Raw genomic sequence first — 56,244 nt, forward strand, 5'->3', positions numbered from 1 at the left:
GTCCGGGATGACAGTTTTGAATAGATCCAGGTTTTTGTCATCCCGGGCGAAGACCCGGGATCCACTGTGTAGCGGTGCTCCTTGCGATCGTCGGTGGTGAGTCATGGATCCCGGATCAAGTCCGGGATGACAGTTTTAAACAAGCTCGGTATGACAGTTTTAAACAAGTCCGAGATGACGGTTTTAAGCAAGTCCGAGATGACAGTCGCTACAGATGGGCCTCACCGGTGCAATCTTCACAAGGCCTGTCCATCAGATCTCATTCGGCACAGCGACTTTGAACTTCTCGGCCCAAGGCACCAGCATGGGCATGATGTTCGGGTACAGCGCCACGCCTTGGCTGGCGCTGTCGGCTTTGAGCTTCAGGCCGCGCTCGCCTGGCGTGCGCACCCAGCGGTCGGGCTGCGCGGGACGCGAGGCATGGCATTGGCGTGACACTTCGTCCATCTGTGTGTTGAAGGCGCTTTGGCCTGCGAAAGCGCGGGGGTCGATGATCTGCAAAAACACCGTGGCTCCCCAGCCCTCAGGTGCGTCTGCGCGGCCATGGCCTGCCAAGCCGCCGGTCAAGGCTTCCACCATCCAGCTCAGGCCGTAGCCCTTGTGGCCCGAGTCCATGCCGCCCAGCGGCAAGATGGTGCCCTTGGGCTCGTTGAAGAGCACCGCCGGGTCGCGGCTGGGCTGGCCGTGGCCATCCATCACCCATTCGGCGGGCAGCAAGCCGCCCTCTTTGTGCAGGCGGTTGGTCATGCCGTTGGTGGTGGACGAGGTGGACACGTCGATCAGCACCGGCAAGCCCGAAGTGGGGATGCCCACCGACATCGGGTTGGGTGTGAACACTGGGTCCAGTCCACCAAAAGGCGCGATGCTGGCGGCGTTGGGGTCCGAGCAATGCAGCAGCATCATGAAGCCCTGATCCGTCACGCGCTGGTGGTAGGCCGCCAGGCATGCAATGTGGTGGCTGCGCCGGATGACCACGGTGCAAGTGCCTTGGCTGCGTGCGCGTTGTGTGGCCAGTTCGATGGCCTGCAGCACCAGCCAAGGACCCGGCAGGCGCTGGCCGTCCCAGGTCACTGCGGCCGGATGGTCCGATACCAACAGTGGCTGGCCCTCTTTGCGCATCTTGCCCGACTCCAGTTCGGCCAGATAAGGCGCCAGCAAGGCCAGGCCGTGTGTGGTGTGACCCAGCAAATCGCCTTCCAGCAACACGTCGGCGACGGCCTGGGCCTTGTCCGGCGGCAAGCCTGCTGATTGCAACAGTTGATCGGCAAAAGCCAGGAGGTCTGATGTGGCGTAGTTCATGGCTTCATCATAAAAAGAAGCCTTGGATGTGCTGTCGCCACCTGGACTCGGTGCAAGCGTTGGCCTTTAAAACCACCAACCCACGGCGTAGGGAATCAGCACCGCCCCTGCAATGCCGTGCAGCCCCATGCCCAAGCTGGCATAGGCCCCGGCCTCGGCATTGACGCTGAAAGCGCGTGAAGTGCCAATGCCATGCGCGGCCACCCCCAAAGCAAAGCCGCGCTGCCACCAGGCCGTGACGCGCAAGGCGTCGAGCACATAGCGGCCCAACACCGCACCCAAAATGCCGGTGCTCACCGCAAAGATGGCAGTCAGGGTAGGCGAGGCCTGCACGCGTTCGGCAATGCCCATGGCAATTGGCGCGGTGACCGACTTGGCCACCAGACCGCGCACCAGCGATTCGTCCACGCCCAGCCAGCGCGCTACGCCCACGGCCGTGAGCACTGAGGTCACGCCGCCCGCCACCAGCGACAGCATCAACACCCCTATGCGCCCTTTGAGCGAGGCAAAACCCTTGTAGATGGGAATGGCCAGCGACACCGTGGCCGTGCCCAGCAAAAAGTGCACAAACTGCGCGCCTTCGAAATACTGGGCATAGGGCATATCGAGCACGCCGATGCTCAGGCACACCAGCACCACCGCGATCAGCACAGGGTTGGCCAGCGGGTTGCGCTGGCTGCGCTCGTACAGCGTCAGGCCGATCAGGTAAGCGCTGAGCGTGAGCACCAAAGCCAGCAGCGGGCTGCCCGAGAGGTAGACCCAAATCTCGGAGATGGCGGGCAGGTCGGCGCGTGTCATGGGGTTCATGGCTTCAGCCCTTGGGCGCCAGCAGCTTGAGCACAAGTGCTGTCACCGCCACCGTCGCCAGCACGCTGATCACCAGCGCCGCGCTGATGGCCCAGGCATTGGCCCGCAACACCGGCAAATAAAGCACCACGCCCACCGACGCCGGAATGAACAGCAGCCCCAAGTGCTGCAAGATGCTGCTGCCCACCAAGTCCATGGCGGTTGGCACATGCCCGCGTATACCGAGAAAGGCCAGCAACAGCACCAGGCCCAACACCGGTCCGGGGATGAAGGGCAGGGCGAACTTGGACAGCAGCTCGCCGAGCGCTTGGAAGATGAAGAGTTGAACGAGGCCTTGGATCATGGCCTCAGTGTATGAAGGGCGTTAAAGAATGGCGAGTTTCAACAGTTGTGACGCGCATCAAGGTAATTACTTTGCCCCCAACGCCAACTGCATCGCCAACTGGTTGTGCCTTTCGATCAGCGGCCCCATGTCCACCGTGGCGATCTCACCCTGGCGCACCACCACGCGACCATTGACGATGGTGTAGTCGGCGTTGTCGCTGGCGCACAGCAGCAGCGCGCCCACAGGGTCGTGCACTGCGCCGCCCGCCATGCTGAGCGTGTCGGTGCGGAACAGGGCGATGTCGGCGCAAAAGCCTTCGGTGATTTGCCCCAGCTCGTGAGCGCGGCCCAACACCTCGGCACCGCCGCGAGTGGCCAGGCGCAAGGCGTCGCGGGGTGTCATTTCGGCGGGGCCGTGGTCACAACCGAACGGTTCTAAAGCCCTGCCCACACGCGCCAGCAGCATGGCCTGGCGGGCTTCGTTCAGCAGGTGCGCGGCGTCGTTGCTGGCGCTGCCGTCCACCCCCAGGCCAATCGGCACGCCCGCGTCGAGCATTTTGCGCAGCGGCAAGATGCCGCTGGCCAGGCGCATGTTGCTGCACGGGCAGTGGGCAATGCCGGTGCGCGTGCGGGCAAACAAATACGTGCCCTCGTCGTCCAGCTTCACGCCGTGCGCGTGCCACACGTCGTGGCCCACCCAGCCCAGGTCCTCGGCGTATTGTGCAGGGGTGCAGTTGAACTTTTCGCGGGTGTAGGCGATGTCGTGGTCGTTTTCGGCCAAGTGGGTGTGCAGGCGCACGCCGTGGGCGCGGGCCAGCTTTGCCGATTCGCGCATCAGGTCTTGGCTCACGCTGAAAGGCGAGCAGGGGGCCACGGCCACATGCGTCATCGCGCCGTAACTGGCGTCGTGCCAAGTCTCGATCAGGCGCTGCGTTTCTTTCAAGATGGCGGGTTCTTTTTCGACCACGCTGTCCGGCGGCAGGCCGCCTTGTGACTGCCCCACGCTCATGCTGCCGCGTGTGGCGGTGAAGCGCATGCCCACGGTGTGCGCCGCTTCGATGCTGTCGTCCAGCCGCACGCCGTTGGGGTAGATGTAGAGGTGGTCACTGCTGGTGGTGCAGCCGCTCAGCAGCAGCTCGGCCATGGCCACCTGGCCAGAGACACGCACCATCTCGGGTGTCAGGCCCACCCAGATCGGGTACAGGCCTTGGAGCCAACTGAACAGCTCGGCGTTTTGCACGCCCGGAATCGCCCGCGTGAGCGACTGGTACATGTGGTGGTGCGTGTTGATCAGGCCTGGCACCACCACATGGCGGCGGGCGTCGATCACCTCATCCACCTGCTTGACCAGTTCGTCGGTGTTTTCTGTCGCAGGGATGATCCGCTCGATGCGGCCATCGCGGATCAAGAGCGAGGCGTCTTTGAGTTCGGTGTTGGCATCGTCTTGTGTGGCGATGCAGCGGGCGCGGTGGATCAGCAGCGTGGTCATGGACTTGTCCTGGGCAAGGTGTGAAACAAGTCGCGGCCGAATCCCCTGGCCCCGCGTGAGCGGGGGAGGGCGAGCACCACGTTGCCGCGCGTCCCGGGCTGTGCAGTGGCTTGATTTTACGTAAGCCGAAGCGGCTGTTCGTGCCGCTGGCTTCAGGCTTTGGGCAGCACCTGATTGACGGGGGCACCGCGCACGAAAGCTTCGACGTTGTCGATGAGCTGGTCGGCCAGTGCCTGAATGGCCTCGGCACTGGCCCAGGCCACATGCGGCGTGAGGATGAAGTCGGGCCGCTCCAGCAAGGCCATGAAGGGGTGATCGGCTGGTGGCGGCTCAACGCTGGTCACGTCAAATGCTGCGCCCGAGATGTGCCCTGCTTGCAGTGCGGGGCCTACCGCTGCTTCGTCCACCAGACCACCGCGCCCGGTGTTGATGAGCAAAGGCTGGCGCGTCATCTGCGCGAATTCGGCTGCGCCGATCATGTGGCGGGTGTTCACATTCAAGGGGCAGTGCAGCGTGAGCACATCGGCTTGGCGCAGCACCTCTTCAAACGGTGTGTACAAGCTGCCTTGGCCTGTGCGGCCTTTGTGTGCCGAAAACAGCACGCGCATGCCCAGCGCGCGACCGATGCTGGCCACGGCCTGGCCCAGCACGCCGTCGCCAATCACACCCAATGTGGAGCCCGCCAGGTCGCGGATCGGATGGTCAAAGAAGCAGAACTGCGCGGCCTCTTGCCAGCGCCCGGCTTTGACGGCATCGCGGTAAGCGCAGATGCTGCGGCGCAGGGCAAAGATCAGCGCAAAGGTGTGCTCGGGCACGGTGTGCTTGGCATAGTTGCGCACATTGCTCACAACGATGCCCCGCTGCTGGCACGCTTGCAGGTCGATGTTGTCGGTGCCGGTGGCGGCCACGGCGATCAGCTTGAGTTGGGGCGCTTGCGCCAGTGTTTCGGCACTGAGCTTGACTTTGTTGACGATGACGATGTCGGCATCGGCGATGCGTTCTGCCGCTTCAGTGGCGCTGGTGCGCGGGTACTGCACCCATTCGTGTGCAAAGGTGGGCGCGCGCAGTGTGCTGTCGGGCGAGACCGTGTCGCGGTCGAGGAAGACGATTTTCATGGGCTTTGATTTCAGGCGGCCAGCAGGCGACGCGCTTCGGCCACCACGGCTTCGGGGGTGATGTTGAAAAGTTTGTACAACGCGTCGGCCGGGCCACTGGCGCCAAAGCCAGTCATGCCCACAAAGCCGCCGTCGATCCCCAGATAAGCGTCCCAGCCCTGGCGCACAGCGGCTTCTATGCCAACCCGCACACCTTGCGTCGCATCACCCAACACGCTTTGGCGGTAGGCCGCATCTTGCCCGTTGAAGAGTTCCCAGCAAGGCAGTGACACCACGGCGGTGGCGATGCCCTCTGCTTCGAGCGCTTCGCGGGCCTGCACGGCCAGCAGCACCTCAGAGCCCGTAGCCAGCAGCGTGACCTGGCGCGGGCCGCAGGCCGCTTCGTGCAGCACATAGCCACCGCGACGGGCCAGGTTGCCCGGTGTGTGCATGGTGCGCACCAGCGGCAGCGACTGGCGCGCAAAGACCAGGCTGACCGGGCCGGTGCTGTGGGCCAGTGCGGCTTCCCAGCATTCGGCGGCTTCCACCGCGTCGGCAGGGCGCATGACCAGCATGTTGGGCATGGCACGCAGCGAGGCCAAAACTTCGACGGGCTGGTGCGTGGGGCCGTTTTTGCCGATGCCGATCGAGTCGTGGCTGAACACGAATTTGACCGGCAGCCCCATGAGAGCCGCCATGCGCATGGCGGGGCGCTGGTAATCGGCAAAGGCCAGATAGGTTACCGACAGCGGCAGCACACCGCCGTGCGCCGCCATGCCGTTGGCCATGGAGCCCATCACATGCTCACGCACGCCGCAATGCACATACGAGCCGCCCCGGTCGTCTGCGGTGAAGGCCGTCAGGCCACGCTTGTGGCTGGTGGGCGCTTCCAGGTCGGCGCAGCCCACCATGCGTTCAGGCAGCAGCGGGGTCAGCAGGTCGTTGATTTCGGCTGAGATGAAGATGCCGCTCGGCGCAGGCGGGGCCTGCAAGGCGTTCTTTTTGTAGTCCAGCAAGACTTGTTGCCAGTTGGCGGGCAACTCGCCGCGCATCACCCGTTCAAACTCGGCGCGCTCGGCTGCGGGCAGGGCGGCCACACGCGCCTGCCACGCAGCGTGTTCACCCTGACTGCGCTGGCCAGCGTCACGCCAGGCCTGCTGCACACCGGCAGGCACTTCAAACGGACCGTGCGTCCAGCCCAGCAACTCGCGTGCAGCCTGGGCGTCTTCGGCAAACAAGCGACCGCTGTGGCCGCCGCGCTGGCCCTGCAGGCGTGCAATGCCTTTGGCAATCACCGTGCGGCACGCCAGCATCGACGGGCGCGGGTCGGCGCGTGCGGCATCCAGCGCGGCAGACACAGCCTCGATGTCGTGTCCGTCTACTTCGACCACATGCCAGCCCGCCACACGAAAACGCTCGGCCACGTCTTCGCTGATCGACAGCTCGGTGCTGCCGTCGTCGGTGATCAGGTTGTCGTCCCACAGCAGCACCAGCTTGCTCAAGTTGAGGTGGCCTGCCAGCGAAATCATCTCCTGGCCCACGCCCTCTTGCAGGCAGCCGTCGCCCACAAAGGCGTAGGTGTAGTGATTGACCAGATCCTTGCCAAAGCGGGCGTTCAAATACGCCTCGGCCACGGCCATGCCCAAGGCGTTGGCAATGCCCTGGCCCAGCGGACCAGTGGTGACTTCGATGCCGATGGCCGGGTTGCGTTCGGGGTGGCCTTCGCAGTGCGAGCCCAGCTCGCGAAAGCGCTGGATTTCTTCAATCGGAAAGTCCGGGTAGCCCGTCAGGTGCAGCAGCGCATAGAGCAGCATTGAGCCGTGCCCGTTCGACAGCACCACGCGGTCGCGGTCAAGCCATTGGGGCTCAGTCGGGTTGAACTTGAGATGCCGCGTGTACAGCGCGGTGGCAATTTCGGCCATGCCCAAGGGCACGCCCTGGTGACCCTCTTGGGCCTTGACGATGGCGTCGATGGACAAAAAACGAATGGCGTGGGCCAGGGCTTGTGGGGGGTGGGTGCTCATGCTGTTGGCGCCGGCCGCTTGGGGCGCGGTCGCCAGTCTCCTGTGTATTCAAACGATGACAAGGATTTTTGCCAGCTTGGTACATGAAGACAAGCGATGAATATTCAGGGTTGAGTGAAATCGGTTCAGGTAGGTGGGGTTGACGGCTTTCGACGGCGGATTCAACTGGTCAGCGCAACACATTCGCTGAACATCTCAGCGGGCGTATTTGCTTGTCTCACAGCTTGGGTAGCAACTAAAAATCAGCAAGAATTTTTGATGTTTCCTGAGGATAGTTACAAGCTTGGAAGCATCTTTCCAGGGTTAAGCAAATTCAGAGGGTCCAGTGCTTGTTTGATTTGCCACATCAATCCCAGCTCGATGCTGGATTTGTATTGTTTCAAGTCGTCCCGTTTGGCCACGCCAATCCCGTGCTCTGCTGAGATGGAGCCGTTGAGCTTGTGAACCAGGCCATCGACGGCGTGGGATACCGACTGGTAATGCGCTGCCATGAATTCTTTGGCACTCTGATGGGCGGGGCGCAAGGGGTTGAAGTGCACGTTGCCGTCGCCCATGTGTCCATAGATCACCATGCGGCAGTCCGGTGCCATGGATTTGACAGTCTGGCAGGCTTGGTCAATGAAGTTGGCGATGCTTGACAAGGGGACAGACACGTCACACTTGATGCTGCCCCCGGTTCGGGTTTGGGCGTCCGAAATTTCTTCGCGAATGCGCCAGAATGCTTGCACATCCGACAGGCTTGATGCGACGGCAGCATCGTTGACCCACGCGCGTTCGATGCCAAGTTCCAGAACTTGCATCAGGCTGGCATCCAGTGCTTCTTGTGAGCCCGTGGAGGTGAATTCCACGAGTACCATCCAGCTGGGTTGACCTTGCAGCGGGGGTGTGGCGTTGCCCAGGTACTCGCAAACCAGATTCATCGCATCGGCGGAAACCAATTCAAAGGCGGTCACCATGGGGCCCGCCATTTGTTTGGCCAGACTGAGCAGCTCCACCGCAGCCGCAGGGCTGTTGACCGACACGAAGGCCGCTGACGTGGCTTGGGGTTTGGGCATCAGTTTGAGGACGGCTGCCGTGATGATGCCCAGTGTCCCTTCGGAGCCGATGAACAGTTGTTTGAGGTCGTATCCTGTGTTGTCTTTGCGAAGGCCTCGCAGCGAGGTGTAAATCCGGCCGTCAGGCAGGACGGCTTCAACCCCGAGCACCAGATCTCGCATGTTGCCATAGCGAAGCACGGCGGTGCCGCCCGCGTTGGTGGCGATGTTGCCGCCGATTTGGCAGGAGCCTTCAGAGCCGATGCGCAGTGGGAACAAGCGCTCGGCCTGATCAGCTGCAGTGCGTGCGTTGCTGAGTGTGACGCCAGCTTGCAAGGTCATGGTGTCGTTGAGCGTGTCGACTTCCAGCACGCGCGACATTCTGCGCAAATTCAGGATGATGGCATCGCCAGCACTGTCTGGAACGGCACCGCCCATGAGGGAGGTGTTGCCGCCTTGCGGCACGATCTTGATCCCATGGTCATGACACCAGGACACGACCTGGCTGACCTGTTCGGTGCTTGCTGGCAGCACCACGGCGATGGCCGCACCCCGGTAGAGCTTGCGGTAGTCGGTGGTGTAGCTTTCCGTTTCGTGGGGCTCGCTCAGGCAGGCTGCAGGTCCGACAATGGCGGACAAAGCCGCTATGGTTTCTTGATGGTTTGGCATGGGTTTCAGTAGGCGGCGCCCGGTGTGGAGGGGGCATCTGGCGCAGAGGAAATGAACGATGAAGCGAGCTTGCGTGCCGCATTCGCGAACAGCAAGATGTCAACGCCCGTGGCCACAAAAGTGCATCCCAAATCGAGATAGCGTTGTGCCAGTGCCGGATCAGAGGTCAGAGTGCCTGCGGCTTTGCCGCTGGCGATGATGGTGCGCATGGCTTGCTCAATGGCGGCTTGTACGTCAGGGTGTCCCGGGTTGCCACGGTGTCCCATGGAGGCTGCCAGATCGGCGGGACCTATGAAAACGCCGTCAATGCCATCAACAGCGCAGATGTCTTTCAAATGGTGGAGTGCTGTCACGGATTCTGCCTGCACCAACAGGCAGATTTCTTCGTCGCTCACGTTCAGGTAGTCGGTGCGGCTGCTCCATCGCGAGGCGCGCCCAACGGCGCTGCCCACCCCCCGGATGCCCAGTGGCGGGTAGCGTGTGGCGCTGACGATTTGGCGTGCTTGCTCTGGCGTGTCGACCATCGGGACCAACAGGTTTTGCACGCCAATGTCGAGCAATTGTTTGATCAGGGCGACTTCACCGCACACAGCGCGCACCACCGCTTGCGCCCGGTACGGGGCCACGGCTTGCAATGCAGACAAGGTGGTGCGGATGTCGTTGGGGGCATGTTCGCCATCGATCAGCAGCCAGTCAAAGCCCGCTGTGGCGCTGACTTCTGCCAAGTAGGCGTCCGACATGGAAAGCCAGAAGCCAACTTGTGCCCGTCGGGCGGCCAAGGCCGCCTTGAATGGGTTGCCGGTGGGGATGCCGTGTGTCATGGTGTATGGACTTTCAAAAATGGTGGTGCCGGTGACCGCTGGTCACGGGCCTGTTTCTTGTTCTGAGGCGGGGGCGCGCTGAGCGGCTCAGCCAAGACCGCCTTGGCAGAAATACTTGATGTGCTGGTAATCGTCGAGGCCGTGAACAGAGCCTTCTCGCCCGTAGCCAGACTCTTTGACGCCGCCAAACGGTGCGGCTTCTGCTGCGAGCGCACCTTCGTTGATGCCCACAATGCCGCATTCAAGTGCTTCCATCACACGCCATATGCGAGCGGGATTTTGGCTGTAAAAGTAGGCGGCCAGTCCAAATGGGGTGCCGTTGGCTTGCGCGATCACTTGCGCTTCTGTGTCGAAGCGCGTGACGGGAACGACCGGGCCAAAGGTTTCCTCGCATGAGCAAGCCATGTCGGGCGTGGCTTCGGTGAGGACGGTGGGCGCGAAATAGGCCGCCAGGGGCGCATCGTCGCGCTCAATGCGGTGTCCGCCCGTGACCACCTGGGCGCCTTTGCTGACGGCGTCTTGAACATGGCGTTCGATTTTTTCGACCGCACGGGGATTGATCATGGGGCCAATTTGTGAGCTGGGATCTCGTGCAGGGCCTACCTTGAGTGCTGCAACGCGTGCGGCCAATTTCTTGACAAAGGCATCATGCACTTGCGTTTGGACATACACGCGGTTGGGGCACACGCAGGTTTGGCCGCCGTTGCGGAATTTGGCGACCATCAGGCCTTCGACAGCGGCGTCAATGTCGGCATCTTCAAACACGATGAACGGGGCATTGCCACCGAGCTCCAGCGAGAGTTTTTTCAAGGTGGGGGCAGATGCTTTAGCCAGATGCTTGCCGACGGGCGTGCTGCCCGTGAAACTGATTTTGCGAACCCGTGTATCTGCGAGCCAGACGTCTACCACCTGCGCAGCGCGTTCGCGTGAGGTGGTCACGATGTTGAGGACGCCTGGCGGCACACCGGCCTCTTGGGCTAGTTTGACCAGCGCCAGTGCTGTCAACGGTGTGTCTTCAGCAGGTTTGGCCACGACGGTGCAACCGGCAGCGAGCGCCGGGGCGATTTTTCGGGTAATCATGGCTGCAGGAAAGTTCCATGGTGTGATCACGGCGACAACGCCAACGGGTTCGCGAATGGCCATGAGCCGTTTGCTGCGATCCGGTGTGAGCATGATCTCGCCGTTGGCACGTGTGGCCTGCTCGGCAAACCATTGCACGTAGCTGGCGGCGTAGATGACTTCACCGTGGCCTTCTGCCAGGGGTTTGCCTTGTTCGCGAGAGATCAGTTTGCCCAGGTCTTCCTTGTGGGCGAGGATGAGGTCGTTCCAACGCCTGATCACGTTGGCGCGCTCTTTGGCGGGTGTGGCCTTCCAGTCAGAGAATGCGTGCTGGGCGGCATCGATGGCAGCCAAGGCATCGGCTGCGCCGCTGTCCGGCACTTGGGCGATCAGGCTGGCATCGCTGGGGTCGGTGACGGCCAGTGTTGATGGATTTGTCTCAAGACTGGGTTGCCAGTTGCCGGCGATGAAGTTGTGCGAGACGATCAAGTCGGCGCGGGTGAGGTTCAGTGAAATGGGCGAATTCATGAGGAGTTTGAAGTAAAACGGCAGGACGCAGTCAGCTCACAATGCCAAGGTGCCATGGCACAAACTCATGGTCACCCAAACCTAAAAGTTCGCTTTTGGTCAATTCACCTGATGCGTGTTTCAAGATGGCATCGAAAATGCGCTGCCCCATCTCGGGCAGGTTGACTTCTCCATCCAGGATGGCGCCGCAGTTGATGTCCATGTCCTGGCGAAGGCGCTCGAACATGGGGGTGTTGCTGGCCAGCTTGATCGTGGGGGCTGGCTTGGAGCCAAACATGGAGCCGCGACCGGTGGTGAAACAGATCAGGTTGGCACCGCTGGCAATTTGGCCGGTGGCGGCCACCGGGTCGTAGCCGGGCGAGTCCATGAAGACAAAACCTTTTTGCGTGATGGGTTCCGCATAGGCGTAGACGCCTTGAAGGGGCGTGGTTCCCCCTTTCATGGCAGAGCCCAGGGACTTTTCGAAAATGTTGGCCAAGCCCCCGGCCTGGTTGCCGGGGCCCACGACGCCGTTGAACTGGCCGTTGTGTCCTCGGGTGTACTCGGCCCACCAGGTGAGTTGGTCCAGCAGTTTTTGGCCGATTTCGGGCGATACGGCACGTCGGGTCAGCATGTATTCGACGCCGTGAATTTCGGGGGTTTCCGACAGGATCGCGGTACCGCCGTGGCTGACCAGAATGTCCATGGCTGCGCCCAAGGCCGGATTGGCCGTGATGCCGGAAAAACCGTCAGAGCCGCCGCATTGCAAGCCGATGCTGATGTGGCTGGCCGGGACGGTTTGACGTTGGTAGGCATTGGCGATGGGCAGCATTTCTTCCACGGCGCGGATGCCCGCATCGATGGTGGCTTGCGTACCGCCCACGTCCTGCATGACCATGGTGCGCATCAGGCGACCACTTTCAAGCCCTTGTGAATCGACGAGATCAGCCACCTGGTTGCGTTCACAACCCAGGCCGACGATGAGCACGCCGGCCATGTTGGGGTGGCGCGCGTAGCCTGCCAGTGTGCGTCGCAGCAAATCAAAGTGCGGGCTGGGCGAGGACATGCCACAGCCCGTGGTTTGGGGGAAAGCCGCGACACCGTCCACATTGGGGAAGTCTTTGAGTCGTTCGGGCGTGAAATACGCAGCGATCCGGCTGATGGCGGTGGCTGAGCAGTTGACTGAAGAGATCAGACCAATGAAATTGCGGGTGCCCACGCGACCGTCCTCGCGCACATAGCCCTGAAAGGTGGCGCGTTCGGCCTCTGGCACATAGGTCACGGGTCGCACGTCCAGACCAAAGCCCGGATCGCGATCGAAGTCGACAAATGCAAGATTGTGGGTGTGAACATAGTCACCCGTTTCAATGTCGCGTGCGGCCACACCAATCACGGCGTTGTATTTGCGCACGGGCTGGCCCTTGGCGATTGGACTGGCAGCGACTTTGTGTCCGGCGGGAATTTGTGCGCGCGCACGTGCAGACAGACCTGGTAGCTCCTGGCCAATGGCGACCTGTGACTTGGCGATGAGGACGTTGTCTGACGCATGCAGACGGATGAGCATGTTCGAATTCACAATCAGCCTTTTGCCAACAGTTCTTTGAGTTTGAGTCGCTCAATCAGCTTGGATTCGTGTTGAAACATCTGGGCCACGTATTTTTTGTAGTCCGGACCGTCGAGGTACATCAAGGGTGCATCGATGCGCGATGCCACGGTCTTGAATTCGTCGCTGTTGACGGCAAAGCGGAATGCGTCGCGCAGCTTCTTTTCCACATCTGCTGGCAAGCCAGCGGGCGCGCCAATGCCGTTGGGGGCATCGACCACCACTTTGAAGCCCAACTCCTTGAGGGTCGGGGTGTTGTTGAACCGTGGTGTGCGCTGCTCGCCCCATGTGGCCAACAGGCGGAGTTTTCCCGCTTCAACATGGGGTGCCCAGGAGCTGGAGTCTGCCAGCATGTCGACTTGACCGCCGAGCGTGTCGTTGAGTGCTGCCGCGCCGCCTTTGTAGGCAATGGCGTTCAATTGGATGCCTGCAGCCATGGCGAACTCTTCCATGCCTACGTGGGTCGCGCCGCCCACGCCGGCATGCGCGTAGCTCACTTTGCCGGGGTTGGCTTTGGCATACGCCACCATGTCTTGCAGGGTTTTGAATTTCGACTCCGGCACGACCGCAATGCCAAATGTCTGGCCTGAGGTTCGTGCGATGTAAGTGAAGTCTTTCAATGGATCGGCCTGCAGTGATCCAAGTTGTGAAAAGCGCGTGACGGAGATTGGAATTTGACCGATGGTGTAGCCGTCAGGTTTGGCGGCGGCGATGGCTTTGGCCCCAATCATGCCGGCTGCACCGGCCTTGTTCTCAACAGCGATGGGTTGTTTCAGGATGCGGGCTGCGACTTGACAGATGGCGCGCATGGATTGGTCGGCTGTTCCGCCTGCTGGCCAAGGGCAGATGAAGTTGATTGGACGAGACGGGAATTCCTCTGCAGCTTGGGCCCAAGTCGGCGCCAGCATGGCACCACCACTGGCAGCCGCACTGGCCAGGAATTGGCGTCGGGTCTGGTCAATTTTTTGCATGGATGTCTTCCTTGTTTGAAATGATGTGTGCGGCGATGTTGCGCTTTGATTTCATAACCGTCCAATCAAAAATTGGAAACTTTTCATAAATTATTGGTTATGTATGATGGGGCATGGCACAAATCGACAGAGCACTGCGCTCCAACATCAAATTGCGACATCTCCAATTGGTGGTGGCCCTGGATGAGTTTCGCCACCTTGGCCGGACTGCGGAGTTTCTCTCCGTGAGCCAGCCCGCGGTATCCAAAATGTTGGGCGAGGTGGAGGAGATGCTGGATTTGCAGCTGTTTGACCGGTCCAGACGGGGGACCGAACCGACACAGGCAGGGCAGTCATTGGTGCGGTTCGCCCGCTCAGTGCTGGCCGGTTATGAGCGCACGCGAGATGAAATCAGTGCCATAGACCGGGGTGTTGCCGGGCGTACCCGTGTTGGATGCATGGTGGTGGCCATGCCGACACTCTTGGCACCTGCGGTTGCGCAATTGAAAGCCGACGCGTCATCAGCAACGGTGTTGATCGAAGAGGGGGATCTGACGCATTTGCTGCCCAAGTTGCGCTTGGGCGAGCTGGACTTGTTCATGGGAAGGCTGGAGCCTGGGTATGCCGCGCCAGATTTGTTGACGGAGGTTTTGTATCAAGAAACCATGACGGTGGTGCTGCGCCCGGGCCATCCTTTGGCGCGCAAAAAGTTGGTGACTTGGCAGGATCTGAGCTCACTTCGTTTTGTCGTACCGCCACCTTGGGCTTCATTGCGAGTCAAGCTGGAGCAACAGTTTTTCAAGTATGGGTTACAGCCGCCTCATGATGTTGTGGAGACCGCTTCATTCTTGGCGCAGATTACTTTTGTGCGTGAGCAAGGCGCAGCTGCATTGATGGCACATTCAGTGGCGCAACACTTTGAGTCTCAAGAATTGATCCAGTCTTTGAGACTTCAAGTGAACGTGGATTTGCCCCCTGTTGGATTGATAACTGCTAGAGGCAGACCATTGACCCCGATTACTCAGCGGTTGGTTGACATCGTGCGTGATCTTGTTCAAAAGCGATGAGATTTTCATCAGTTACAGCAGCCTAGTCAGTGAGTTTTTGGAGTCCCGCTGGATGCACTAAAAAAAGCACCATTGTCTGGACGACTGCTATGTGTATCAATTAAACCCTTTTATATAAATTATTTTTCACTCATTGCTGATGGGTATTCCGGAGCAACGTGACCAGTGATTCCGGTCGAACGTGACTGCTGATTCCAGGATCGTGACCGGCCATTGAGGTCATTGTGACCGGTACGCCGGTCTACAACTCCGGAACGGTGTTGTGCATGTATTTCATATTTCGGCCGGGTTAGCGTCAATCCTTTTTTACAGGACCGCTATGCCCGCCCCAAGGATCAACATGCGCAAACTCAATACGCCCTGCGTCTCAAATTCGAAGGCCAGCAGTCGCACCAGCAAATCGCCACCGCTTTGGGTATCTCCAAAGGCGTGGTCACCAAATACGTTAGCCTGGCCGTGGCCGCACGTCTGGATTGGCCCGCCATCGCCGCCATGGACGAAGCCAGCCTGGAGCGGCGTTTATTGCCCGCCTCCAGGCCCAGCGACATCTACACCCCCGCCGACTTCGGCCGCATCCACCAAGAGTTGCGCCGCAAAGGCATAACGCTTGCCTTGCTGTGGGAGGAGTACTGCGCCGAAACAGCCGACCTGTTCAGCGCCGATCACACAACTACGCCACATGCAGGCAGACACGAAGCAGCTCAGTTTTTTACGCTCCAGCTTCCTCACGCAACCACTCCACAAAGCTTTTGACTTCCGGCCGTGAGGCGTGCCTGGCCGGGTAAACCATGAAATGCGCCCGCACGGGCATGCACATGTCTTCGGCAAAGACGGGTTGCAATTTGCCGCTGGCGATCAGCGACTGGCCAATGCTGGTGCTCTCTAGGGCCACGCCAAGTTTTTGCACGGCGGCGTCCAGGCTCATCATGGCGCGGTCAAAACGCAGGCCCATGCGTTCCGGGCGCAGATCACCCCCAAAACGGGCAAACCATTCGGGCCACTGCACCACACTCACGCTGGACTGGATCAGCGGCACGCGCAGCAGGTCTTGCGGGGCATGCAATGCATGGGTGCGGATGAATTCAGGGCTGGCCAGCGGCAGGATGTGTTCGGTGAACACCGGCTCCACTTCCAGGTTGGGCCAGTTGGGCAGGCCGTAGCGGATGTCGATGTCCATCTGGCCGAGCTGAAAGTCCGAGTGCACATGCGAGGCCGACAGCATGAGCGAGATGTTGGGGTGCCGCTCTGCAAAACGGGCGATGCGCGGCATCAGCCACAGGCTGGCAAAACTGGGGCTGCTGTGCACATACAGCGTGTCTTGCACGCCGTGGCGCAGGTCTTCGGTCGCGGTGTTGATGGCGCCCAGAGCGCTGCCCACACGTTGCAGGTATTGCTGGCCTGCGGGGGTCAGTTCCACGCCTCTGGCTGAGCGCTCAAACAAGCGCACATTCAGCAAATTTTCAAGCTTGGCCACCTGGTGGCTCACGGCCGAGGGCGTCAGGTGCAGCTCTTCGGCCGCCAGCGAAAAACTTTTGCGGCGAGCGATGGTTTCAAAGGCCTGCAAAGCGGCGAGCGGTGGGATCATGGTGGCTGAAGAAAATTGAATCGTTGCAGTGCAACATGAATAAATTTAAACGCCCTGTGAGTTTATATCGTTTGTCTTCAAGTCAGCACTTGACCAAAATCGCGCCACTTACCTGAACGCAGACACACAAAAGGAGACCTGCATGTTGCTCAAAGACAAAGTGGCCGTGATCACCGGTGGCGCTGGCCAAAATGGCCTGGGCTTTGCCACCGCCCGCATGATGGCTGAACAAGGCGCCCGCGTCGTGATCCTGGATTTGGCCGTGGCCGACCCGCAAGCCGCTGCAGCCCGACTGGGTGCGCAGCATCTGGGCTTGGTGGCCGATGTGACCGACAAGGCTTCGTGCGAAGCTGCTGCTGCTCAAATCAAGGCGGCCATGGGTCGTATCGACATTTTGGTCAACAACGCCGGCATCACCCAGCCTGTGAAATTTCTCGATATCACTGGCGCTGACTACGACCGCATTCTGGACGTTAGCCTGCGCGGCACGCTGTACGCATCGCAAGCCATGTTGCCCACGATGATTGCGCAAAACAGCGGCTCGATCATCTGCATCTCGTCGGTGTCGGCACAGCGTGGCGGCGGCATTCTGGGGGGGCCACATTACTCGGCCGCCAAAGCCGGTGTGCTGGGCCTGGCCCGAGCCATGGCGCGTGAATATGGCGGCAACAACATCCGCGTCAACTGCGTGACGCCTGGCCTGATCGCCACCGACATCAACAAGGGCAAGATCCCCGACGACAAGCGCCAGGCCATTCTGGACGGCATCCCGCTGGGTCACATTGGTGAGCCCAACGACGTGGCCGGTTGCGTGGTCTTTTTGGCCAGCGATTTGTCCAAGTACTGCACCGGTGTCACGCTGGACGTGAACGGCGGCATGCTGATCCACTGATATTTTTCACCCCATGGGCTTCGGCCCAAGCCATTAAAACCAAGGAGACATTCATGACACGATTCAACACATTGCGCCGCACCTTGCTGGCCACCGCCGTTCTGGCCGCCACATCTTTGGCGCACGCTCAGTCCGTCAAGCTCACGCTGGGCCACGGTGCTGCCCCGGGCAACCCCCGCCACGAAGCGGCGGTGAAGATGGCCGAAGTGGCCAAGGCCAAGTCGGGCGGCCGCATCGAGATCCAGGTGGCCCCATCTGCCCAGTTGGGTGACGATGCCGCCATGGTCACCGCCTTGCGCACCGGCGCTCTGGACATGAGCGCCAATTCGCAGGGCGCAGTGGCCAACGCCGTGCCCGAGTACGCGGCGTTTGGCATGCCATTCCTGTTCAGCAGCCTGGATCAGGTTTGGAAGATGCTGGACGGCCCTTTGGGCAAAGAGCTGGCCGACAAGACCGCTGAAAAAGGCATGGTGGTGTTGGGCTATTGGGACAACGGCATTCGCCACATGAGTAACAGCAAGCGTGCGTTGGCCAAGCCTGAAGACCTCAAAGGTCTGAAGATGCGCACGCCACCTGATGCGGTGACCGTGGACATCATGCAAGCGCTGGGTGCCGAGGCGCAGCAGATCAAGTTTGCCGAGTTGTATGTGGCCTTGCAGCAAGGCGTGGTCGATGGTCAGGAAAACCCCTTGATGAACATCCACGCCAGCAAGTTGTACGAAGTGAACAAGTTCATTTCGCTGACCGGTCACAAGTACGAGATGACGCCTTTGTTGATGAGCAAGCGCAGCTGGGACCGCCTGAGCGATGCCGACAAGAAGGTGTTGCAGGAAGCCGCTGCCGAGGCCACACAACTGCAGCGTAAGTTGTCCAAGGAAAGCGATGAGAAATTGATCGCTGAACTCAAGGCCAAGGGCGCTCAGATCAACACCGTTGACAAGGCAGCATTTGCCAAGGGCACCAGCAATGTCGACGACAAGTGGCTGGCTTCACCCATCGGCCCTTTCCTGAAAAAAGTGATCGCGGCTGCCCGCTGATCCATCGGCCTGTCGGCCCTGATGCCCGCACGCCCATGCGTGCGGGCTGGAGAACCTCATGAATTGGATAGAACGGGCCGTGTCGGTCGTGTGCCAGGTGTTGCTGTGGATCAGCACGGTGGTGATTTTTGTCATCCTGGCTGCCAACACCATCTTGCGTTATGGCACGGGTGCCAGTTTGCAGTGGGCCAATGAAGTCCCCGAACTGCTGTTCCCCTGGATGGTCATGGCGGGTGTGGTGCTGGCAGCCCAACATGGCGCGCACATCACCACGAGTTTTTTGATGGACAAGTTGTCCGGCTCTGCGCGCCGCATCTGGGGTGTGCTGGGCTGGTCGGTGGTCAGCGGTCTGTATGCCACGCTGGCGCTGGCCACCTGGCGCATGTTGGAGATCGTGCACGACGAAAAGTCGCCGATTCTGCAAATCCCGGGTTCGGTCACGTATGCCTGTGTCATGACGGGTATGGCTTTGTTGGCCGTTCTGGCCATGGTGTCTGCCTGGCGTGCCTGGAAATCCGACCCCAATACCCCGCTCTCGACAGAGCCTGCACCGGTGCACTGGTGAGAAGGAGCTGAGTCATGACCGCATTGATCTTGCTTGTTTTTTTGGGCGCAGCTGTGATCGCCATCCCGATCGCGCACGCCTTGCTGGTGGCAGCTATGGCCGCTGCCGCAACCTCTGACCGCGTGCCGCTGGATTTGCTGGTGCAGCAAATGGTGGCGCAGGTGCAAAGTTTTCCGCTGATTGCCATTCCGTTCTTCATGCTCACGGGTTCGCTCATGATGGGCGGCAAATTGGGTGAGGCGCTGATTGGCGTTTTGTCCACCCTGATTGGCCGTTTCCATGGCGGCCCCGGTCAGGTGGGGGTGTTGTCGTCCACCATTTTCGGCGGCGTGTCGGGCTCGGCTGTGGCCGATGCGTCGGCCATTGGCTCCTTGCTGATTCCCTGGCAAAAGCGCCTGGGGTATCCGCCAGCCTTTTCTGCGGCGACGCTCGCAGCGGCCGCCACGATCGACATCCTGATTCCGCCGTCGATCCCGATGATCCTGTTTGCCTTGTCCAGCAACACCTCGGTGGCGGCGCTGTTTGTAGCGGGCATTTTGCCGGGGCTGCTGATGTGCGGCGGTTTCATGGCCGCTTGCTGGTGGGTGGGTAAACGCCGTAACTTTCCGCGTGAGATGCGCAAGCTCGATTGGGGCGTGTTTGGCCAGCAATTGCTGTATGCCGCCCCGGCGCTGGTCTTGCCCGTGTTGATCATTGTTTTCTTGCGCTTTGGCATTGCCACCCCCACCGAGGTGAGCGTGCTGTCTACCTTGTATGCCGGCCTGGTTTCTGTCCTCGTCTACCGGGATCTGGGCTGGAAGCGTCTGCACAAGGCCGTCATGGAGGCGGGCTTGTCCACAGGTGTGGTGTTGCTGGTGATCATGGCTTCGGCTGCGATCGGTTGGCTGCTCACCTTTGACCGCATGCCCGATGGCGTGGTGGGTTGGGCGCAAGCCAATCTGTCCAGTGGCTGGAGCGTCATCTTGCTGATGAACCTGCTCATGCTGGTCTGCGGCATGTTCATTGACCTGCCTGCTGCGGTGTTGCTGTTGACCCCGGTGTTTGTGCCCCTGGCCAACTCGATTGGCATGGACCTCACGCAACTGGGGATCATGATGACCGTGAACCTGGCCATTGGCTTGTACACCCCGCCAGTGGGTACGACCTTGTTCATCACCAGCTCTTTGGCCAAGGTCAAAGTGGGCGAGACCGTGCGCGAACTTGGACCGTTTTACTTCGTGGCGTTTGGCGTGCTGCTGCTGGTGTCTTATGTGCCCGCCGCCATCTTCAAATGACCCTGCCGCTTGACTCACGATATTTGACTGGAGATCTGACATGAATTCGCCACAGGACATCTTGTCCTCTCTCGAACAGTGCGCCTGGCGCATCCGCCGCTACGCCTTGCGCATGGGCGAAGTGCAAGGTCAGGGCTACGTGGGCCAGGCCCTGGGCTATGCCGACGTGCTGGCTGTGGCTTATGGCCACGCGATGAACTTTCGCGCAGACGATCCCGAATGGGCTGACCGCGACCGCTTTTTGCTCTCGCACGGCCACTATGCCATCGCCCATTACGCAGCCATGATCGAGGCCGGGATCATCCCCGAGTCCGAACTCGAAACCTATGGCAGCGACGACAGTCGCCTGCCTATGTCGGGCATGGCGACCTACACGCCGGGCATGGAAATTTCTGGCGGCTCGCTGGGCCAGGGCCTGCCAATTGCCGTGGGCATTGCGCTGGGTTTGCGCCACCAAAAGAGCCCGGCCTTTGTTTATAACTCCATGTCCGATGGTGAGCTGGACGAGGGCTCGGTGTGGGAGGCGGCCATGTCGGCCGCGCACCACGGCCTGGGCAACCTGATCTGCATGGTCGACATCAACAACCAGCAGGCCGATGGCCCGTCCAGCAAGGTGCTGGGCTTTGAGCCATTGGCCGACAAGTGGGCCGCGTTTGGCTGGCATGTGCAACGGGTGGATGGCAATCACCTGCCTGCCGTGCTGCGTGCCTTTGACACGGCGCGTGCTTTGACCGATGCCAAGCCCCGCGTGATCCTTTGCGACACGCTGATGGGCAAGGGCGTGCCTTTCCTAGAGTCGCGCGAGAAGAACCACTTTATTCGTGTTGATCCACCCGAGTGGCAGCAGGCCCTTGAAATCCTGGACGCGAACCAACCCTGAGGCGAATGAGATGAACGCAGTGACCGACAAGAAACCCCGGCTGACCACTTCGGCCATGATCGCCTCCATCGCCACCGAAGGCCAGCGCGTGCAGGCCGCCCCCTTTGGCAAGGCGCTGGTGGCTTACGCCGCCGAGCACCCCGAAGTGGTGGGCATGACGGCGGACCTGGCCAAGTACACCGACCTGCACCTGTTTGCGCAGGCCTACCCTGAGCGCTTTTTTCAGATGGGCATGGCCGAGCAGCTGCTCATGGGCGCGGCCGGGGGCATGGCCAAGACCGGCCTCGTGCCATTCGCCACGACCTACGCCGTGTTCGGCACCCGCCGGGCTTATGACTTCATCCATCAGGTGATCGCCGAAGAAAACCTGAATGTGAAGATCTGCTGCGCCTTGCCGGGCCTGACCACTGGTTATGGCCCCAGCCATCAGGCCACCGAAGACTTGGCGATGATGCGCGCCATTCCGGGCCTGACGGTGGTGGACCCTTGTGATGCGCTGGACATCGAGCAAGCTGTGCCTCAGATCGCTGCCCACAAGGGCCCGGTGTACATGCGCCTGCTGCGTGGCAATGTGCCGCTGGTGCTGGACGAATACAGCTACACGTTTGAATTGGGCAAGGCCAAGATGCTGCGCGAAGGCGCTGATGTGTTGGTGATCTCCAGTGGGTTCATGACCATGCGCACACTGGAAGTGGCCAAGCAACTGGAGGCCGACAAGGTCCATGTGGCCGTGCTGCACTGCCCGACCATCAAGCCGCTGGACGACGCCACCATCCTGGCCGAGGTTCGCAAGCCGGGCCGCCTGGTGGTGGTGGCCGAAAACCATTCCATCGTAGGGGGCTTGGGCGAAGCAGTGGCCAGTTTGTTGATGCGCGAAGGGGTGATCCCTGCCAAGTTCCGTATGCTGGCTTTGCCAGATGCTTTCCTGGACGCGGGCGCTTTGCCCACTCTGCACGACCGCTATGGCATTTCGGCTGAAAAAATGAACAGCCGCATCAAGGCCTGGCTGGCCTGAACGCCTCAGCCACAAAGTCAACAAAGGCCCGCACCCGCGCGGCCGATTTGTGCTGGGCCGGATAGACCGCGTAGATGTCGGCATCGGGCGTGTGGCACTGCGGCAGCAGTTGCACCAGCTGGCCTTGCGCGAGGTGCTCGCGAATGTCCCACTCGGCGCGCATCAGGATGCCGTGGCCGTCCAGCGCCCATTGCACGGCGATGCTGCCGTCGTTGGTGGTCAGGTTGCCACGGGTTTTGATGGTCTCGGTTTTGCCAGTGCGCCCGCGCGTGAGCTTGATCACGCCATAGGCCTCGTCGCCTTGGCGGATGCTGATGAAGTTGTGTCGCGCCAGATCGGCCGGACTTTTGGGTTCGCCGTGGCGTGCGATGTAGGCGGGTGATGCGCACAGCAGGCGCTGGTTGCTGGCGATCTTGCGGGCAATGACCCGCGCATCGGGTGGCGGGCCAAAGCGGATGCACACATCGAAGGCGTCGTCACTGAGCGAAGGCGGGTCGACCGACAGCTGCAACTGCACATCGACCTGCGGGTACTGCTGCACAAAGCGGCTGATCAGCGGCCCCATGTGGCTGCGGCCAAAGCCCAGTGTGGCATTGACGCGCAGCAGGCCGCTGGGCGTGGAGCGGCTGGCGCCGAGTTGCTGCTCCAAGTCGGCCATTTCGGCCAGGATGCTGCGGGCGTGGCGCAGCATGGTTTCGCCTTCCACCGTCAGGCTCATGCGGCGGGTGGTGCGGTTGACCAGCGGCACGCCCAGGCGCGACTCCATCTGCGACAGGCGCTTGCTGACGGCTGCGGTGGTGATGCGCATCTCGCGTGCGGCGGCGCTCAGGCTCCCAGCCATGGCCAAGGCAGAAAAGAAGCCCAGATCGGCGGCTTGCAGGCGTGGTTCCATTGTTGATCTCAAGTTAACAATGGATTGAATTTTAGGGTGTTTGTTGAGGGTGGTCGGCGACACAATCTGACCATCGTCATTCACATCCCAAGCAGCTTCACCATGAAAACCTACCGCATCGCCACCATCCCCGGAGACGGCATTGGCAAAGAAGTCATCCCCGCAGGCCAGCAGGTCATGGAGGTGCTGGCCAAGGCCTGTGGCACTTTTGCTTTTGAATTTGAAAACTTTGGCTGGGGCGGTGACTACTACCGCGAGCACGGCGTGATGATGCCGGCCGATGGCCTGGACGCGCTGCGCAACAAAGACGCCATCCTGTTCGGCTCAGCCGGTGACCCGCACATCCCCGACCACATCACGCTGTGGGGCCTGCGCCTGAAGATTTGCCAGGGCTTTGACCAGTACGCCAACGTGCGCCCCACGCGCATCCTGCCGGGCATCGACGCGCCGCTCAAGCGTTGCACCCCCAAAGACCTGGACTGGGTCATCGTGCGCGAGAACTCCGAAGGCGAATACTCCGGCGTGGGTGGCCGTGTGCACCAAGGTCACCCGATCGAAGCGGCCACCGACGTGTCCATCATGACCCGTGCGGGCGTCGAGCGCATCTTGCGCTACGCCTTCAAGCTGGCGCAGTCGCGCCCCCGCAAGTTGCTCACGGTGGTGACCAAGAGCAATGCGCAGCGCCACGCCATGGTCATGTGGGACGAGATCGCGCTGCAAATTTCCAAAGAGTTCCCCGATGTGAAGTGGGACAAAGAGCTGGTCGACGCGGCCACTGCCCGCATGGTCAACCGTCCGGCAACGCTGGACACCATCGTCGCCACCAATTTGCATGCCGACATCCTGAGCGATTTGGCCGCAGCGCTGGCGGGCAGCCTGGGCATTGCCCCCACGGGCAACATCGACCCTGAGCGCCGCTACCCCAGCATGTTCGAGCCCATCCATGGCTCGGCCTTTGACATCATGGGCAAGGGCCTCGCCAACCCGGTGGGCACCTTCTGGTCGGTGGTCATGCTGCTGGAGCACCTGGGCGAGCACGATGCGGCCAAGCGTTTGATGCAAGCCGTCGAGGCCGTGACGGCCAACCCGGCCCTGCATACCGGTGACCTGGGCGGGAAAGCCCTGACAGTGGATGTCACCCAAGCGGTATGCAAGGCCTTGGCTTGAGGCCATGATGTGCGTTGGATGCAGTTTGTCCATTTTCCAATTCCATGATTTATTGACCCCCACGCTGTGAAAGGCATGAACATGCGCTCCAAGTTTCTTCCCGTTGCCACGGCCTGCGCTCTGCTGGCGTCTGTGAATGCTTTTGCACAGGACTATCCTGTGGCCAATAAAACCATCACCTTCGTGCTGCCCTACGCGGCGGGTGGCCCGACCGACAAGGCGGCGCGGGATTTGGCACAGGCCATGAGCAAGGCCATGGGTGGGCACAGCATCGTGATCGACAACTCGGCGGGCGCATCCGGCTCCATCGGTGCCAACAAGGTCGCCAAGGCTCCCGCAGACGGTTACACGCTCTTGTTCACGCACATCGCGCAGGCCACGCTGCCCAGCTTTTTCCGCAATCTGCCCTACAACGTGGAAAAAGATTTTGAGTACATCGGCCTGGTCAGCGAGAACCCGATGAACCTGATCGGCCGGCCCAGCTTGCCGGCCAACAGCATGCCCGAGTTGGTCACCTGGATTCAGGCCAACAGGGGCAAGATCAACATCGCCAATGCCGGACCTGGTTCGGCTTCGCACTTGTGCGGCATGTTGTTCCAGTCCACGCTCAAGGTGGACATGACTTCGGTGCCCTACAAAGGCACGGCCCCGGCCATGACCGACTTGATCGGCGGTCAGGTGGACCTGATGTGCGACCAGACCACCACCACCATTCCGCAGATCGAAGGCAAGAAGGTCAAGTCATTTGCGGTGACCACGCCTGCGCGTTTGAGCTCTCCCGTCCTCAAGGACATGCCCACCATGCAGGAAGCCGGGCTCAAGGATTTCAGTGTGACGATCTGGCAAGGTCTGTACGCGCCCAAAGGCACGCCAGCGGCGGTTTTGAAGAAGCTCAATGACGCACTGAAAGTGGCCGTCAAAGATCCTGAATTCATCCGCAAGCAAGATGCTGGCGGTGCTTCCGTCATCAACGACGCACGCAACGACCCGGCTGGGCACAAGGCCTTTGTGATGTCCGAAGTGGCCAAGTGGGCGCCGGTCATCAAGGCAGGGGGCGTTTACGCCGATTGAGTGCACTGGATCAAATCGACTTGAGGATTGCGCACAATACGCCAGAGTAAAACCTCTTGGAGATGTGCGGATGTCCATGCCTGGATACAACCTGGCGAAATTTGATTTTGTGTCGATCCGGTTGGCGGTGCTGTGTGCCCAGACCGGCAGCCTGACCACGGCGGCTCGCCAGTGCAACTTGGTGTTGCCCGCTGCCAGTCGGCGTTTGAAAGAGCTGGAATCGGCCACGGGCTGCCTGTTGTTTGAGCGGCATTCGCGGGGGCTGAGCATCACGCCTGCAGGCCGGATTTTCATGCGCAGGGGCTTGGCCCTTTTGCAGGAGATGGATGGCTTGGTGAGTGAGTTGGGCGATTTGCACCAAGGCATCGCCAGGCACCTTCGCTTGTTTGCGGGCACGGCCGCCATCAACCAGTTTCTGCCACCCCTGATGGCCGAATACACCCAATTGCATCCGGAAGTGCAGATCGATCTGGAAGAGCAGGTCTCTGAACACGTGGTGCAGGCTCTGCGAGAGGGGCGTGCCGATGTGGGTGTGTTTGTGCAGGGGCCTGACACCGATGGTTTGGATGCGAAAGATTTTCGGCGGGATGAGTTGGTGCTCATCTTGCCCAAGCGCCACGCTTTGGTGGGCAAGTCGGCTCTGGCTTTTGCCGATGCGCTGGACGAGTCTTGGGTCAGCCTCAACCCTGGCGCGGCCTTGTTGCAGCAACAACAAAGCGCGGCCATGGCCGCAGGCCGCACCTTGAAGCTGCGCATGCAGGTGCGCAGCTTTGATGCTGTGGGGCACATGGTGGCCTCGGGTCTGGGCATTGCACTGTTGCCCAAAGTGGCGGCCATGCCCATTGTGCGGGCCATGCAGCTGAGCTGGCGTCCGCTCAAGGACGACTGGGCGCGACGTCAACTGAAGGTGGGCATCCGCAAGGAGGCCGATGCGGGGGTCACAGATTTCAGGGATTTCCTGCATTCGTCTTAGCAAAATGCGAAGGCAGCCTGATGGACTGACAAATAGACGCAGCCCAGCATCCGCAAGACACTGCGGGGCATGAACTCTCAAAGCGCTTCATCCCCCACCCCTGATCTGTCTGCACTTTCGGGCCTGAAGGTGCTGGAGTTGGGCCAATTGATTGCGGGGCCATTTGCTGCCAAGACCCTGGCCGACTTTGGTGCCGAAGTCATCAAGATCGAACCGCCAAACAGCGGTGACCCGCTGCGCAAATGGCGCATGCTCAAGGACGGGACATCCGTGTGGTGGCAGGTGCAGTCGCGCAACAAGCGCTCGCTGGCGCTGGATTTGCGCACGCCCGAGGGCCAGGACCTGGTTCGCAAACTGGCCTCTGAGGCCGATGTGCTGATCGAAAACTTCCGCCCTGGCGCGCTGGAAGGCTGGGGCCTGTCGCCAGAAGTCTTGATGGCCAGCAACCCGCGCTTGATCGTGCTGCGCATCAGTGGCTATGGTCAGACCGGCCCTTACCGCAACCGTCCGGGCTTTGGTGTGATTGGCGAGGCCATGGGTGGCTTGCGTCACCTGACGGCAGAACCGGGTCGGGTGCCTGTGCGTGTGGGCGTGAGCATTGGGGATACCTTGTCAGCTTTGCATGGGGTCATTGGCATTTTGCTGGCCTTGCAGCACCGGCACGCGACGGGCCAAGGTCAGGTGATTGATGTGGCTTTGTACGAGGCGGTGTTCAACTGCATGGAGAGTTTGTTGCCCGAGTACAGCGCGTTCGGTGCAGTGCGTGAGCCTGCAGGCAGCGCCTTGCCGGGCATCGCACCCACCAATGCCTACCTCTGTCAGGACGGGGCCTATGCCTTGGTGGCGGGCAACGGCGACAGCATTTTCAAACGCCTGATGGCTTTGATCGAACGCCCGGACTTGGCCAACGATCCAGGGTTGGCCGACAACACAGGCCGTGTCGCACGCGTGGACGAACTCGACGCTGCCATCGGTGCCTGGACTGCGAAGCACCCGGTGGCTGAGGTGTTGGAGGCGCTGGACAAAGCCGCCGTGCCTGCGGGGCGCATTTACACCGTGGCCGACATCGCCGCCGACCCGCACTACCGGGCGCGTGGGATGTTGCAAACGCTTGCGATGGACGACGGCAGCGCCCTGACGGTGCCTGGCATCGTTCCGAAGTTGTCGGCAACACCGGGTCAGCATCGGCGCAATGCCCCACAGCTGGGGCAGGACACAGATCAAATTTTGGCGGAAATGGGTTTGAACGCCGAACAGATCCAGTCGCTGAAAACGCGTGGCATTGTGGAGAGCACGGCATGAAGCCAAAAATTCTTTTCAATGAAGTGGTGACCCGTGACGGCTTTCAGATGGAGCCCGAATTTGTCCCCACGGACCACAAGGTGGCCTTGATCAATGCGCTGAGCCAATGCGGCTACGCCAAGATTGAGGTGACCTCGTTCACCTCGGCCAAGGCCATCCCGATGCTGCGCGATGCCGAAGAGGTGATGGGCCGGATCGAGCGCGTGCCGGGTGTGGAGTACACCGTGCTGGTGCCCAACTTGCGGGGGGCCGAGCGGGCGATGGAATCACGCCCAGACGAGTTCAACCTGGTCATGTCCACGTCCGAGACGCACAACCTGGCCAACCTGCGCATGCCGCGTGAGCACAGCTTTTCGGCCTTGCGCGAGGTGATCGAACGCTATGGCGCACAGGTGCCCATCAACGTGTCCTTGTCGGCCTGTTTTGGTTGCCCGATGGAGGGCGATGTGCCCCAGGCGGAAGTGATGCAATGGGCCCAGCGCTTTGCCGACTTGGGAGTGCGCGGTTTGACGATTTGCGACACCACGGGCATGGCCCACCCCCAGCAGGTGGCGCAGATGTGCGATGTGCTGCGTTCGCGTTTTCCGGCACTGCAGCTGACGCTGCACTTCCACAACACGCGGGGCATGGGCCTGGCCAATGTGCTGGCCGCTGCGCAATCTGGCATCGACCGCTTCGATGGTTCGCTGGGGGGCTTGGGCGGCTGTCCTTACGCGCCGGGCGCCAGCGGCAACATCAGCAGCGAAGACGCGATCCACATGTTGGACGCCATGGGGTACGACACGGGCATGGACCTGGGGCGTTTGTTGCCCATTGCGCGCGACTTGCCCGACATCGTGGGCCATGCCGTGCCTGGTCAGGTGGCCAAGAGTGGCCGCATCACCGATTTACACCCTGCGCCACCGTCGGTGGCCGAATTGAAAAAGGCGTTTTCATGATCGATCACCTTGACCACCTGGTTCTGACCACCGCCCGCGAAGCCGAGTGCGTGGACTTCTACACCCGCGTGCTGGGCATGCAGCTCGAAAGCTTCATCGGGGGCACGCCGCCGGTGGAGCGCCGCGCCTTCAAGTTCGGCAACCAAAAGATCAACCTGCATGTGCAGGGCAGTGAGTTCGATCCCAAGGCCCACTTGCCTGTGCCAGGCGCGTTGGACTTGTGTTTCATCGTTCAGATCCCGTTGGAAGAGGTGGTCGCCAAGTTGCAGGCTTGCAATTGGCCCATCTTGGAAGGTCCGGTGGTGCGCACGGGCGCGACCGCCAAGATCCGCTCGGTTTATGTGCGGGACCCGGATTTCAATTTGATTGAACTTTCGGTGCTGATCTGATTTTCAAATCAAACAAGGAGACACTCATGCAAAGACGTCAATGGATTTTGAGCACTACCGTGACTGTGATGGCCGTTGTGGGTGCTCCGGTCGCGCAGGCACAAGGCAAGTTCCCGGAGCGAACCATCACCATCGTGGTGCCCAGCGCTCCTGGTGGCACCACCGACTTCACGGCGCGCCTGATCGCCGAGCCCTTGTCACGCGCACTGGGCCAACCGGTGGTGGTGGACAACAAGGCCGGGGCTTCGGGCAACATCGGTAACCAGCATGTGGCCAAGGCCAAGCCCGATGGCTACACACTGCTGCTGGCCTACAGCGGCTACCAGGTGGGCAACCCGCATTTGTTCAAGAGAGCAGGCTGGGATCCGATCAAGGACTTCACGCCCGTGGCCATGCTCACACGTGCGCCCCAGGTGGTGGCTGCACGGGCCAATTTGCCAGTGAACAATCTGCGCGAACTGGTGGCCTATGCCAAGGCCAATCCGGACAAACTCAACTACGCATCTTCCGGCAATGGTTCGATCCAGCACATCGCGGGTGAACTCTTCAAGCAAATGACCGGTACATCCCTAACCCATGTGCCCTACAAAGGCGCAGGCCCCGCTGTGCAGGACTTGTTGGGCGGGCAGGTGGATTTGTTTTTCACCACACCGGCTTCGGTGGTGAGCCACATCAAGGCCGACAAGCTCAAGGGCCTGGCCGTCACCAGCAGCGCTCGCCTGAGTTCTTTGCCCCAGGTGCCGACCACACGTGAGTCCGTTCTCAAGGACTTCACGCTCGACTCCTGGTTTGCCTTGTATGCGCCAGCCGGTACGCCCAACGAGGTGGTGCAGCAGCTCAACACCGAAATCGCCAAGATTCTGGCTTATCCGGAAGTGAAGAAAAAAGCCGAGGAAGCGGGCACATTGGTGGAGCACATGGGGCCTGCCCAACTGGGTGAATACACCCGCAAGGAGTTGACTTATTGGGGGCGTGTGATTCAGGACGCGAAGATCACGGCCGACTGAGTAACGTTGCTGGCCAGCGCGGCGGACATTGCCGAGATGAGTGGCCTTCGCAATTGATTGCGGCCACGCCGCTGCTTGTGCCTGAGTTGTGTCACACGAATGGGTTTTATCTCGTGAGCCAATAGCCAGGCCTGGCATAGGTCTTCTTCAGGTGCTCGATGAAAAACCGCACCTTGGCGGGCAGGTGCCGCTGTTGCGGGTAGACCGCCAGAATGTCATAGGCGGGCAGGGCGTATTCATCGAGCACGGTGACCAGTTCGCCGCTTTGTAATTGCTTTTGAATCTCCCAAGTAGAGCGCCAGCCCAGGCCCAAGCCTTCGCTGACCCAGCGGTGCAGCAGCTCGCCGTCGTTGCAGTCCAGGTTGCCTTCCACCTTCACGGTCACGGTTTTGCCGTCTTTTTGAAAGTACCAGCCGCGTTGCTGGCCGCCTTGCAAATTGAAGGCCAGGCAGTTGTGTTCACGCAGGTCGTCCAGCGTTTTGGGTTTGCCGCGTTTTTTGAAATAAGCCGGTGTGCCGCACACCACGCGCTGGTTGGTGGCCAGGTGGATGGCCACAAAGTTCGGGTCGATTTGTCCGCCTATGCGCAGTCCCAGGTCGTAGCCCTCGCGCACCAGATCCACCACCCGGTCGGTCAGGTTGAAGGAGATTTGCACCTGTGGGTTGGCTTTGATAAAGGCGCTGGCGTGCGGCGCCACATGCAAACGCCCAAACGCCGCCGGGGCTGACACGATCAGGTGGCCGCTGGCGCGCTGGTGTTGTGAGGACACGGCCCGCTCGGCCTCGTCCCAGCGGGCCAGCAACTGGCGGCATTCGTCCAGATAGCTGGCACCCTGGTCGGTCAATGTCAGGCGGCGCGTGCTGCGGATCACCAACTGCGTGCCCAGGCGTTGTTCCAGCGCGTCCAGGCGTCGGCCCATCATGACGGGCGTCACGCCTTCGGCCAAGGCGGCCGCAGCCAAGCTGCCGTGCGCCATCACTTGCACAAAAGCGTCGATTTCCTTGAAGCGGTCCATCGCAGTCTCCGGTTGATTCGGTACGCAGAGTATCGAATGAAAGTACTTGGAATGCAATTCACAAACCATTTGTCGATCAATAGCATCGGGTCCAGTTTCATTCAACTTTGCAAAAGGAAATCCGATGACCCGCATGACCGCTGTGGAAGCCGCACTTTGCGTGATGGAGAAAGAAGGCATCTCCCAAGCCTTTGGTGTGCCCGGTGCCGCCATCAACCCGATGTATGCCGCGTTGCGCAAGCGCGGTCAAATCGCCCATGTGCTGGCGCGCCACGTGGAGGGGGCCTCGCACATGGCCGAGGGCTACACCCGTGCCCGTGCGGGCCAGATTGGCGTGTGCATCGGCACCTCGGGGCCTGCGGGCACCGACATGATCACGGGGCTGTATTCGGCCATGGCCGACAGCATTCCGATTTTGTGCATCACGGGTCAAGCGCCTCGGGCGCGTTTGTACAAGGAAGATTTCCAGGCGGTGGACATCGAGAGCATTGCCAAACCCGTGACCAAGTGGGCGGTCACGGTGCGTGAACCTGCCCAGGTGCCCTGGACGTTTCAGCAGGCCTTTCACCTGATGCGCTCAGGCCGCCCTGGCCCGGTTTTGATTGATTTGCCCATCGATGTGCAGCTGGCCGAGATCGAATTCGACATCGACACCTACGAACCGCTGCCGGTCTACAAACCTGCGGCCAGCCTGGCGCAGATCCACAAGGCGCTGGACATGCTGATGACCGCCGACAAGCCCTTGATCGTGGCCGGTGGCGGCATCATCAACGCCGATGCCAGCGACTTGCTGGTCGAGCTGGCCGAGATCACGGGCGTGCCGGTCATCCCCACGCTGATGGGCTGGGGCAGCATCCCCGATGACCACCCTTTGATGGCCGGCATGTGCGGTTTGCAAACCAGCCACCGCTATGGCAATGCCACCATGCTCGCCAGCGATTTTGTGTTGGGCATTGGCAACCGCTGGGCGAACCGCCACACCGGTTCGGTGGACGTTTACACCCAGGGCCGCCGCTTTGTGCATGTGGACATCGAGCCCACCCAAATTGGCCGCGTCTTCATGCCCGATTACGGCATCGTGTCGGACGCCAAAGCCGCGCTGAAGCTGTTCGTGCAGGTGGCACGCGAGCGGCGTGCGGCCGGCACACTGCGCGACTATTCGGACTGGGCCGAGCGCTGCGCCGAGCGCAAGCGCCTGATGCTGCGCAAGACCCATTACACCGAAACGCCGATCAAGCCGATGCGCGTGTACGAAGAAATGAACAAGGCCTTTGGGCGCGATGCGGTCTACGTCAGCACCATCGGTTTGTCGCAGATTGCGGGGGCTCAATTCTTGAATGTGTTTGGCCCGCGCCAATGGATCAACTGTGGCCAAGCCGGTCCTTTGGGCTGGACGATTCCAGCTGCTCTGGGTGTGGTGGCCTCCGACCCCACCCGCACCGTGGTGGGCTTGTCGGGTGACTACGATTTTCAGTTCCTGATCGAAGAGCTGGCCGTAGGCGCACAGTTTGGCCTGCCCTATGTGCATGTGCTGGTGAACAACAGTTATCTGGGTTTGATCCGTCAGGCGCAGCGCCAGTTCGACATGGATTACTGCGTGCAACTGGCGTTTGACAACCAGAACGTGGACGACCCGGCGCTCAAGGGTTTTGGGGTGGACCACCACGCGGTGGTGCAGGGCCTGGGTTGCAAAGCATTGCGTGTGACCGATCCCGAAAAAATCGGCGATGCCCTGGTGCAAGCCCAAGCCATGGCGCGGCAGCATCGCGTGCCGGTGGTGGTGGAGGTGATTCTGGAAAAAGTGACCAACGTGGCCATGGGCACCGAGATCGACCGCATCAACGAGTTCGAGGCCGTGGATTGCCGACATCCCGAAGGCCTCAAAGGCCTCGAGCTGGCGGGCTTGCTCGAATAAACCACGCGACGTTTTTCATTTCATCACTTCGCGCACCCTGTCCACGGGTCAGGGTTCACGATCCATTCGATTTCAGGAGTTTTGCTGTGCCTCGTTTTTCTGCCAATTTGTCGATGTTGTTCACCGAGCGGCCATTTCTGGATCGCTTTGACTTGGCCGCCCGCGCCGGCTTCGAGGCGGTCGAGTTCTTGTTTCCCTACGATCACCCCGCCGAAGAAGTGGCCAAAGCCTTGAAGGACAGCGGCTTGCAACTGGTGCTGCACAACCTGCCGGCGGGCAACTGGGCCGCAGGCGAGCGCGGCATCGCTTGCCACCCGGACCGTGTCGTGGAATTTTGCGAAGGCCTGAACCAAGCGGTGGACTATGCACGGGTGCTGGGCACGCCGCAGATCAATTGCCTGGCGGGTATCTTGCCTTCTGATGCAGACCCGCAGCAGGCCCGTGCCACGCTGGTGAGTAACTTGCGGCATGCAGCGGCGACGCTGGGGCGCAAAGGCGTGCGCTTGCTGATCGAGCCGATCAACACCTTCGACATTCCGGGATTTTTTGTCAGCCGCACGCAGCAGGCTTTGCAGCTGATGGACGAGGTGGGCTCGGACAACCTCTATTTGCAATACGACGTGTACCACGCACAACGCATGGAAGGCGAGTTGTCGGCCACCTTGCAAAAGCATTTGCCCCGCATCGCGCATGTGCAAATTGCCGACAACCCCGGACGGCACGAGCCGGGGACTGGAGAGATCCATTACCAGCACCTGTTCCAGTGGCTCGATGCGATCGGCTACAGCGGCTGGGTGGGTTGTGAATACAAGCCCCGCAACACGCAGCCCGGTGGGACCGAGGCCGGCTTGGGCTGGTTGCGCGCGCAACATGCCGGTGCCCAGGCGTGCGCCGTTTGAATTTCCAAAACATGCCAACCATCAAGGAATCAATATGAGCAAAAGCGGTATGAAAATTGGCTTCATTGGCCTGGGCATCATGGGTGCGCCGATGGCCTTGAACCTGCTCAAGGCCGGGCACGTGATGTTCGTGCAAACGCGCAGCAAAGTCCCACTCGATCTGGTGGAGGGTGGTGCCACGCTGTGCACCAGCGCCGAAGAAGTGGCCAAACGGGCCGATGTGATCTTCACCATGCTGCCCGATACGCCCAACGTGCAAGAAGTCTTGTTTGGCGAGCGGGGCGTGTCTGCGGGTCTCAAAGCAACGGCGAAGGCCAGCACGGGCCAGCCCAAACTGGTGATCGACATGAGCTCCATCAGCCCCATGGCCACCAAAGCCATGGCCGAGCGCATTCAAGCCTTGGGGGCGGAATTCCTGGATGCGCCCGTCTCGGGCGGTGAAGTGGGGGCCAAGGCCGCCAGCTTGACCATCATGGTGGGTGGCTTGCCGGACAGCTTTGAGCGCGCCAAACCCCTGTTTGAAACCCTGGGCAAGAACATCACCCATGTGGGGGGCATCGGCGACGGGCAGACCACCAAGGTGGCCAACCAGATCATCGTGGCACTGAACATCGAGGCGGTGGCCGAGGCCCTGCTGTTTGCCAGCAAGGCCGGGGCCGATCCCGCCAAGGTGCGCCAAGCGCTGATGGGCGGCTTTGCTGCCAGCCGCATTCTGGAAGTGCACGGCGAGCGCATGGTCAAGCGCAGCTTCAACCCGGGGTTTCGCATCGAGTTGCACCAAAAGGATTTGGGCCTGGCCTTGCAAGGTGCGCGCGAGATGGGCTTGTCCTTGCCGCACACCGCCAGCGCTGCGCAGCTGATGCAGGTGTGCGCGGCCCATGGCCTGGCGGGGCAGGACCATTCGGCGCTGTGCCGAAGCCTGGAAATCATGGCGGGCCACGAGATCGCGCCGGGGGACGTTACCATCTCGGCATGACTGCAACGACACCCCTGAGCACCCCCTTGGCAGGCGCATTGCCCGACCCGATTCAATCGCCTTTGGCTTTTCTGAGGCACCTGTACGACGTGGCCGTGCTGCGCGCCTTGCCCCTGCACAACACCGCCGCACACTTGCCCCCGCCACCGAAAGGCCGCACCTTGGTGTTGGGCGCAGGCAAGGCGGGCGGCGCGATGGCGCAGGCGGTCGAGGCTTTGTGGCCGCAAGACGCGCCGCTGTCGGGTCTGGTGGTCACGCGTTATGGCCACACGCCGCCGCGCCCTGCGGGCTTGCCCGAGCGCATCGAGGTGGTCGAGGCTTCGCACCCGGTGCCCGATGCAGCAGGGCTGAAGGCCGCCGAGCGCATTCTTGAATTGACCCAAGGCCTCACGGCCGACGACCTGGTCCTGTGCCTGATTTCGGGCGGCGGCTCGGCGCTGCTGACCTTGCCTGCCGAGGGCTTGAGCCTGCAAGACAAGCAAGCCATCAACCGCCAGTTGTTGGCCAGCGGGGCCAATATTTCTGAAATGAACTGCGTGCGCAAACACCTCTCGCACATCAAGGGTGGGCGCCTGGCGGCCGCTTGTGCGCCTGCGCGGGTGGTCACGCTCACCATCAGCGATGTGCCGGGCGATGACCCCTCCATCATCGCCAGCGGCCCCACCGTGGCCGATGCCACTACATGCGCCGATGCGCTGGCCATCTTGCAGCGCTATGCGATCGATGTGCCAGCCCATGTGTTGCAGGCTTTGCAGGCGGGTACGCTGGAAACGCCCAAGCCTGGCTCACCGGTGTTTGCAGGCCACAGCGTCCACATGACGGCCACGCCGCAGCAGTCGCTGGAGGCTGCGGCAGACGCGGCCCGTGCCATGGGCGTGAACGCCTACATCCTGAGCGACGAGATCGAAGGCGAATCGCGCGAAGTGGGCAAGGTGCATGCCGCCTTGGCCCGCGCCGCCGCCAAAGGCCAGGGCCCCTTTCAAAAGCCCTGCGTGATCTTGAGCGGTGGCGAGACCACCGTGACCATCAAGCCCCAGCCCGCTGGCAGCCCACGCGGGCGCGGTGGCCGTGCGGGTGAGTTCTGCATGGGCCTGGCGCAAGGCTTGCAAGGCCAGACGGGTGTGTGGGCTTTGGCTGCGGACACCGATGGCATTGACGGCATCGAAGACAACGCCGGTGCCCGTGTGACGCCCGACACGCTGGAACGCGCCCTGGCGGTGGGCCACAAGCTGGATGCGCATTTGCAGCGCAACGATGCCTATGGCTACTTTGAAGCGCTGGGCGATCTGGTCATCACCGGCCCTACGCACACCAATGTGAACGATTTCCGGGCCATTTGGGTGGCCTGATCGTGCCTAGCGGTGGACATGTAAATGAATACTTTACATATCAAAAAATAATTTTTGTCACTTCCTAAAATATGATCCTCCCCTGTTGCGTCGGGTGTTCGGCGCCCAACAGGAGACAGAAACATGTGGCGTCAATGGACAAAAACATCAGCCCCCAGCGTGCTGAGTTTGGGTGTGGCACTGGCCTTATCGGCTTGCGGTGGCGGAAGTACGGACAGCACCAGCAGCACGATCACCGGCACAACTTACACGACAGCGGACAAGCTGTGCAATTTCAGCGGCAGCGGCAACCAGAATCTGGTCTACAACAATGCGCCCAACAGCGGGACGAGCAGCCCCGTCAACGAAACGCTGCCTTTCAATTACAGCTGGACATGCAGCGGCAGCACTCGCACCGTGTCGGGCAATGGCGTACCCAACCATGAGGTCACCGGTGGCAACTTCGCCACCAAGCTGTCCGCGCAGACCATCTCCGTGAGCATGTCGACCAGCCCCATCGCCAGCACCACCAGCACATCGGTCAAGTTGCCCGGTTATGCGCTCAACAGTGTGAAGATGGATCCGGGCACTGCAGGCACATGCACCAATAGCGCCACATCGGATGCTTCAGGCTGCAACTACGCCGGTGGCACTGGCACCTGGCGCATGGAAGCCAAGGCTGATCCCAGCATCGAGTCAAACTGGAAGTTTGATTTCGGCACCGACGTGAACAACGCACACGTTCAGCCCGGTGGACAGTACCATTACCACGGCATGCCGACCAACCTGATCCCTGCGCTCAACAGTGCCAGTGCCAGCAGCATGACCCTGGTCGGTTGGGCCGCCGACGGGTTCCCGATTTACGCCAACTATGGCTACACGACGGCCACCAGTGCCAGCTCGGCGCTCAAGGAGATGAAGGGCAGCTACCGCGTCAAGACCACGCCGGATTCAGGTCGCCCCTCCACCACTTCGTTTGCCATGGGCCATTTCCAGCAGGACTGGGAGTACGTCTCGGGCTTGGGCGATCTGGACGAATGCAATGGGCGCACAGGCGTGACGCCCGAGTTCCCCAACGGCATTTACCATTACTACATCACCAAGACCTATCCTTTCATTCAGCGTTGCGTGAAGGGTTCTGCGGCGTCTTGGGCCAATTAATGCCGTGATGCATGCCGTGATCGCCACCAGGCGGTCCGCTGCGTCATCTAACGCTTGTTCATGCATCTTTTTTTCCGTTGTTTGCGAGGCTTGAGTTGGCTCTTGCTGATGGCTTGTGCCAGCGCACAAGCCCATCTGATGGTGGCCCAAAAGGGCACGCTCAACTTGCACGGCGATGGCGCCTACCTGGTGGTCTCGCTGCCGGTGTCGGCTTTCTCGGGTATCGACGACGATGGTGACGGCGCTTGGTCTGCACCAGAGTTGGGCCTGCATGGCCCGCAAATTCAGGACCAGCTCAAAGCGCAATTGCGCTTGCGTGACGCCCAAGGCCCACGGCCGATCGATGGCATCACCTTGGTGCCTACGCCGCCCGATGACAAGCCAGCCGACCCGGTCACGCAGCTGGTGGTTTTGGCGCGTTTCAAGTTGGCCCATCCCGTGTCCGCTGAGGGTGCTGCAATGGCCAAGGGCTTGGCGTTTCATGCCGGGCTTTTCGGGCCCAGTCAAGCTGAGCAGCAATTGAGCATCACCGTGACCCAAGGGCCTCACAAGCAGTTGCTGGTGCTCACGCCCGAGCGGCCCGAACAAGCCTTGTTCCCCTCAGGCTGGCGTGTGGTGGCCGACTACGTGGTGTTGGGCGTGATGCACATCCTGACGGGCTGGGACCATCTGCTGTTTTTGGCTGTGGTGCTGCTCGGCGGTGGCTCGTGGCGACAAATCCTCGGCATCTTGACCGCATTCACCTTGGGTCATGCTGTGACACTGGCTTGGGGCTTGCTGGGGCAGGTGACTTTGGGCATGGCGTGGGTGGAGCCTGCGATTGCCTTCACGATTGTGGGCATGGCCGCTTGGGAGGCTTGGCAGCGCCAGCGCAAGCAAGTGATGCCCATGCGCTTTCGTTTGGCTTGTGTGTTCTCTTGCGCGCTGGTGCATGGGTTGGGCTTGGCTTCAAGCTTGCAGGCCATCGGCCTGGACACAGCGCACCGGCTGTGGGGTTTGCTGGGCTTTAACCTGGGTGTCGAGTTGGCGCAATGCATTGCAGCAATGGTTTTGGGGGCCTTGGGCTGGGTGCTCTTGGCCAGATTGAGTGCGCCTCATCAACAGCGTATTCGGCAAATGTGCTGGGTGTGCGCCATGCTGGTGGGCGGGTTTTGGTTCGTTGAGCGACTGATTTGATGTGCGTCAATGCCGAGGAGGTGCGACTCTGGCAAAGTCAATCCCATCATGGTTGCCACTGCTGTTTCCCCTTCGCTTGAATCCACCGCTGCATTGGCGGCCGGCACGGTCTTGCTGCACCGTGGCGATGCGTCGGCTCAGGTTTTGCATCTGATGGAGGGACGCGTTGTTTTGGGGTTCTTGCAGCAAGGCGAGATGGCGCACCAGTTGGGTGAGGTGCAAGGCCCTTGCTGGCTGGAGGCCTCTTCGGGTTTGCTGGGCTTGCCCCATGCGGTCGATGCCGTGGCCCTGACCCCTGTGCAACTGCAGTATGTGGCCGCATCCGAATTCATGGCTCAGGTGCTCAGCATGCCCGTGCCCTCGCAAACCTTGTTGATGGACATGGCCAGATCTCAGCGTCAGCAAACCGAGTTGGCCGTGAGCCGGCTGGCCAAAGATGCCGATGCTCGTTGCGCCGAATGGCTGTTGCGCCACGCCGAGCCGGATGCGGTGGTGGGTGGACTGGCCGTCACCTTGCGTGAACGCAAACGGACCATTGCTGCGCAGTTGGGCATTGCCCCTGAGACTTTTTCGCGCGTGCTGCGGCACTTGCGTGATCGCCAACTCATCAGTGGCGCAGGCCGGGTGCTGGGCTTGCCCAACCCCCAAGCCCTGCGCGAGCTGGCCGGGGTCTGAACGTCAGTCGCCGCTGATCTTGCGTTCGCGGATGATGGCGCCAAAGCGTTTGGAGTCATCGGCTGCGCGGGCACCGAATTCAGCAGGCGTCAAAGGCAGGGCCTCGCCGCCCAAATTCTGGATGCGGTCTTTCAGGGCTTGTGTGCCCAAAATTTTGTTGATTTCGCGGTTGATGCGGTTGACCACATCGGCGGGCGTGCCCGCAGGTGCGTAAAAGCCAAACACCGAATCGGCATCAAAGCCCTTCAGGCCTGCTTCGTCGAGGGTGGGCACGTTGGGGAACAGGGGCGAGCGCTTCATGCTGCCCACGGCCAACAGTTTGAGCTTGCCTGCACGCACCTGGCCCAGGCCAATGCCGGGGTCAAAGTAAAAATCCAATTGACCCGCCAATACGTCTTGCAAGGCCGGTGCCGCGCCACGGTAGGGCACATGGACGGCAAACAGACCCGCTTGGCTTTTCATCATTTCGCCAGCCAAGTGGGGCGAGCTGCCATTGCCTGCCGAGCCATACGACAGACGGCCCGGATTGGCCTTCACATGGGCCAGAAATTCCTGGATGTTGTTGGCCGGAAAGTTGGGTTTGGCCACCAGAAACACCAACACGCGGGCGGCCGAGGCCACGGGCACCAGGTCTTTGGCGGGGTCAAAGGGCATGCGGGCGTAGATGTGCGGGTTGACCGACACCATGCCCCCCGAACTCATGAGCAGGGTGTAGCCGTCGGCGGGCGATTTGGCGACCATCTCGCCGCCCAGGTTGCCGTTGGCACCGCCCCGGTTTTCCACCACCACGGGCTGTCCCAGCGCTTCGCCCAAGGGCACGCCAATGGCGCGGGCAATTTGGTCAGCCGCGCCACCCGGAGGAAAGTTGACCACGATCTTGACGGGCTTGGTGGGCCAGCTTTGGGCGGCGGCGCTCAGGCACAGGGCGGGGCCTGTCATGAGCGCGGCCAGAGCGATGGCCCATGTGCGGCGATTGAATGAAGCGATTTTTCTCATGCTTGTCTCCTGGTGGTTTTTGAGAGTGTGGCTGTGAACATGATGCAACAGGTTCAGGGTTTCAGCAGTCGCGGATTTTTCATCCACAGCACCGGTTGCTCCTTGACCGGACGCGCCGGAGCGCCGTGTTGCAGCAAGGCCTGGTCCAGCGCCTGGCCCGCTTCATCTTGCAAGGCCGCCTGGCGGATGCGTGCGACAGCTAGCGCTTGCTCGGCCACAGGCACGGCCGATGCCGGGCCGCACACATGGCGCAGGATGTGCAGCAGGTTGTCTTTGCCGCGCTCGTTGGTGCTGCCGTAACCCTTGATGAGTTGCCCACAACGCGCCAACTCCAGACCCAGCGCGGGCGACAGGCGTGTGGCCGCCTCGATGCCGCCCAGCCACTCTTCGATCAGCGCTTGCTCGGTCTGATAGCGGCTGCCCAGGGGGCGCAGCACGCGCAAGCTGGCCAGCAGGCGCAAGCTGGCCATGCCCCACAGCGCGTGGCGTGCCACCTTGAGTGGCATGGACCACGGCGCTTGGCCCTTGGCCACGCGGGCGCGGTCCCAGCGCAGCAGCCGATTGGCCAGGCCTTGCGGCAACAGGGCCGCCAGTTCGGGCACGCCGGGTTTGAAGTGGTCGTAGACCTTGAGCACATCGCCTTCTTTGGCTTTGACCTCTTGCGTCACGCGGTCCCAGCGGCTGGCGCGGCTTTTCAGGTCGGCCACACGGATGATGTCGTCAAACGCCATCCACAAAGCCAGCCAACGGGTGGCCTCGGCCGTGACGGGGCATGTGGCGTCGGCTGACGCGGATTCGGCATCCAGCAAGCGTTCGAGCCGCTGCACATACAAGCGGGCATAAGCGGGGCCTTGGTATTCCACCAAGCGCTGATGCGCCAAGCCCATCAGGGGGTGCAGCACGGCGGGAAATTTGGCGGCGACATCGCCCGGCAAAACGGCCGATGAAGATTCAGATGCGGAGGCTGCAGGCGAAAGCGCAGGGGCGGTGGGCTTCATGACCTGCTCGACATACTGAGCTTGCTCGCGCTGGCGCTTCACCAAGTCAAAAGCTGACGCAAAGCCACGCAGGCTGGCTTGCGCCGCCTTGCTTGGGCCTGCCAACACCCCTTCGTAATGTTCGCGTGTAAAAGGCAGCAAGCCGCTGCCTGCAATGGCCCCCAACATCACTGCGCTGACCAGGGTGCCGCTTTCCTGGCACAGGCGCGCCATGTCCATCACATGGTGGCGCAGGCTGTGCGAGGCGATCACATCGAGCAGCGGGCCTTCAGGTCGGCGGCCATCGCCCATGGTCATTTTTTCGGCGGTGGTCAGGGCCCGCGATGAGGCGCTGATGACCAGCGTACGGTCGTTTGAAGCCAGGCCGTTGCCGATCTGGCGCGCGGTTTCCAGCAACTCCGAAGACACCAGCGCATCGAGTCTGCCGGGCAGCGGGTTCAGGCCCAGCACCGGCAAGCGGCCTTGCAACTGGCTGTGGGGCAGGGGGTAAATCTCCAGGTAATAGGTGGTGGCCCCGGTGCGCTGCGCCACGCCGGGAATCGAGGTGGCTTGTGCCGGGTAGCCTGCGTGGCGTGCCACGTCGACCAGCCAGTCGGCCAGCACGCCGCCGCCTTCGCCGCCCAGGGCGCACAACAAGATGGAAATGGGTTGGGTCATGTGGAGTCTCTGTGAAATGCTTGATGGGTTAGGGCTGCGAAGTTGGCAAATGTGGGCTGATGAGTCGATCTGTTACGACGGACTTGCTTTGAATCTGTCATCCCTGGCTTGTTTTGAATCTGTCATCCCGGACTTTCTTCGAATCTGTCATCCCGGACTTGATCCGGGATCCACTGCTTGCCAGCGACGATCGCAAAGGGCAGCAATGCAGACCGGGTCCCGGGTCTTCGCCCGGGATGACAAACCAAGGTCTTCGCCCGGGATGACCAACAATGGGTCTTCGTCCGGGATGACACACCAGGGTCTACGCCCAGGATGAAAAAAATGGGCTGCTTGGACATGTCAACATCATCCGGCTGGATCATCAAGCGGGTTGCAGCCAGCGGGTGGCCAGGCTTTGCCAGTGGGCCCACAGGCGCTCGTGCAGCTTGGGGTTTTGCACCACTTCGGCGCGATAGAACGAGGGGCACAGCGTGGCGGCGTGGGCGTTTTCGCCGCACAGGCCGCAGCCCACACAGCCGTCGATCACCGTGGCCACCGGGTCAACCTTGAGCGGGTCGGGGTTGTCTTTGAGCGTGAGCGTTGGGCAGCCCGACAGGCGGATGCAGGCGTGGTCGCCGTTGCACACGTCTTCGTCCACGCCGTATTTCACGCGCTCCACACGCTCGCCCTGGGACAGCAGCGAGGCCAGCCAGGGCTTGATGCGGCGCTGGCGCTCCAGCTGGCATTCACCTTCGGCCACGATCACTTTCAGGCCCTGAAATTCGGTGGTGAAGGCCTCGGTCAGCGTGGCCTGCATGTGGCTCACCTCGTAGGTGTGCACGGTGCGCAGCCACTGCACGCCCAAGCCTTTGAGGGTGGACTCGATGGTCTGGTTGGTGTGCACCAGGCTTTGCCGCTTGTCGGTGGCCGCGTCCTTGGTGTTTTCGGAGGGCGTGTTGATGATGTCCTGCGTGCCGGTGGCCGAGGTGTAGCCGTTCTTGAAGATCAGCAGCACCGCGTCGTCGCCGTTGAACAGCGCGCTTTGCACGCCGGTGAGCAAGCCGTTGTGCCAAAAACCGCCGTCGCCCATGACCGACAACACGCGCCGCTTCATGAGCGGCGACACGCCCGCCCGGCTGGCCAGGCTCATGCCGTACCCCAGGATGGAGTGGCCCACCGAAAACGGTTCGAAAGTGGCCAAGGCGTGGCAGCCGATGTCGCCTGAAATGTGCACCGGGCCGACATCTTGTTGGGCCAGCTTGAGGGCCGAGAACACAGGCCGCTCGGGGCAGCCAATGCACATGCCCGGTGGGCGCGGGGGCAAGCCTGTGCCCAAGGCCGCTTGCACTTGCTGGCGGCGTGCCGCATTGGTTTGCAGCCACTGCGGCGTGCGCTCGGGGATCAACGCTGGGCGGTGCTTTTGCAAAAACTTGAGCAAGCCTTGCGCCATCACTTCGGCGGTGTATTCGCCGCCTTGGGGCAGCATGTCTTTGCCATGCAAAGGCGTGTGCAGGTCCTGGCGGCGCAAGGTCAGGGCCAGCTCTTGCTCGATGTACTCGGGCTGGCCTTCTTCGAGCAGCAGCACGGCCGATTTGCCCGCGCAAAAGCGGGTGAGTTCTTCGGGCACCAGGGGGTAGGTCACATTGAGCACGAGGATGGACAGCGTGCACTCGCCAAAGGCATCGGCCAGCTCGAACTGCTGCAAGGCGCGGATCAGCGTGTTGTACAGGCCCCCTTGCACGATCAGGCCCAGGTCTTTGTGGGTGCTGCCTTCAAAGTGTTCGTTGAGCCGTTGCTCGGTGATGAAGCGCCGTGCTGCGGGCAAGCGTTCCTCGGTCTTGCGCTTTTCATGCACAAAGGTCACCGGTGGGTGCGCCAGGCGCATGTAGTCAAAGCCTGCGGGGTTGTCCATCAGGTGGCGCTTGGAGATTTTCGGGGGCTGGTTGTCGCGGGTCTCAAAGCTGCCGCGCACATGGCAGGCGCGGATGCGCAGCTCCATCATCACCGGCATGTTGGACGCTTCCGAGAGCTGAAAGCCTTGCTCGACCATGCGCACCATCTGGCCCAGCTCGGGGCGCGGGTCCAGCAGGCACATGCCCGACTTGAGCGCGTAGGCGTGTGTGCGTTCCTGGATCACGCTCGCACCTTCGCCGTAGTCTTCGCCCACCACGATCAGCACGCCGCCGGTCACGCCGGGCGACGACAAATTGGACAGCGCGTCCGCCGCCACGTTGGTGCCCACAATCGACTTCCAGGTCACCGCGCCGCGAATCGGGTAATGGATGGACGCGCCCAGCATGGCGGCGGCAGACGCTTCGTTGGAACACGCTTCCACATGCACACCCAACTCGTCCATATAGGGCTTGGCCTGCACCATCACATCCAGCAGGTGTGAAACCGGCGCGCCCTGGTAGCCGCCCACATAGCTCACACCCGACTGCAGCAGCCCCTTGGTGATGGCCAGAATGCCCTCGCCGTGAAAGACCTCGCCCGCGCCCATGCGCAGGGCCTTGATTTCTTCGTGAAATGAAACTTCCAAAGCACGCTCCTTGCGTTGTTGGCTGTGGTGTGCACAGCGCTTTGGTTCATCTTACGTATAAGTGCGTAAAATAATCTGAATAAATGGTATGCCTTGAATGAATATCAAAGACCTGGACCTGAATTTGCTGCGGCTGTTTGATGCGGTGTGGCGCACGCGCAGCGTGAGCCTGGCCGCGCAGCAGCTGGGCATGTCGCAACCGGCCGCCAGCCAAGGCCTGGCCCGCTTGCGCAGTGTGTTGGGTGATGCCTTGTTCGAGCGCAGTGGTGCGGGCGTGCGGCCCACGCCGCGTGCCGACCGGCTGGCGCAGGCGGTGCAGCTGGCCTTGGGCACCATCGAAGAGGCGCTCAATGTGTCTCAGGTGTTCGACCCCTTGCGCTCGGAGCGGGTGGTTCGCGTGCATTTGAGCGACATTGGCGAGGCGCGGTTTCTGCCCGACCTGGTGTTGACCCTGCAACGCTTGGCGCCGGGCATGCGGCTCGAAGCCTGGCCACTGGCGCACGACAAAATCGGCGCCGCACTGGACAACGGCCAGCTGGATTTGGCGATCGGTTTTTTGCCCGAAGTGACCGAGACCGTGCAGCAGCCCTTGCTGAGCGACCGCTATGTTTTGCTCTTGCGCAAAGGCCACCCAGTGGCCAAGCGCTGGGCCAAACTCAAGAGAGCCGGAAGCCCGCAAGCGGACGAGGTGCATGCGCTGTTGGCCGAGCTGGAGTTTGCGGCGGTGCGCACGCATGCCGATACCTTGCGCATTCTGGAGCTGATGCATTGGCAGCACCGCCTGCGCCTGACAGTGAGCCATTTCCTGTCGCTGCCGGGCATCGTGCACAGCAGCGATCTGGCCGTGCTGATGCCGCGCAATTTTGCGCAAGGCTTCGCGGTAGCGGGTGCGCTGGACGTCATCGAGCCCGATTTGCCCTTGCGCGATTTCACGGTGTCCATGCACTGGAGCCAACGTTTTGACAAAGACCCTTGTTTGCAGTGGCTGCGTGCTACCGTTTCCCAATTGTTCAGCTCAAGCCCCAAATGACCTCTTTGAAACCTTACCTCAGTGAAATTGAAGCGCCCAGCCGTGCCGATGTGGAGGCCCTGCCTGGCCTGACTCTGCTGGAATTTGGCACCGAATGGTGCGGCCACTGCCGCGCTGCCCAGCCTGTGGTGGCCAAGGCCCTGGCACAGCATCCGCAGTGGCAGCACCTCAAGGTCGAAGACGGCTCGGGCCGTGCATTGGGCCGCAGTTACCGCGTCAAACACTGGCCCACTTTGCTGCTGCTGCGCGACGGCCAGGAAGTGGCCCGCGTGGTGCGGCCCACGGCTGTGCAGGACCTGTTGACCGCCTTGGCTGGGGCTTGAAGCATGCCCAGCGTTGCCATTTGGCTGGCTCCGATCGAAGCGGCCCTGCGTGCGCTGGCCGATCCGCAACAGGCCGAGCCCATGAAGGCCTACATGCTCGATCAGTTCGAATTTCTGGGCATCCGCGCAGGGCCGCGGCGCGAGGCCCTCAAGGGCCTGATGAAGTTCACGGGCACCGCCGATGAACTGCTGGCGCTGGCCGAAGCGCTGTGGCGCCTCCCCGAGCGTGAGTTCCGATACGCCGCCATCGACCTGCTGGCCAAGCACCACAAGCGCCTCGACGTCAGCGCCTTGCCCCGCATCTTGCAACTCGTGCAGACCGATCCCTGGTGGGACACGGTCGATGGTCTGGCCGGGGTGGTGGGGGACATCTTGCTGCGGGCCAAAGCCAGCCAGCCCGATGCGCAGCGTCACATGGACGCCTGCCTGGTGCACCCCCACCTGTGGGTGCGCCGTGTGGCCATGCTGCACCAACTGGGCTGGCGCGAACAGACCGACCCAGAGCGGCTGTTGCGCTACGCGCTCACCCTGGCCCCTGAAAAAGATTTTTTCATCCGCAAAGCCATTGGCTGGGCCCTGCGCGACCATGCGCGAACCCAGCCCGATGCCGTGCGCGACTTTTTGGCCAGGCATGCCGATCAACTGTCGGGCCTCACGCGCAGGGAGGCGGGCAAGCATCTGGGTTGAAAGGGATGGCATGCATGTGTAAATGCTGTATAAATAAACAGTTATGCAGGACCCATCCATCACCCAATCCATCCACTTGATCAAAGGCCGAGGCAGCGCCACGCGCCTGGCGCACCGGTTTGAAAAAGACGAGCGCGAGCCCTTTGACGACGGTTGGGCTGTCGATGCAGAAGAGGCCACGCGCATCGCCACCACCTGGACTTGGGAAGACGCCAAAAGCGCCATCGGCCGAAACAATTCCCCCGACATCGGCTTCGATTTGTCCATCAACCCGTACCGTGGATGCGAGCACGGTTGCAGCTATTGCTATGCCCGCCCGTCGCACAGCTATCTGGGCCTGTCGCCCGGGCTGGACTTTGAAACCCGGCTGATTGCCAAGCGGGGCTTGGCCGAGCGGCTGCTGCACGAGCTGGCCAGCCCGCGCTACAAGCCGGGGATGATGGCGCTGGGCACCATCACCGACGCTTACCAGCCCCTGGACCGCGAACTGCGCCTGACGCGCGAAGTCTTGCAGGTGCTGCACGATTGCCACCACCCCATGGCGGTGGTCACCAAGGGCAGCGGCATCGAGCGCGACATCAATCTGCTCGCCCCGATGGCCGCGCGCGGGCAGGCGGGCGTGTACGTGAGCGTGACCACGCTCGACGCCGACTTGGCCCGCCGCATGGAGCCGCGTGCCGCTGCGCCTTGGCGACGTTTGCGCACGATCCGCACGCTGGTGGATGCGGGCATTCCGGTGGGTGTGAGCGTGTCGCCGCAAATTCCGTTCATCAACGATGACATGGAGCAGGTGCTCGAAGCCGCGCGCGACGCTGGCGCCAGCAGTGCGTTTTATGTGGTGCTGCGACTGCCGTGGGAGCTGTCGCCGCTCTTCAGGCAGTGGCTGGACATTCACTACCCCGACCGAGCCGCCCGCGTGATGGCCCGCATGCACGACCTGCGCGGTGGCAAAGACTACGACGCCAACTTCGCCACCCGCCGCAGCGGCCAGGGCATCTGGGCCGATCTGATTGCCCAGCGCTTTGACAAAGCCTGCAGGCGACTGGGTCTGAACCGCCAGCGGCGTGACTGGAATGTGCAGGATTTCAGGCCGCCTTCTCCAACTGGGCAGATGGGTTTGTTTTGATGCACCCGGCCCATGCGGATGTGGTTTACTTGCGGGCCGTCTTCAAAGCATCCCCGCCATGGACACTTTTAAAAACAGCCGATATTTTCCGCATTCACCCCGGGCCGTTTTTGCCGCCATCCAAGACCCTGTGCGCTTGGCCCGCTGGTGGGGGCCCAATGGCTTTACCAATGAATTCCAGTTGTTCGAGTTTCGCTCGGGCGGGCCTTGGGTGTTCGACATGATCGGGCCGGACGGCACACGCTATGCCAACGTGTCGGTGTTTGCCCAGATCGAAGTTGACCGCCAAGTGGTGATTGAGCACACCTGCTCCCCCTTGTTCAGGCTCACCATCACGCTCGATCCCGAGGGCGATGGCACGCGTGTGCATTGGCTGCAGGTGTTTAAGGATGCGGCGTTTGCACAAGCCATGAAACACATTCTGGAGCCCGCCAACGAGCAGAACCTAGACCGACTGGGGGCGGAACTCGGCCTGGCTTAATTGAGCAAAGCGCCCGCGTCCTCGTACCAGAACATCAGGGCGGCTTCGTAGCCTTCCCACACGCAACCGTTGCAGCCGCGCCCGCAGCACGAGGTGGGCTCGGGTGGCGGTTCCCGGAATTCGTGGCCTGCAGCTTGCAGGCGTTCCTGGAATTGCGCAATGCCACGGCGCACAGATTCGCGCTGCGCCTGGTTGGGGTCGATGATGGGGTCTTCGTTATCACTCATGTTCAAGTCAATCCAGCCATGGGTTGATCAAGGCCACACCAGTGGCTTCGAAGTCCACCACGTTGCGGGTCACCACCGTGAATTTGTGTTCCTGCGCGGTGGCCGCAATCATCGCGTCGCGTTCCGAGCGTGGGTTGGGAATGTGCAGCGATGCGCACATGGCCGCGGTGTTTTCTCCAAACGGCAAGATGCGGCCAGCAAACGCGGCACGCACGCCTGTTAGCCAGCTGCGCAGCGCACTGCCTTGCGGCGGTGTTCGGCGCTCCAGCGCTTGAATGCCCAACTCCAGTTCCAAAATGGTGATGGCCGACAAAAAGAGCCGATGACTGGGCTGGACTGCAGCCCAGCGCCGAACGGCCGCCGAGGGCAGGGGCTTGCCCTGACGCAGTTCGGAAATGACGTTGGTATCCAGAACGAACATGGCTCACTCAGTCCAAAGATGCAGCTCGGATCTGGATGTGCAGCTTCGGCGGCTCGAAATCCATGCCTTCACCGCCGGGAATGCCCTCCATCAGTTCCAGCAAAGACGGCGTTTGTTGACCCGTCATGCGGTGGTAATCATCGATGTTGAGCAGCGCAAACGCCGGGCGGCCACGGTCGGTGATGAACACCGGACCGTCCACCGCCGCACGCTTGGCGGCCGACACGTCGCGCGTGAAGTCTCGGCTGGAAAAGGTGTGAATGGCCATGCTGAACGCCCTCAAACAATGAATGTTTGTATGTTACGACAAAAATGTCGCGAGCGACAAGTCCTTATTGATCAGGCCCGATGAAGTTGAAACATCCATGAAACGTTTGTCATCCCGGGCGAAGACCCGGGGATCCAGTGCGTACCACAGCCCTTTGCCAAGAACGGCAGTGCGCAATGGATCCCGGCTCAAGGCCGGGATGACAGAAAAAAGAGGCCGGGATGACAGAAAAAGAGGGCGGGATGACAGAAAAAGAGGGCGGGATGACAGAAAAAGAGGCTGGGATGACAAAAAACAAGGCCGGGATGACCAAGCTGACGATTGAGCTTGGGCACCTGCAAACTTCACAGGGCCGGATCAATAGGCTGAGGGTGGGGTTTGGCGGGTCACGCGCTGCCCCTGCACCACCGTGTGCGCAATCAGCCGTTCATCGCCCAGCACGATCATGGCAAACAGCCATTCGGGCAGGGTCTCGGTTTGTGCGGTCCGCCGGGCCAGCAAGGGCGTGGCTTGGGGGTTGAGCACCACAAAGTCGGCTTCACAGCCGGGCAGCAGGTTGCCCACTTTGCCGTTCAGGTCTAGCGCAGCGGCCGCTCCCGCCGTGTGTTGCCACCACAGGTGCTCGGGGGTCAGGCTGATGCCCGGGCGGCCCACATTCTGGCGGGCCACGGTGTAGGCCGCGTGCATGGTGTGGAAGGGGCTGAAGCTGGTGCCGCCGCCCACATCACTGGCCAGGCCATAGCGCAAGCCCGCTGCGTCGGAGGCGGTGTAGTCAAAAAAGCCGCTCCCCAGAAACAGGTTGCTGGTGGGGCTCACGGCGGCTGTCGCCCCCACTTCGGCCATGCGGCGTCGGTCGGCTTCATCGAGGTAGATGCAATGCGCATAGACCGAACGCTGGCGCAGCAGGCCTGCGCGGTCGTACACGTCCAGATAACTGCGCGCTTCGGGAAAGAGTTCGTGCACCCAGCGGATTTCGTCGAGGTTTTCCGCCACATGCGACTGGATCCACACATCTGGGAATTGCTGCGCGATCTCGCCTGCACCGTACAGCTGGGCATCGGTGCTGGTGGGTGCAAAGCGCGGCGTGATGGCGTAGCCCAGGCGGTCCACGCCGTGCCAGCTGCGGATCAGGTCTTCGGTCTGGCGCAGGCTCAAATCCGTGTCGGTGTCGCGCAGGCCGTCGGGGCTGTGGCGGTCTTGCAGCACCTTGCCTGTGACCATCCGCAGGCGCCGCTTTTGTGCCTCGGCCATGAACACATCGACCGACTCGGGATGCGCGGTCGCAAAGCACAGGGCCGTGGTCACGCCGTGGCGCATCAGCTCGTCCATGAAAAATGCGGTCACTTCGTGCGCGTAGGCAGGCTCCGAAAAATGCTTTTCGTGCGGGAAGGTGTAGTGCTCCAGCCAGGGCAGCAGGCCCTCGGCGGGCGAGCCGATCACATCGGTCTGGGGGTAGTGGATGTGCAGGTCCACAAAACCCGGCGCGATGCACAAGCCGGGCCAGTGGGTCACAGGCAGGTCAGGGTATTGCGGGGCCAGCTCGCGGTAGGGGCCGATGGCTTGGATGCGCACGATGCCGTCGGCTTCGCGGGCCGTGACCAGCAGGCCGTCTTGTTCGTGGCGGGCCTGCGCTTGGGCTGGATCGGCAAACCACAACAGGCTGGCGCGCCAGCCTTGGAGCTCGGTCAGATGGGGGGTGTGGCGCATGGGTCAGGCGGGGATAAATACGGGTAAGAAGGGAGGGTCTGCGGTGGTACATTGTGCGGCAATCTCTTCGCTTGCAAGGCCCTTGCCAACGCTTTAGGCATGGACTTTGCGAGTGACTTATTCAGATACTCATTCGCACCCGACATGACCACACCCCTTTTGTCTTTGCAGGGCATCACCAAGCGCTACCCGGGCGTGGTGGCCAACCAGGACGTGTCGCTGACCGTGATGCCCGGCCAGGCCCATGCCGTGCTGGGCGAAAACGGCGCGGGCAAGTCCACCCTGATGAAAATCATTTACGGCTCGGTCAAGCCCGACGAAGGCCAGGTGTTCTTCAAGGGCCAGCCGGTCAGCATCCGCAACCCGCAAGAAGCGCGCAAGCTGGGCATCAGCATGGTGTTTCAGCACTTCAGCCTGTTTGACACGCTCACCGTGGCCGAAAACGTTTGGCTGGGCCTAGACAAATCGCTCAGCCTGGCCGAAGTGACCGAGCGCATCGTGGCCAAGGCCAGTGAATACGGCCTGGACTTGGAGCCGAATCGCCCGGTGCATACCCTGAGCGTGGGTGAGATGCAGCGGGTGGAAATCATCCGTGCCTTGCTGACCGAGCCCAAACTGTTGATCCTGGACGAGCCGACCTCGGTGCTCACGCCGCAGGCCGTCGAGAAGCTTTTTGTAGTGCTCCACAAGCTTGTCAGCCAGGGCGTGAGCATTTTGTACATCTCGCACAAGCTGCACGAGATTCGCGCCCTGTGCAGCGCCTGCACCGTGCTGCGCGGCGGCCAAGTCACCGGCGTGTGCGATCCGCGTGAAGAAACTAACGCCAGCCTGAGCCGCCTGATGATCGGGGCCGAGCCGCCAGCGCTGGCCCCCACCCCCCGCACGCCGGGCGAGGTGGTGTTGTCGGTCAAGGGCTTGCAACTGCACAAGCAAGACCCGTTTGGTGTGGACCTGCAAGGCATCGATTTGCAAGTGCGCAGTGGCGAGGTTGTGGGCCTGGCCGGGGTCTCGGGCAATGGTCAGCGCGAGCTGATGTGGGCCTTGTCGGGCGAAGACACCCGCGCACCTGCGGCGGCCATCACGCTGGCGGGACAGGGCGTGGGCCACTGGGCCCCGCGTGCGCGGCGCAGCCTGGGCCTGCACTTTGTGCCCGAAGAGCGTTTGGGCCGGGGTGCGGTGCCGTCCATGAGCCTGGCGCACAACCTGCTGCTCACACGCAGCGAGGCGCTGGGCGCGGGCGGCTGGATCCGCATGGGCGCGCTGGCCGATCAGGCGCGCAGCATCATCGATCGCTTCAAGGTCAAGGCCTCGGGGCCCGATGCCGCAGCGCGTTCGCTGTCGGGTGGCAATTTGCAAAAGTTCATTGTGGGGCGCGAGATCAGTGCGGCTCCGAAGCTGCTGATCGTCTCGCAACCCACCTGGGGTGTGGATGTGGGTGCAGCGGCGCAGATTCGCGCCGAGATATTGGCACTGCGCGACGCCGGTTGTGCGGTGCTGGTGGTGAGTGAGGAGCTGGAAGAATTGTTTGAAATTTCCGACCGATTGCATGTGATCGCCAAGGGCCGCCTGTCGCCCTCGCTGCCCCGGGCCGAGGCCACGGTGGAGCGGATTGGTGAATGGATGAGCGGGCTGTGGCCTGACGCGTCCGAGATGGCACAAGGAGTGCAACATGCTCAAGCTTGAAGCCCGTCCCCAGGCCTCGCGCCTGTGGACCTATGCCTCGCCGGTGCTGGCGCTGGTGCTCACCGTGGTGTTGGGCGTGATCTTGTTCATTGCGCTGGGCAAAGACCCGGTGCGCGCCTTGCAAATGTTTTTCTGGGAGCCCATCAAGTCTGGCTATGCCTTGGGCGAGCTGATGGTCAAGGCCACGCCGCTCTTGCTGATCGCGCTGGGGCTGGCGGTGTGCTTTCGCTCTAATGTATGGAACATCGGGGCTGAGGGTCAGTTTGTCATCGGCGCGGTGTGCGCCGGGGGCGTGGCCATGCTGGCGGGCAAAGACACGGGCCGTTGGGTGGTGCTGGCCATCATCGCTGCGGGCATGTTGGGCGGCATGTTGTGGGCGGGCCTGACGGCCTTGCTGCGCGACCGCTTCAACGCCAGTGAAATTCTGGTCAGCCTGATGCTGGTGTATGTGGCCGACATGGTGCTGAGCTATCTGGTCTATGGCCCCTGGAAAGACCCGGCGGGCTACAACTTTCCGCAGACCAAAACCTTTGAGGCGGTGACGCAGATCCCGCGCCTGATGAGCGGCTCGCGCGTGAGCGTCGGCCTGTTGATCGCACTGGCGGCGGCGGGGGCCTTGTGGGTGTTTTTGTTCCGCACCCGGGCGGGCTTTGCCCAGCAAGTGGGTGGGCTGGCACCGGACGCGGCGCGTTACGCGGGCTTTTCTTCGCGCAAGGCGTTGTGGGTGGCTTTGCTCACCTCGGGCGGTGCGGCGGGTCTGGCGGGCGCTTTGGAAGTAGCGGGGCCGATTGGGCAGCTCACGCCTTATGTGCCTGCGGGCTACGGTTTTGCCGCCATCATCGTGGCCTTTGTCGGGCGCTTGCACCCAGCGGGCATGGTGCTGTCGGCGGTGCTGATGAGCATGTTCTACATCGGCGGGGAGCTTGCGCAATCGCGCCTGGGCCTGCCCAAGTCGATCACCGGCGTGTTTCAGGGTTTGCTGCTGTTTTGCCTGTTGGCGTGTGACACGCTGGTGGCTTACCGCTTGCGCTGGGCATCGGCTCAGGGAGGGAAAGTCTGATGGAATCGTACGCACTGTTGGTGGCCGCCACGCTGAACGCGGGCACCGTGCTGGCGCTGGCCGCTTTGGGTTTGCTGATCAATGAAAAAGCCGGGGTGCTCAACCTCGGGGCCGAGGGCATGATGCTGTGCGCCGCCATTGCCGGTTTTGCCGCTGTGGTGCACACCGGCAACGACTGGATCGGCTTTGCCGCAGGCATGGGGGCAGGGGCCGTGCTCGCCGCCATCTTTGGCGTGCTGGTCATCTGGCTGGGCACCAACCAATACGCCACCGGGCTGGCGCTGAGCCTGTTCGGTGCGGGTTTCTCGGCCTTTGCGGGCATCGCCTATGTGCAAGAGAAAGTGCCCGAGCGCGCCTCTTACGCGATTCCCTTTTTGGCCGATATGCCGCTGGTGGGCGCTGCGCTGTTTCGCCAACATCCGCTGGTCTATGTGACCATCGCACTGGTCTTGGGCCTGCTCTGGTTTTTGTACAAAAGCCGCACCGGTCTGGTGCTGCGCTCGGTGGGTGAATCGCCCGAATCGGCCCATGCTCTGGGCTATCCGGTGCGCCGCATTCGCCTGATGGCGGTGGTGGCGGGCGGGGCGCTGTGCGGCCTTTCGGGCGCTTACATCTCGGTGGTTTACACCCCGCTGTGGGTGGAGGGCATGGTGGCGGGCAAGGGCTGGATCGCTTTGGCCCTGACCACCTTTGCCACCTGGCGTCCGGCGCGGGTTCTGCTTGGTGCTTACCTGTTCGGTGGCGTGACCATGCTGCAGTTCCATTTGCAAGGTGCGGGCGTGGACATGCCCAGTCAGTTGCTCACGGCGCTGCCTTATGTGTCCACCATCGTGGTGCTGGCGCTGATCTCGCGCAACCCCGCTTGGATCCGGATCAACATGCCCGCGTCACTCGGAAAAGCCTTCCATCCCGGTTCATAATGAGTTTTTTCAACCCCCTGTAACCCTGTTCAATAACAAAAGGAACTGACATGACAGACATCTCCAAGCGCACCGTCGTCAAGATGGTGGCCCTCACCGCAGTGGCAGCCGCCGCACTGGTCGGCTGTGGCAAGAAAGAAGAAGCCCCCAAGGCCGAAGCGCCCGCTGCGGCCAAGGCCGAGCCTCTGAAGATCGCGTTTGCTTATGTCGGCCCTGTGGGCGACGGCGGCTGGACTTTTGCGCACGATAACGGTCGCAAAGCCCTGGAAAAAGAATTCGGCGACAAGATCGTCACCAGCTTTGTTGAAAAAGTGCCAGAAAGCGCTGACGCTGAGCGCGTGATCCGCGACATGGCTGGCCAAGGCAACAAGCTGATTTTTGGCACCACCTTCGGCTACATGGAGCCCATGCTCAAAGCCGCTGCCGACCTGAAAGACGTCAAGTTCGAGCACGCCACCGGCTACAAGACCGCCGAGAACATGCGCACCTATGACAGCCGCACCTACCAAGGCGCATACATGGCGGGCGTGATCGCCGGCAAGATGACCAAGACCAACACCGTGGGTGTGGTCGGCTCCATCCCAATTCCTGAAGTGATCCGCAACATCAACAGCTTCACGCTGGGTGCGCAGTCGGTCAACCCCAAGATCAAGACCAAAGTGGTCTGGGTCAACGACTGGTTCAACCCACCAAAGGAAACCGAAGCCGCCACCGCCCTGATCAACGGCGGCGCTGACGTGCTGATGCAAAACACCGACTCGCCTGCCGTGTTGCAGACCGCCGAGAAGATGGGCAAGCGCGCCTTCGGTTGGGACTCGGACATGACCGCCTACGGCCCCAAGGCCCACCTGGGCTCGGCCGTGATCAACTGGGGCCCTTACTACATCAAGGCAACACGTGATGCGCTGGAAGGCAAGTGGGCCACCGGTCAAAGCTGGTGGGGCGTGAAAGAAGGCGCGATCGACTTCGTGTCGATGGCCGCTGACGTCCCCGAAGATGTCAAGAAGAAAGTGGAAGAAGTCAAAGCCGGTCTGAAGGACGGCACATTCGAAATCTGGAAAGGCCCGATCCTGGGTCAAGACGGCAAAGAAGTGCTGGCCAAAGACGCTGTGGCGGACGACAAGTTCCTTGGCGGCGTGATGTTCTACGTCAAGGGCGTGGAAGGCAAGATCCCAGGCAAGTGATGGGATGCGCCCAAAGGGCGCAGATCGACAAGGGCCGCCCGATGCAAGTCGGGCGGCTTTTTTCTTTGGCGGCCGGACCTTCAGCCTCGTGACAACTGTCGCCGTTTTTTTTGATACCCTGAGACCCCTGTTCAAACCACCTGGGTCCAAGCTTTGTTCAAACACCTGGAAGCCCCCGCCGCGGCGCGCAGAAGCTGGCGGCAAATTGTGTCCGACTTTGGCAGCACCTACGCTGCCAATGCCTTGATAGGTTTCATCTTTGCCGCCACCGGCCCGGTGGCCATCATCCTGTCCGTGGGGACACGCGGCGGCTTGTCGCCCGAGGAGCTGGCGTCCTGGGTGTTTGGGGTGTTCTTTGTCAATGGTTTCGTGACCTTACTGATGAGCTGGCGTTACAGCACGCCCTTGGCTTTTGGCTGGACGATCCCCGGCACGGTGCTGGTGGGGCCTGCCTTGCAGCACCTGAGTTTTGCCGAGGTGATTGGCGCTTTTTATGTGACCAGTGCGCTGATCTTGCTGCTGGGTTTGAGCGGTTGGGTCAAGCGCGTCATGGCGGCGTTGCCCATGCCCATCGTCATGGGCATGGTGGCCGGGGTGTTCCTGCGGTTTGGCCTGGACATCGTGCGGGCGCTGCAAAGCGATGTGGCGATTGCGGCCCCCATGGTGGCCGTGTTTTTGTTGCTCTCGGCCAAAGCCGATTGGGGCAAGCGCCTGCCGCCCGTCATCGGGGCATTGTTGGTGGGGGCTTTGGCGGTGGCGCTGTCGGGCAGACTGGACGCTTCGGCCGTGGGGCAATTGACTTTGGCGCAGCCGGTGATTCAGGCCCCGGTGTGGTCGTGGGCGGCCATGCTGGAGCTGGTGGTGCCCTTGGCCATCACGGTGCTGGTGGTGCAAAACGGGCAGGGCGTGGCCGTGCTCAAAAACGCCGGACACGAGCCGCCCGTGAACGCCATCGCCGTGGCTTGCGGCATGGGCGCAGCCGTGAGTGCGGTGTTCGGTGCGGTCAGCACTTGCCTGACCGGTCCGACCAATGGCTTGCTCACCTCGTCTGGCGAGAAGCCGCGCCATTACACCGG

General features: G+C 61.7%; 52 protein-coding genes and 1 pseudogene (1 of these 53 only partly in view). 32 read left to right on the plus strand and 21 right to left on the minus strand.

Going from position 1 to position 56,244, the window contains the following annotated elements; genetic code table 11:
• Positions 1-252 precede the first annotated feature (252 nt).
• From Q1W40_RS03415 to Q1W40_RS03465, 11 genes are all read right to left on the minus strand, one after another.
• On the minus strand, positions 253-1,299 hold the full coding sequence (locus tag Q1W40_RS03415; RefSeq protein ID WP_300708888.1) for an Ldh family oxidoreductase: 1,047 nt from the start codon (positions 1,297-1,299) through the stop codon (positions 253-255).
• Between the two features lie 66 nt (positions 1,300-1,365).
• Positions 1,366-2,106 (minus strand): LrgB family protein, encoded by a 741-nt coding sequence (locus Q1W40_RS03420; RefSeq protein ID WP_300708890.1) that lies wholly within the window; start codon positions 2,104-2,106, stop codon positions 1,366-1,368.
• 4 nt (positions 2,107-2,110) lie between these two features.
• Positions 2,111-2,449 carry a CidA/LrgA family protein gene (locus tag Q1W40_RS03425; RefSeq protein ID WP_300708892.1) on the minus strand — a complete coding sequence of 113 codons (339 nt, stop codon included), beginning with the start codon at positions 2,447-2,449 and terminating at the stop codon, positions 2,111-2,113.
• A 66-nt stretch (positions 2,450-2,515) separates the two neighbouring features.
• Positions 2,516-3,919, minus strand: coding sequence for an 8-oxoguanine deaminase (locus tag Q1W40_RS03430; RefSeq protein WP_300708894.1), 1,404 nt, complete (start codon positions 3,917-3,919; stop codon positions 2,516-2,518).
• Positions 3,920-4,071: 152 nt separating this feature from the next.
• Positions 4,072-5,034, minus strand: a complete 963-nt coding sequence (locus Q1W40_RS03435; protein ID WP_300708896.1) for a D-2-hydroxyacid dehydrogenase — start codon at positions 5,032-5,034, stop codon at positions 4,072-4,074.
• Positions 5,035-5,045: 11 nt separating this feature from the next.
• Entirely contained in the window at positions 5,046-7,037 is a 1,992-nt protein-coding gene (gene tkt, locus Q1W40_RS03440; RefSeq protein ID WP_300708898.1) for a transketolase, read from the minus strand.
• Between the two features lie 275 nt (positions 7,038-7,312).
• Positions 7,313-8,740, minus strand: coding sequence for an FAD-binding oxidoreductase (locus tag Q1W40_RS03445; RefSeq protein ID WP_300708900.1), 1,428 nt, complete (start codon positions 8,738-8,740; stop codon positions 7,313-7,315).
• 5 nt (positions 8,741-8,745) lie between these two features.
• Positions 8,746-9,549, minus strand: coding sequence for an HpcH/HpaI aldolase/citrate lyase family protein (locus Q1W40_RS03450; protein WP_300709012.1), 804 nt, complete (start codon positions 9,547-9,549; stop codon positions 8,746-8,748).
• Positions 9,550-9,648: 99 nt separating this feature from the next.
• Positions 9,649-11,136 (minus strand): NAD-dependent succinate-semialdehyde dehydrogenase, encoded by a 1,488-nt coding sequence (locus Q1W40_RS03455; protein WP_300709014.1) that lies wholly within the window; start codon positions 11,134-11,136, stop codon positions 9,649-9,651.
• 43 nt (positions 11,137-11,179) lie between these two features.
• Complete coding sequence (locus Q1W40_RS03460; protein WP_300708902.1) at positions 11,180-12,691, minus strand: altronate dehydratase family protein; 1,512 nt, start codon at positions 12,689-12,691, stop codon at positions 11,180-11,182.
• A 14-nt stretch (positions 12,692-12,705) separates the two neighbouring features.
• A complete protein-coding gene (locus tag Q1W40_RS03465; protein ID WP_300709016.1) occupies positions 12,706-13,638 on the minus strand; it encodes a tripartite tricarboxylate transporter substrate binding protein in 933 nt (310 codons plus the stop codon).
• 176 nt (positions 13,639-13,814) lie between these two features.
• On the opposite strand from Q1W40_RS03465, the gene Q1W40_RS03470 reads away from it, so the two are divergent.
• Together Q1W40_RS03470 and Q1W40_RS03475 are read left to right on the plus strand one after the other, a co-directional pair.
• Positions 13,815-14,747, plus strand: a complete 933-nt coding sequence (locus Q1W40_RS03470) for a LysR substrate-binding domain-containing protein (RefSeq protein WP_300708904.1) — start codon at positions 13,815-13,817, stop codon at positions 14,745-14,747.
• Positions 14,748-15,066: 319 nt separating this feature from the next.
• Positions 15,067-15,386, plus strand: a pseudogene (locus Q1W40_RS03475) (IS21 family transposase); the annotation flags it as partial.
• Positions 15,387-15,456: 70 nt separating this feature from the next.
• Here Q1W40_RS03475 and Q1W40_RS03480 read toward each other — a convergent pair.
• Entirely contained in the window at positions 15,457-16,332 is an 876-nt protein-coding gene (locus Q1W40_RS03480) for a LysR substrate-binding domain-containing protein (protein WP_300708906.1), read from the minus strand.
• A gap of 142 nt (positions 16,333-16,474) precedes the next feature.
• On the opposite strand from Q1W40_RS03480, the gene Q1W40_RS03485 reads away from it, so the two are divergent.
• The 6 genes from Q1W40_RS03485 to Q1W40_RS03510 are packed head-to-tail and all read left to right on the plus strand — an operon-like array spanning position 16,475 to position 21,995.
• On the plus strand, positions 16,475-17,224 hold the full coding sequence (locus Q1W40_RS03485) for an SDR family NAD(P)-dependent oxidoreductase (RefSeq protein ID WP_300708908.1): 750 nt from the start codon (positions 16,475-16,477) through the stop codon (positions 17,222-17,224).
• 53 nt (positions 17,225-17,277) lie between these two features.
• Positions 17,278-18,261 (plus strand): TRAP transporter substrate-binding protein, encoded by a 984-nt coding sequence (locus Q1W40_RS03490; RefSeq protein WP_300708910.1) that lies wholly within the window; start codon positions 17,278-17,280, stop codon positions 18,259-18,261.
• Positions 18,262-18,319: 58 nt separating this feature from the next.
• Entirely contained in the window at positions 18,320-18,826 is a 507-nt protein-coding gene (locus Q1W40_RS03495; protein ID WP_300708912.1) for a TRAP transporter small permease, read from the plus strand.
• Positions 18,827-18,840: 14 nt separating this feature from the next.
• On the plus strand, positions 18,841-20,100 hold the full coding sequence (locus tag Q1W40_RS03500) for a TRAP transporter large permease subunit (RefSeq protein WP_300708914.1): 1,260 nt from the start codon (positions 18,841-18,843) through the stop codon (positions 20,098-20,100).
• Between the two features lie 40 nt (positions 20,101-20,140).
• A complete protein-coding gene (locus tag Q1W40_RS03505) occupies positions 20,141-20,980 on the plus strand; it encodes a transketolase (protein WP_300708915.1) in 840 nt (279 codons plus the stop codon).
• A 10-nt stretch (positions 20,981-20,990) separates the two neighbouring features.
• A complete protein-coding gene (locus Q1W40_RS03510) occupies positions 20,991-21,995 on the plus strand; it encodes a transketolase C-terminal domain-containing protein (protein ID WP_300708916.1) in 1,005 nt (334 codons plus the stop codon).
• Here Q1W40_RS03510 and Q1W40_RS03515 read toward each other — a convergent pair.
• Positions 21,976-22,887, minus strand: a complete 912-nt coding sequence (locus tag Q1W40_RS03515) for a LysR substrate-binding domain-containing protein (RefSeq protein WP_300708918.1) — start codon at positions 22,885-22,887, stop codon at positions 21,976-21,978. The genes Q1W40_RS03510 and Q1W40_RS03515 overlap by 20 nt on opposite strands.
• Positions 22,888-22,989: 102 nt before the next feature.
• Here Q1W40_RS03515 and Q1W40_RS03520 point away from each other — a divergent pair, with 102 nt between their 5' ends.
• The 7 genes from Q1W40_RS03520 (at position 22,990) to Q1W40_RS03550 (ending at position 29,734) form a co-directional block, all read left to right on the plus strand.
• Positions 22,990-24,054 carry a tartrate dehydrogenase gene (locus tag Q1W40_RS03520; RefSeq protein WP_300708920.1) on the plus strand — a complete coding sequence of 355 codons (1,065 nt, stop codon included), beginning with the start codon at positions 22,990-22,992 and terminating at the stop codon, positions 24,052-24,054.
• An 81-nt stretch (positions 24,055-24,135) separates the two neighbouring features.
• Positions 24,136-25,125, plus strand: coding sequence for a tripartite tricarboxylate transporter substrate-binding protein (locus Q1W40_RS03525; RefSeq protein WP_300709017.1), 990 nt, complete (start codon positions 24,136-24,138; stop codon positions 25,123-25,125).
• A 70-nt stretch (positions 25,126-25,195) separates the two neighbouring features.
• Complete coding sequence (locus Q1W40_RS03530) at positions 25,196-26,098, plus strand: LysR substrate-binding domain-containing protein (RefSeq protein ID WP_300708922.1); 903 nt, start codon at positions 25,196-25,198, stop codon at positions 26,096-26,098.
• A 69-nt stretch (positions 26,099-26,167) separates the two neighbouring features.
• Positions 26,168-27,400 (plus strand): CaiB/BaiF CoA-transferase family protein, encoded by a 1,233-nt coding sequence (locus Q1W40_RS03535; protein ID WP_300708924.1) that lies wholly within the window; start codon positions 26,168-26,170, stop codon positions 27,398-27,400.
• Entirely contained in the window at positions 27,397-28,338 is a 942-nt protein-coding gene (locus Q1W40_RS03540; protein ID WP_300708926.1) for a hydroxymethylglutaryl-CoA lyase, read from the plus strand. Before Q1W40_RS03535 ends, Q1W40_RS03540 begins: the two co-directional genes overlap by 4 nt.
• Positions 28,335-28,727 carry a VOC family protein gene (locus tag Q1W40_RS03545; protein ID WP_300708928.1) on the plus strand — a complete coding sequence of 131 codons (393 nt, stop codon included), beginning with the start codon at positions 28,335-28,337 and terminating at the stop codon, positions 28,725-28,727. Before Q1W40_RS03540 ends, Q1W40_RS03545 begins: the two co-directional genes overlap by 4 nt.
• A gap of 26 nt (positions 28,728-28,753) precedes the next feature.
• A complete protein-coding gene (locus tag Q1W40_RS03550) occupies positions 28,754-29,734 on the plus strand; it encodes a tripartite tricarboxylate transporter substrate binding protein (RefSeq protein ID WP_300708930.1) in 981 nt (326 codons plus the stop codon).
• Between the two features lie 106 nt (positions 29,735-29,840).
• Here the strand turns inward: Q1W40_RS03550 and Q1W40_RS03555 are convergent, their stop codons facing one another.
• Positions 29,841-30,749, minus strand: a complete 909-nt coding sequence (locus tag Q1W40_RS03555) for a LysR family transcriptional regulator (protein ID WP_300708932.1) — start codon at positions 30,747-30,749, stop codon at positions 29,841-29,843.
• A 124-nt stretch (positions 30,750-30,873) separates the two neighbouring features.
• Between Q1W40_RS03555 and gcl the strand changes: the two genes are divergently transcribed.
• The 7 genes from gcl (at position 30,874) to Q1W40_RS03590 (ending at position 38,879) form a co-directional block, all read left to right on the plus strand.
• Positions 30,874-32,664, plus strand: coding sequence for a glyoxylate carboligase (gcl, locus tag Q1W40_RS03560; protein ID WP_300708935.1), 1,791 nt, complete (start codon positions 30,874-30,876; stop codon positions 32,662-32,664).
• 86 nt (positions 32,665-32,750) lie between these two features.
• Positions 32,751-33,563 (plus strand): hydroxypyruvate isomerase, encoded by an 813-nt coding sequence (gene hyi / locus Q1W40_RS03565; protein WP_300708937.1) that lies wholly within the window; start codon positions 32,751-32,753, stop codon positions 33,561-33,563.
• A gap of 34 nt (positions 33,564-33,597) precedes the next feature.
• The gene (locus tag Q1W40_RS03570) at positions 33,598-34,539 is read left to right on the plus strand and encodes a 2-hydroxy-3-oxopropionate reductase (protein ID WP_300708939.1); all 942 of its coding nucleotides are present in this window, start codon (positions 33,598-33,600) and stop codon (positions 34,537-34,539) included.
• Complete coding sequence (locus Q1W40_RS03575) at positions 34,536-35,888, plus strand: glycerate kinase (RefSeq protein WP_300708941.1); 1,353 nt, start codon at positions 34,536-34,538, stop codon at positions 35,886-35,888. Before Q1W40_RS03570 ends, Q1W40_RS03575 begins: the two co-directional genes overlap by 4 nt.
• 123 nt (positions 35,889-36,011) lie before the next feature.
• Positions 36,012-37,028 (plus strand): YHYH protein, encoded by a 1,017-nt coding sequence (locus Q1W40_RS03580; protein WP_300708943.1) that lies wholly within the window; start codon positions 36,012-36,014, stop codon positions 37,026-37,028.
• 60 nt (positions 37,029-37,088) lie between these two features.
• Positions 37,089-38,204 carry a HupE/UreJ family protein gene (locus Q1W40_RS03585; RefSeq protein ID WP_300708945.1) on the plus strand — a complete coding sequence of 372 codons (1,116 nt, stop codon included), beginning with the start codon at positions 37,089-37,091 and terminating at the stop codon, positions 38,202-38,204.
• A gap of 48 nt (positions 38,205-38,252) precedes the next feature.
• Positions 38,253-38,879: a Crp/Fnr family transcriptional regulator gene (locus tag Q1W40_RS03590; RefSeq protein WP_300708947.1), complete on the plus strand. Its 627-nt coding sequence runs from the start codon at positions 38,253-38,255 to the stop codon at positions 38,877-38,879.
• A gap of 3 nt (positions 38,880-38,882) precedes the next feature.
• Here Q1W40_RS03590 and Q1W40_RS03595 read toward each other — a convergent pair whose 3' ends face one another.
• The 3 genes from Q1W40_RS03595 to Q1W40_RS03605 all read right to left on the minus strand — a co-directional run bounded on the left by Q1W40_RS03595 (position 38,883) and on the right by Q1W40_RS03605 (position 44,051).
• Complete coding sequence (locus tag Q1W40_RS03595) at positions 38,883-39,818, minus strand: tripartite tricarboxylate transporter substrate binding protein (RefSeq protein WP_300709020.1); 936 nt, start codon at positions 39,816-39,818, stop codon at positions 38,883-38,885.
• 110 nt (positions 39,819-39,928) lie between these two features.
• Positions 39,929-41,530, minus strand: a complete 1,602-nt coding sequence (locus Q1W40_RS03600; protein ID WP_300708949.1) for an indolepyruvate oxidoreductase subunit beta family protein — start codon at positions 41,528-41,530, stop codon at positions 39,929-39,931.
• 364 nt (positions 41,531-41,894) lie between these two features.
• Complete coding sequence (locus Q1W40_RS03605) at positions 41,895-44,051, minus strand: indolepyruvate ferredoxin oxidoreductase subunit alpha (RefSeq protein ID WP_300708951.1); 2,157 nt, start codon at positions 44,049-44,051, stop codon at positions 41,895-41,897.
• Between the two features lie 97 nt (positions 44,052-44,148).
• Between Q1W40_RS03605 and Q1W40_RS03610 the strand changes: the two genes are divergently transcribed.
• From Q1W40_RS03610 to Q1W40_RS03630, 5 genes are read left to right on the plus strand one after another with little or no spacing between them, the layout of a single operon-like run.
• Entirely contained in the window at positions 44,149-45,081 is a 933-nt protein-coding gene (locus tag Q1W40_RS03610; RefSeq protein ID WP_300708953.1) for a LysR family transcriptional regulator, read from the plus strand.
• A complete protein-coding gene (locus Q1W40_RS03615; protein ID WP_300708955.1) occupies positions 45,078-45,404 on the plus strand; it encodes a thioredoxin family protein in 327 nt (108 codons plus the stop codon). The genes Q1W40_RS03610 and Q1W40_RS03615 overlap by 4 nt, the downstream gene beginning before the upstream one ends.
• 3 nt (positions 45,405-45,407) lie before the next feature.
• Positions 45,408-46,091: a DNA alkylation repair protein gene (locus Q1W40_RS03620; protein WP_300708956.1), complete on the plus strand. Its 684-nt coding sequence runs from the start codon at positions 45,408-45,410 to the stop codon at positions 46,089-46,091.
• A gap of 43 nt (positions 46,092-46,134) precedes the next feature.
• Positions 46,135-47,217, plus strand: a complete 1,083-nt coding sequence (locus Q1W40_RS03625; protein WP_300708958.1) for a PA0069 family radical SAM protein — start codon at positions 46,135-46,137, stop codon at positions 47,215-47,217.
• Positions 47,218-47,275: 58 nt separating this feature from the next.
• On the plus strand, positions 47,276-47,698 hold the full coding sequence (locus Q1W40_RS03630; protein ID WP_300708960.1) for an SRPBCC domain-containing protein: 423 nt from the start codon (positions 47,276-47,278) through the stop codon (positions 47,696-47,698).
• On the opposite strand, the gene Q1W40_RS03635 is transcribed toward Q1W40_RS03630, so the two are convergent.
• The 4 genes from Q1W40_RS03635 to guaD form a co-directional block, all read right to left on the minus strand.
• Positions 47,695-47,925: an oxidoreductase-like domain-containing protein gene (locus Q1W40_RS03635; RefSeq protein WP_300708962.1), complete on the minus strand. Its 231-nt coding sequence runs from the start codon at positions 47,923-47,925 to the stop codon at positions 47,695-47,697. The two genes, Q1W40_RS03630 and Q1W40_RS03635, sit on opposite strands and share 4 nt — an antisense overlap.
• Positions 47,926-47,932: 7 nt before the next feature.
• Complete coding sequence (locus Q1W40_RS03640; RefSeq protein ID WP_300708964.1) at positions 47,933-48,346, minus strand: type II toxin-antitoxin system VapC family toxin; 414 nt, start codon at positions 48,344-48,346, stop codon at positions 47,933-47,935.
• Between the two features lie 7 nt (positions 48,347-48,353).
• A complete protein-coding gene (locus Q1W40_RS03645) occupies positions 48,354-48,614 on the minus strand; it encodes a type II toxin-antitoxin system prevent-host-death family antitoxin (RefSeq protein WP_300708980.1) in 261 nt (86 codons plus the stop codon).
• A gap of 357 nt (positions 48,615-48,971) precedes the next feature.
• Positions 48,972-50,321 carry a guanine deaminase gene (guaD, locus tag Q1W40_RS03650; protein ID WP_300708982.1) on the minus strand — a complete coding sequence of 450 codons (1,350 nt, stop codon included), beginning with the start codon at positions 50,319-50,321 and terminating at the stop codon, positions 48,972-48,974.
• Between the two features lie 144 nt (positions 50,322-50,465).
• On the opposite strand from guaD, the gene Q1W40_RS03655 reads away from it, so the two are divergent.
• The 5 genes from Q1W40_RS03655 to Q1W40_RS03675 all read left to right on the plus strand — a co-directional run.
• Positions 50,466-52,004, plus strand: a complete 1,539-nt coding sequence (locus Q1W40_RS03655; RefSeq protein WP_300708985.1) for an ABC transporter ATP-binding protein — start codon at positions 50,466-50,468, stop codon at positions 52,002-52,004.
• Positions 51,991-53,064: an ABC transporter permease gene (locus tag Q1W40_RS03660; RefSeq protein WP_108322281.1), complete on the plus strand. Its 1,074-nt coding sequence runs from the start codon at positions 51,991-51,993 to the stop codon at positions 53,062-53,064. The genes Q1W40_RS03655 and Q1W40_RS03660 overlap by 14 nt, the downstream gene beginning before the upstream one ends.
• Positions 53,064-53,984 carry an ABC transporter permease gene (locus Q1W40_RS03665; protein WP_300708988.1) on the plus strand — a complete coding sequence of 307 codons (921 nt, stop codon included), beginning with the start codon at positions 53,064-53,066 and terminating at the stop codon, positions 53,982-53,984. Before Q1W40_RS03660 ends, Q1W40_RS03665 begins: the two co-directional genes overlap by 1 nt.
• A gap of 50 nt (positions 53,985-54,034) precedes the next feature.
• Complete coding sequence (locus Q1W40_RS03670; RefSeq protein WP_108322279.1) at positions 54,035-55,168, plus strand: BMP family ABC transporter substrate-binding protein; 1,134 nt, start codon at positions 54,035-54,037, stop codon at positions 55,166-55,168.
• Between the two features lie 153 nt (positions 55,169-55,321).
• Positions 55,322-56,244, plus strand: partial view of a benzoate/H(+) symporter BenE family transporter gene (locus Q1W40_RS03675; protein ID WP_300708992.1) — the 5' portion only. It continues 304 nt past the right edge of the window; 923 of the gene's 1,227 nt are visible here — the first part of the coding sequence; it begins with the start codon at positions 55,322-55,324; the stop codon falls past the right edge of the window.

Source organism: Limnohabitans sp. (assembly GCF_030158565.1).
Lineage (GTDB): Bacteria > Pseudomonadota > Gammaproteobacteria > Burkholderiales > Burkholderiaceae_C > Limnohabitans_A.

What these genes read in the sequence shown, in the direction of transcription:
- Q1W40_RS03415 (WP_300708888.1), bottom strand. Translation starts at nt 1,299, where the DNA reads ATGAACTACGCCACATCAGACCTCCTGGCTTTTGCCGATCAACTGTTG.
- Q1W40_RS03420 (WP_300708890.1), bottom strand. Translation starts at nt 2,106, where the DNA reads ATGAACCCCATGACACGCGCCGACCTGCCCGCCATCTCCGAGATTTGG.
- Q1W40_RS03425 (WP_300708892.1), bottom strand. Translation starts at nt 2,449, where the DNA reads ATGATCCAAGGCCTCGTTCAACTCTTCATCTTCCAAGCGCTCGGCGAG.
- Q1W40_RS03430 (WP_300708894.1), bottom strand. Translation starts at nt 3,919, where the DNA reads ATGACCACGCTGCTGATCCACCGCGCCCGCTGCATCGCCACACAAGAC.
- Q1W40_RS03435 (WP_300708896.1), bottom strand. Translation starts at nt 5,034, where the DNA reads ATGAAAATCGTCTTCCTCGACCGCGACACGGTCTCGCCCGACAGCACA.
- tkt (WP_300708898.1), bottom strand. Translation starts at nt 7,037, where the DNA reads ATGAGCACCCACCCCCCACAAGCCCTGGCCCACGCCATTCGTTTTTTG.
- Q1W40_RS03445 (WP_300708900.1), bottom strand. Translation starts at nt 8,740, where the DNA reads ATGCCAAACCATCAAGAAACCATAGCGGCTTTGTCCGCCATTGTCGGA.
- Q1W40_RS03460 (WP_300708902.1), bottom strand. Translation starts at nt 12,691, where the DNA reads ATGCTCATCCGTCTGCATGCGTCAGACAACGTCCTCATCGCCAAGTCA.
- Q1W40_RS03465 (WP_300709016.1), bottom strand. Translation starts at nt 13,638, where the DNA reads ATGCTGGCGCCGACTTGGGCCCAAGCTGCAGAGGAATTCCCGTCTCGT.
- Q1W40_RS03470 (WP_300708904.1), top strand. Translation starts at nt 13,815, where the DNA reads ATGGCACAAATCGACAGAGCACTGCGCTCCAACATCAAATTGCGACAT.
- Q1W40_RS03480 (WP_300708906.1), bottom strand. Translation starts at nt 16,332, where the DNA reads ATGATCCCACCGCTCGCCGCTTTGCAGGCCTTTGAAACCATCGCTCGC.
- Q1W40_RS03485 (WP_300708908.1), top strand. Translation starts at nt 16,475, where the DNA reads ATGTTGCTCAAAGACAAAGTGGCCGTGATCACCGGTGGCGCTGGCCAA.
- Q1W40_RS03490 (WP_300708910.1), top strand. Translation starts at nt 17,278, where the DNA reads ATGACACGATTCAACACATTGCGCCGCACCTTGCTGGCCACCGCCGTT.
- Q1W40_RS03495 (WP_300708912.1), top strand. Translation starts at nt 18,320, where the DNA reads ATGAATTGGATAGAACGGGCCGTGTCGGTCGTGTGCCAGGTGTTGCTG.
- Q1W40_RS03500 (WP_300708914.1), top strand. Translation starts at nt 18,841, where the DNA reads ATGACCGCATTGATCTTGCTTGTTTTTTTGGGCGCAGCTGTGATCGCC.
- Q1W40_RS03505 (WP_300708915.1), top strand. Translation starts at nt 20,141, where the DNA reads ATGAATTCGCCACAGGACATCTTGTCCTCTCTCGAACAGTGCGCCTGG.
- Q1W40_RS03510 (WP_300708916.1), top strand. Translation starts at nt 20,991, where the DNA reads ATGAACGCAGTGACCGACAAGAAACCCCGGCTGACCACTTCGGCCATG.
- Q1W40_RS03515 (WP_300708918.1), bottom strand. Translation starts at nt 22,887, where the DNA reads ATGGAACCACGCCTGCAAGCCGCCGATCTGGGCTTCTTTTCTGCCTTG.
- Q1W40_RS03520 (WP_300708920.1), top strand. Translation starts at nt 22,990, where the DNA reads ATGAAAACCTACCGCATCGCCACCATCCCCGGAGACGGCATTGGCAAA.
- Q1W40_RS03525 (WP_300709017.1), top strand. Translation starts at nt 24,136, where the DNA reads ATGCGCTCCAAGTTTCTTCCCGTTGCCACGGCCTGCGCTCTGCTGGCG.
- Q1W40_RS03530 (WP_300708922.1), top strand. Translation starts at nt 25,196, where the DNA reads ATGTCCATGCCTGGATACAACCTGGCGAAATTTGATTTTGTGTCGATC.
- Q1W40_RS03535 (WP_300708924.1), top strand. Translation starts at nt 26,168, where the DNA reads ATGAACTCTCAAAGCGCTTCATCCCCCACCCCTGATCTGTCTGCACTT.
- Q1W40_RS03540 (WP_300708926.1), top strand. Translation starts at nt 27,397, where the DNA reads ATGAAGCCAAAAATTCTTTTCAATGAAGTGGTGACCCGTGACGGCTTT.
- Q1W40_RS03545 (WP_300708928.1), top strand. Translation starts at nt 28,335, where the DNA reads ATGATCGATCACCTTGACCACCTGGTTCTGACCACCGCCCGCGAAGCC.
- Q1W40_RS03550 (WP_300708930.1), top strand. Translation starts at nt 28,754, where the DNA reads ATGCAAAGACGTCAATGGATTTTGAGCACTACCGTGACTGTGATGGCC.
- Q1W40_RS03555 (WP_300708932.1), bottom strand. Translation starts at nt 30,749, where the DNA reads ATGGACCGCTTCAAGGAAATCGACGCTTTTGTGCAAGTGATGGCGCAC.
- gcl (WP_300708935.1), top strand. Translation starts at nt 30,874, where the DNA reads ATGACCCGCATGACCGCTGTGGAAGCCGCACTTTGCGTGATGGAGAAA.
- Q1W40_RS03570 (WP_300708939.1), top strand. Translation starts at nt 33,598, where the DNA reads ATGAGCAAAAGCGGTATGAAAATTGGCTTCATTGGCCTGGGCATCATG.
- Q1W40_RS03575 (WP_300708941.1), top strand. Translation starts at nt 34,536, where the DNA reads ATGACTGCAACGACACCCCTGAGCACCCCCTTGGCAGGCGCATTGCCC.
- Q1W40_RS03580 (WP_300708943.1), top strand. Translation starts at nt 36,012, where the DNA reads ATGTGGCGTCAATGGACAAAAACATCAGCCCCCAGCGTGCTGAGTTTG.
- Q1W40_RS03585 (WP_300708945.1), top strand. Translation starts at nt 37,089, where the DNA reads ATGCATCTTTTTTTCCGTTGTTTGCGAGGCTTGAGTTGGCTCTTGCTG.
- Q1W40_RS03590 (WP_300708947.1), top strand. Translation starts at nt 38,253, where the DNA reads ATGGTTGCCACTGCTGTTTCCCCTTCGCTTGAATCCACCGCTGCATTG.
- Q1W40_RS03595 (WP_300709020.1), bottom strand. Translation starts at nt 39,818, where the DNA reads ATGACAGGCCCCGCCCTGTGCCTGAGCGCCGCCGCCCAAAGCTGGCCC.
- Q1W40_RS03600 (WP_300708949.1), bottom strand. Translation starts at nt 41,530, where the DNA reads ATGACCCAACCCATTTCCATCTTGTTGTGCGCCCTGGGCGGCGAAGGC.
- Q1W40_RS03610 (WP_300708953.1), top strand. Translation starts at nt 44,149, where the DNA reads ATGAATATCAAAGACCTGGACCTGAATTTGCTGCGGCTGTTTGATGCG.
- Q1W40_RS03615 (WP_300708955.1), top strand. Translation starts at nt 45,078, where the DNA reads ATGACCTCTTTGAAACCTTACCTCAGTGAAATTGAAGCGCCCAGCCGT.
- Q1W40_RS03620 (WP_300708956.1), top strand. Translation starts at nt 45,408, where the DNA reads ATGCCCAGCGTTGCCATTTGGCTGGCTCCGATCGAAGCGGCCCTGCGT.
- Q1W40_RS03625 (WP_300708958.1), top strand. Translation starts at nt 46,135, where the DNA reads ATGCAGGACCCATCCATCACCCAATCCATCCACTTGATCAAAGGCCGA.
- Q1W40_RS03630 (WP_300708960.1), top strand. Translation starts at nt 47,276, where the DNA reads ATGGACACTTTTAAAAACAGCCGATATTTTCCGCATTCACCCCGGGCC.
- Q1W40_RS03635 (WP_300708962.1), bottom strand. Translation starts at nt 47,925, where the DNA reads ATGAGTGATAACGAAGACCCCATCATCGACCCCAACCAGGCGCAGCGC.
- Q1W40_RS03640 (WP_300708964.1), bottom strand. Translation starts at nt 48,346, where the DNA reads ATGTTCGTTCTGGATACCAACGTCATTTCCGAACTGCGTCAGGGCAAG.
- Q1W40_RS03645 (WP_300708980.1), bottom strand. Translation starts at nt 48,614, where the DNA reads ATGGCCATTCACACCTTTTCCAGCCGAGACTTCACGCGCGACGTGTCG.
- guaD (WP_300708982.1), bottom strand. Translation starts at nt 50,321, where the DNA reads ATGCGCCACACCCCCCATCTGACCGAGCTCCAAGGCTGGCGCGCCAGC.
- Q1W40_RS03655 (WP_300708985.1), top strand. Translation starts at nt 50,466, where the DNA reads ATGACCACACCCCTTTTGTCTTTGCAGGGCATCACCAAGCGCTACCCG.
- Q1W40_RS03660 (WP_108322281.1), top strand. Translation starts at nt 51,991, where the DNA reads ATGCTCAAGCTTGAAGCCCGTCCCCAGGCCTCGCGCCTGTGGACCTAT.
- Q1W40_RS03665 (WP_300708988.1), top strand. Translation starts at nt 53,064, where the DNA reads ATGGAATCGTACGCACTGTTGGTGGCCGCCACGCTGAACGCGGGCACC.
- Q1W40_RS03670 (WP_108322279.1), top strand. Translation starts at nt 54,035, where the DNA reads ATGACAGACATCTCCAAGCGCACCGTCGTCAAGATGGTGGCCCTCACC.